Below are 51,075 nucleotides of genomic sequence, written 5' to 3'. Positions count from 1 at the left end.
TTTGAGGAGCTGGTTTCAGATATTGATGCCTACATCTATTTTTACAATCATCAACGTTTTCAAGAACGCAACAACGGCCTTGCCCCTCTTGAAATGAGGAACAAGGCCGTCGCCTAATCTTTTATTATTTCATTGTCCACTTGACAGGGAGCAGTTCAGTTTGATGCGAGGGATTTTCTGTCTATACAATATCAAATTTAAGTTTATCTTTATTGAGTCCGATTTTCAGTGTTTGCCCACTAGATAGATTACCTGAAAGGATAAATTCTGAAAGTTTGTCTTCGACTTGTGTCTGAATGGTGCGACGTAGCGGGCGGGCACCCATTTCCACATCGTAACCTTCTGTTGCCAAATATTTAAGAGCAGCAGGCTGGAATTTGAGAATAATGTCTTTTTCAGCCAATGCTGTAATCAATGGTTGAACCATTATTTTCACCACATCGCGCATATTGTCCTCAGTTAGGCTGTGGAAGACAACTTTTTCATCAATCCGATTGATAAATTCTGGGCGATAAGCTTTTTTAAGTTCTTCTAGGATACGTTTCTCCATGGCTACATGATCATGAGCAAAATCTCTAGCACCGAATCCAACAGTCTTGTCATCACGCAGCGCTGTCGCACCAAGGTTGGAGGTCATGATGATAATAGTATTTGAAAAATCAACCTTGCGACCACGACTGTCCGTCAAAACTCCATCATCTAGAACTTGTAAAAGTACATTGAAAATATCAGGATGAGCCTTTTCCACCTCATCAAAAAGAAGGACAGAGTATGGCTTGTTACGAACTTTCTCAGTCAATTCGCCACCTTCTTCGTAGCCAACATATCCAGGAGGGGCACCGTTGAGACGACTAGCCGCAAATTTTTCCATATATTCAGACATGTCAAAACGGATAAGGGCAGATTCATCATCAAATAGGACTTCTGCCAGAGCTTTGGCAAGTTCTGTTTTTCCGACACCCGTTGGGCCCAAAAACATGAAAGAGCCGATTGGCCGTTTACCAGTGCGAATACCAGATTGATTGCGACGAATGGCGCGACTGATGGCTGAAACAGCAGCATCTTGACCAATCACGCGCTTGTGGAGCTCTTTTTCCAAGTTCAAGTATTTCTTGCTATCTGCCTGAGTTAGCTTCTCAACCGGAATACCTGACAACTTGCTGAGGGTTGACATGATATCATCCTCGCTAACAGGAATAGGTTTTGGCTTAGCCTGAGAGCGTGATTGTTTCAGTAGTTTAGAGACCTGTGAGAAATCTCCATTCATAATAGCTTGATCAACAGGTGTCAAATAAGCTGGTTCAGTTTTTTTGACTAGTCCTTGAACGGTAGCACTGGCCTCATCTAAAAGGTCAATGGCTGAATCCGGCAAATGTTTGCTGGTCAAATAACGGTGAGCTGCCTTAACTGCTGTCAGAACAGTAGCATCTGAAATGCTTACATTGTGGTAATCTTCATAGGATTTTTTTAGGCCTAACAAAATTTGATAGGCATCATCAAGGCTCGGTTCCTCAACCAAAATTTTAGCAAAACGGCGTGACAGGGCAGCATCTTTTTCAATATGTTTCTGATATTCTTCCTGTGTCGTTGCACCTACCATATGTAGTGTTCCACGTGCCAAAGCTGGCTTCAAGATATTTGCCGCATCTAGGGTGCTATCAATCCCTGAACCAGATCCCATAATGGTATGCAGTTCATCAATGAAAAGAATGATATGCCCATCTTCCTCTATATCGGCGATGATTTGATTCATGCGTTCTTCAAAATCCCCACGGAAGCGCGTTCCAGCTACTACGCTCATCATGTCAAGTTCCAAAACTTTCATACCTTGCAACTCATAAGGTATTGTTCCATTAACGATACGTTGGGCTAGGCCGTAAGCAAGTGCAGTCTTCCCAACCCCAGAATCTCCCACCAAAACAGGATTATTCTTAGTTTTACGACTAAGGACTTGAACCATACGGGAAATTTCTTTGTCCCGTCCAATAACTGGTTCTAACTTACCTTGACGCGCCAGATCAGTCAAGTCTCGGGTAAATTCTGACAAGTCTCCGACAGTTGTAGGAGGTTTCATCATATCAGAAAAAGCAGCTCCACTTTTGGCTTTTTTGGGTTTACGTAGATCATGAATGGCCTTGATATTTTCTTTAGTAAAACCAGCATTACGCTCCAAAGTCTTTCGTAAATCAAGCAAACGCACAGAGTCCCCGTCTTCTTTAGCTTTAAATCCAGCCAACTCTAAAATACGACTAGCCAACAAGTCCAAGTCAAGTAACATGGCAAAAAGTACATGTTCTGTCCCAACATCTTTACTTCCCGTCACCTCTGCAATAGCTTGAGCAAATTGAAGCACCTTTTTCATGGCATGTGACTGTTCTAAAAATTGGATAGTCTCTGCAGTATCAGACGGTGTTTTACCAATTGCTAAAATCACGGCCGCTTCATACTCCTCAAAAGGAATACGATTCTCATACTCAGCAAAAGTTAGACCTGCAATAGAATCATGAAGGGCAACCATTGCCAACAAAAGATGCCAACTTTCTAAATAACTGCTATCGTAGCGAGCTGCTTGAAATTGCGCAAGTTTAAAAACTTCTTGCATCTTAAATGAATATTCAGTCATTAACGAAATCCTTTTCTATCTAATCTATATAAAATTCTGCGAAGCATACGCGCACGAATACGCGGCGCATCTTGCCCCAAAACATCATCTGAAGCTGTAGCTAAAATCAGGTTTCCTTCGCATTCACTGATGATTTTCTCATCAAAAAGCATCTGGATAATATCCGTGAAAACCTGCTCTGAAATCTGATCACCTATGGTAGTCATCAAACTGCCTAATAAATGATGTTGATCAGAAAAGCTAACTTTAGCGATACGAATGTAGCCTCCACCGCCTCGTTTGCTCTCCACGACATAGCCGCGACTTTCTGTAAAACGTGTTTTAATTACATAATTAATCTGACTCGGAACAACTTGAAAGGTATCTGCCAAATGCGATCGCTTAATTTCGGCAATGCCCGATTGGGACAATAATTGTTTGATGTATTCTTCAATACTATCCGATGTATTTTTAGTAACCATTAGCTTACTCCTTCCCAGCCATTTTGACTATAACTGACCTTATTATATCAGAATTTCAGACTTTTTTAAACAAAAGAGTTCTCCTCAGATGAATCATAAAACGATTTTAGTTGAGTTTCTTTTCAAGTTAGGATAAAATGGAGATTGAACTAAAAGAAAGGTTTATCTAATCTAATGAATTATCTCATCACATTTTTAATCTCCATGGTGCCGCTAGTTGAGTTGCGGGGAGCCGTTCCCTACGCTATTGCGACAGGTATCCCCATGTGGCAGGCATTACTCATCGGAGTGATTGGCAATATGCTTCCTGTACCAATTATTTTCTTTTTTGCTCGCAAAGTCTTGGAATGGGGGGCAGACAAACCCTATATAGGCGGTTTCTTCACATGGTGTCTAAAAAAAGGACATAGTGGTGGTCAAAAATTAGAAAAAACTGCTGGTGAAAAGGGGATTTTCTGGGCTCTTCTCCTCTTCGTTGGTATCCCATTGCCAGGTACTGGTGCATGGACAGGAACTCTAGCAGCTTCTATCCTTGACTGGAAATTCAAACCAAGTGTTATCGCTGTAATGTTAGGGGTTATCCTTGCAGGACTCATCATGGGAACACTTTCAATGATTTTTGGTCTTAATACCTTTGCTCATTAAGTTTTATCAATGGCAGAGCAACATAAGGTTTTGCAAAATCAAGTAGGATCTAGTTATCTTTCCATCCTTTCTCACATCACATACTGGCTATTTGCTATGGACAGGTATAAGTGGTTTTACACAAACTCTACTTTTTCTAACGAAAATCAAAAATGAAAACACTGGAAATAATCATCTGTGATCGTTTCCAGTGTTTTTATAGTTTGCTTTTAGTACTAGGCAACGAGCTGCAGGTTGCTAGAACAGCCTCTAGGCTGTTCTAGGTTGGAAATAAGACATGCGAAGCAAGTCACTTTCGTAAAGTACGGCAAAGTGAGTTCAAACAATCCAATGGAGTGTTTGAAGTTGGAAATAAGGAAACGGAGTTTCCTCTTACATCGAAGTAATAAAAGATAAACTAATTGACTATAATTTACCCTTTTAGGTTATTTTCTCTTACTTCATGTATTCTCTTTTCCCGACTCTAATAGACTCTGTAAGCCCGGCCACTGCATAAAGAGATAAAAGCCATTACTTTTTTCACCAGTAAAGCTAATAAGGTAAATAGATAGTTCACCAGAGCAGTTGTTCCTCGTTTATGAACTACTACCACTTTTTCCTTTCCATATTTTCCTCGTAGTAAAAACACCCCCAAAACTGCATTAGTCATGATTTTGTCTGTCCCAAAAGTAGTTCCAAAGCTTTCCTAAGCGAAACAAACGCCAAGAAAAATAGACTAATAGCGTTAGGAAAAAAACTGCCAAAGGAATAAAGAACCCTTCTCGTCCATGATGATAAAAATAAAGGTTAACACAGCCGTATAGACAAAAGATAAAAAAGACGATAAAAGCTAGTGTTGTCATACAGGACAAAAAATATATCACCTTTTTATACAAATTTCTGAACCTTGAATTTTTGTAGTTGTGTCTTCCTTGATAAACTTTGTCTTTTTTTTACTTCAAATATCCACTTATCTGATTCATAAAAAATAATAGAGATCAACAGTCCTAAAAGAATACGTCCAAGCCATGAAGTCATTCTCAGTCCTTCGTTAAGTTCAAAGCTTCATAAGGCGTTCGATAGCCAATTTGCAAAACCTTGCCATCCTTGATGAGTATAGGCCGTTTGATGAGCATACCATCTGCAGCTAATAGTGCCAAAGCCTCATCCACGGTCATTTGTCCAAATTTATCTTTGAGCCCTAAAGCTCGATAGGACTGACCACTTGTATTGAAGTATTTTTTCAAATCCAAACCTGAATTTTCCAAGAGATTGCGCAAGAGTTTAACTTGAGGTGGGTTAGTCTTTATATTAACAGACTCAAAGGGTACTCCCAAAGTTTCCAACTCTGCCTTTGCCTTCTTACAAGTGCTACAAGTAGGGTATTCATAAAAAATATAGGTCATTTCTTTACTCCTTTTTCATAGTCTAAAAGCCAACATTTTCGCTCCAGACCGCCAGCGTAACCCGTCAGTTGTCCTTGACTGCCAAGCACGCGGTGGCAGGGGATGAAAATGCTCAGAGGATTTTTACCAACCGCACCGCCAACAGCTTGTGCCGACTTGCAGGCGAGTTGTGCCGCTATTTGCCCATAAGTGATGGTTTGACCGCTGGGGACACGAGTTAATAATGTCCAAACCTTTTTCTGAAAGGCCGTGCCCTGTGGCGACAAGGGAGGACCGCTCTGCGACTTTCGTCCCGCAAAATAGGCATCCAGCCAAACTTGCGCTGCTGTCAAAATCGGACTCGGCTGCTCTGCTATGTCCATAGCCTCAAAACCACGAAGTGCATACTTCTGGCCGACAAACCAAGCCCCCAGCAGTCCGCTGTCATCCGCCAACAAAATCATCTGCCCCAAAAGGTGAATTGTAAATCTGCTTGTGTAACATAGCTCTATTATACCAAAAAGTACTGAGAAATCCTTCTCAGCACTTTACCATTATTTTGTATTGGCAATCAAACGCACACGAACAATGTTTGCACTGTTTTCGAAATTATCAACAAGAGCATCAATCTTGCTTTTATCTGTCTCGTCAAGGTCAAGAATAGTGTAAGCATAATCACCTTTAGAACGATTCAGGATATTGTCAATATTGATTCCCAAATCTGATACAGCTGTTGAAATTTTAGCCACGATATTTGGAACATTTTTGTTAATCAAGGTGATGCGGTAAGGTGCATCCAAAGCTTGGTGCATATTAGGAAAGTTCACTGAGTTAGTAATTTCTCCCGTTTCCATAAATTGACGGATTTCTTTACCAGCCATAATAGCACAGTTGAGTTCTGCTTCTTCTGTTGAACCCCCAACATGCGGGAAAACCGTAATCTTTTCTTTATTAAGCAACTCTTCGCTTCCAAAGTCAGTGATATAGCGTTTAACAACTCCTGTATCAATAGCATCAAAAAGAGCGGCGTTGTCAACCAGTTCTGCACGAGCAAAGTTGATGATGACTGTATCTTTTTTCATTTGTGCAAAAGCTTGGCTGTCAAAAGTGTGACGTGTTTTATCATTTAATGGCACATGAACAGTGATATAATCACAATTAGCAAAAATATCTTTAAGATCATCCACACGCTTAACATGATGGGAAATATTCCAAGCTGTCTCAATAGAAACATAAGGATCGTAGCCATAAACATCCATCCCAAGTCGCTGAGCATAGTTAGCAATACGGCTACCGATAGCACCAAGACCGATAACACCAAGAGTCTTCTTAGAAATTTCAGTTCCTGCAAATTGTTTTTTACCGGCTTCAACTTGCTTAGGAACATCATCACCTGAAAGGGTGTTAACCCAAGCATTAGCAGCAAGATAATCCCGCGCTGACATGAGAATCGAAGCTAAAACAGCTTCCTTGACAGCATTGGCATTGGCTCCAGGGGTATTGAAAACAACAATTCCTTGAGCCGTAGCTTCGTCAATGGGAATATTATTGGTTCCAGCACCAGCACGAGCAATGGCTTTTAAGTTTGTTGGAAATGTCACATCGTGCAAGTTTTGACTGCGGATAATATAAGCATCAGGATTGTCAGACTTATCTCCATCAATTTGAAAATTATTTCCCAATTCTTTTAAACCAATTTGGTTAATATTATTAAATGTTTTGACACTATAAACCATTTATTTTCACACAAAGGCCGAAATAAGCAACCTTCCTTTTCTCAATTTTTGTCTTTTAATAACCATGATAAGCCTTTTCATCAATTTCTTGATAAAGAGCCTTCTCGTTTTTAAGTTTTATTTTTTGATAAGCTAGGCGCTCTCCATCAATGGGAACCTTGCCGCAATAGACGAAGCCTAGTTTTTCAATGATATGTTGCATGATTTTATTATTTTCATGCGTATCAATCCGAAAATCAGGGCCAAGCTGACTTTCAATGAGACCTTGTAAAAAGGTTTGGGCAATTTTTTGACCAGCAAAATCACTCAAAACAGCCAATCGATGGAAGGTGATGTAGCGGTGATTATTGTGACGCCACTTGCCATCGTAAATCTTGTTATAGGCCGGATCCTGACCATCAATCATCGCAGCATAGGCAACAATCTGTCCCTCCAAAAGAGCAACATAAGCCTGCCCCTTCAAGATATCCTCAAAAACATCATCTTCATTGGGATAGCCATTCTCACCTTGCCACTGGCTAGAACCAGATACTGCTAAAAATTGCTTCGCAGAATTAAGAACCGCCATAACAGCAGCAATTTCATTGGGAAACGCTTGTCTGATTTCCATTTACTTACCTTCTTCCATTCTTTTTTACCATTATAGCAAAGTCACTTAAAAAAGGTAAGAAAGAGGTTACTTATTTTCAGCTTCAAATTTTGCCATAAAGTCAATTAAATCCAAGACACCTTGGCGTGGAAAGGCATTGTAAAGGGAAGCACGCATGCCACCAACAGATCTGTGACCCTTGATATTCTTGAAGCCAAGTGCATCTGCTTCTTTGACAAACTTAGCATCGAGTTCCTTACTCGGGGTCACAAAAGGAATATTGCAGACTGAGCGATCTTTGACAAATTTCACAGGGCTAGTATAAAAATCTGATTTTTCGATGAAGTCATAAAGCAAGCCCGATTTTTCGCGCTCAATTGTTGCCATCTTATCAACGCCGCCAATCTCATTTTTGACCCAATCAAAGACCAATTTTGAAATGTAAATGCTATAGCATGGTGGGGTATTATAGAGCGATCCAGCTTCAGCTTGAATACGATAGTCCAACATAGCAGATAGTTGTGGTTGATCATTCAAGAAGTCTTCACGAATAATCACAACCGTCACACCTGCCGGCCCAATATTCTTCTGAGCACCTGCATAGATAAGGGCAAAATCTTCAACGTTGTAACGTGCCGCTAAAATATTTGAAGACATATCTGCAACAATTGGGACACCATTGGTGTCTGGTAAATCGTAGATGGCTGTACCTTCAATAGTATTATTGGTTGTCAGATGAACATAAGCAGCATTTGGATCAATGCTTGAGGCATCAAAATCCGGAATGTGATCATAAACTGTATCTTCTGATGATGCTAAAAGGATTGGTTTAAAAGGAATCGTTTTTGATAATTTCACGGCCTCAGTATAAGCTTTTTTACCCCAAGAACCACCTACCAAATAATAGGCCTTTTTGCCCTGGGCTAAGTTAAGTGGAACCATGGTAAATTGTGTTGAGGCACCACCTTGAAGAAATAACACCTTATAATTATCTGGGATAGCCATCAATTCTCGCAGTGTGCTCTCAGCATCTTTAATAATCTTGTCAAATTCTGGAGAACGGTGGGACATTTCAAGCACGGACATACCGGATCCTTGATAATCAAGGAGTTCACGTTGTGCTGTTTCAAGCACTGGCTTAGGTAAAGTAGCAGGTCCTGCTGAAAAGTTATAAATGGTCATAAATGACACCTCCAAAATTTAATTAAAGAAATTATAGCACAATATTCTGAATTTTGTAAAGATTTTTGAGCGGATTTTGTCAAACATTTCACAAAGATTCTTTTAAAATTTCATGGTATAATGGTAAAAAACGAACGTTCGAGGAAATTTCATGCTAATTAAAGAATTTTGTGCTGAAAATCTAAGCCACCTCTCCAAACTGACTGCTCCTGATATTAATCGTGTTGAGCTCTGTGATAATCTTGCAGTAGGTGGAACCACACCTTCCTATGGTGTCATCAAAGAGGCTAGCAGCTATCTACATGACAAAGGAATCAGTCTAGCAACCATGATTAGACCACGGGGTGGTGATTTTACTTACAACGACTTGGAGCTGCGTGCCATGGAAGAAGACATTCTTCAAGCGGTTGAATTAGAATCTGATGCCTTAGTTTTAGGTCTTTTGACTAAGGATAAACAGCTAGACCGTGATGGCATTGAGCAGCTATTACCAGCCACTCAAGGTCTGCCATTAGTCTTTCATATGGCCTTTGATGCCATTCCAAAGTCCGACCAATTTCAAGCAATAGATGACTTGATTGAACTAGGCTTTGTTCGCATTTTAACTCATGGTAGTTCCTCAGAAAACGATATTTTTGATAATCTTGAGCATCTTAGAAATCTAGTAAATTATACCGACCAACGTATCGAAATTATGATTGGTGGTGGTGTTACAACTGATAATTGTCAAGAACTAGCTCGACTGACAGGTGCCTCCTCTGTGCATGGAACAAAGATGATATAAAAAGCTCCCCATCAACAAGTGTACTGACCCCAAAAAGTTAGAGTTTTTCTGTCTAACTATTGGATGCAGTACAAGTGATGGGGAGTTTTTGAGGTAAACAGCAAAGAAGCCTTGTGTAGCAGCATGGAAGTTGATTTATCAATGTATTGAGTTCAATGGGACGCTGTGTCTTGTAAACTAAACGATAAAACGATACTGATATAGTCTTTTAGTTTGCTTTTAGTACTAGGCAACGAGCCGCAGGCAGTACTGGAGTACGGCAAGGCGAGTTAACGAAGTAATAAAAGATAAACTAATTGACTATATCTCGTCATCTGATTTGCTAATGCTCACCTTACCGTCTCAATTCTCCACTTTTGCCACCCGATAAAACGAATAGCGCCTTGTTGGTCAGTACGATATACACGACTATCTACGTTCTCAAATCTTTCCAAGGTTTCCTGATGAGGGTGATGGTAACGATTATTTTGTCCTGCTGAGATGAGAGCAACTTTTGGGCTGATATGACTTAAAAACTCTGAACTGCTACTACCTTTAGAACCGTGATGACCTGCCTTAAGAACATCCACTTGCAAATTGGGATAATTAAACGTTATTTCCTTTTCACCTTCTTCCTCAAGATCACCTGTGAAAAGGAAAGTCTTGTCTAGGAGTTTTCCATAGAGTACTAAAGAATCGTTATTCCCTCCGTCACCTGTACGACTAGGGTAAAGCACTTGAAGACTGTCTCCCATGATAGAGAGTTTATCCCCTGCTTTGATAGAACGAACCCTTACCTTCATTTTTTGCAGGCGCTTGACAAAATTAGGTACCGTCAGACTTCCAGGACTCACCAAGACCTCACCAATTTTAAAATGCTTTGCTACCACTTCCATATCCCCAATATGGTCAGTATCGGTATGAGTCAGCACTAACTGATCAATTTTATCAACACCTCTACTTTTGAGATAAGGGATTAACGTACGCTCTGCATTGCTATCTGATTGTCGCTCCTGCCAGCTCCCTTGAGATGAAAAACTGACCTTCCCACCCACATCAATAAGCACTGTCTTTCCAGTGACGTCCCGCAGAAAAATACTATCGCCTTGACCAATATCAACCACCGTTACCTCGTTGCACGGTGGGTTCTTGCTTATGAAAAATAGCAGAGCCAAAAATAAGCAAAGTTGTAGCGCCAGCTTTTTTCTCCTTAGAACATCATAAAGAAATCCTAAGGCAATCAACATGGCTAAAAATACAGTTAAATCAGGTTGTCCAAAGACTAACGAGTGATTGAAATATCGTTCTACCCATGTCACTACTCTTTCCAATCCTTCAAAAATACCATTAACAAAACTGATTTTTACTAATGGTGATAATAGAAATATCACCGATAAGACGGGTAACATAAAAACATCAAAGACTAGAGAAAATACAGCTGTCAACACAATTGATGCGGGCTGAAAAGTTGCAAAATAAAAAATTAAAACAGGTAAGATTCCAAAAGTAATGGCAGTAGTCTCCGCAAGTTTCTTACGATACTCACTAAGCCCATCAAAATCAATCAGAGATAAGATAAACGCATAGGAAAAACTTAGTACTCCACCTGTTGTCAAAAGGTAATGCGGTAGGAAAAAGAACATAATCATCAGCGTCAGCGCAAGATTATCCAAACGTTTGATTCCTAAATTTGTCAAACTAGCTTGAATGAGACTACGGATAACTGATACAGAGAAACCTGTCAACCCTGCATAACAAATGGAAAAAGGAATTTGCAGCCAATCTACATAATCTTTGCGCCAGCCCATTCTCAAAAAAAGGAAGCGAAAAATACCTAGAAAAAAACCTATCTGCATACCAGAAAGGGCAAAAAGATGGATAATCCCAAGACTAGAGTAAAGATTGCCCATCTCTTCAAAAGACTTATCCAAATATCCAAAAAGCAGGCCTGTCATGTAATGCTGCATAGGGGAAGGAAAACTCTGCTGAATGTGAACAATGGCTTTTCTACGCCAATCATGCAAATAGCCAGTTAGAGATAGTCTAGTTGCTTGTTGCATGTTTGTAATAGTCTCGATTTTAACTATGCGATAAATTCCCTTGCATTTGAGATAACTCCGATAATCAAATCCCTTGAAGTTACGTTGAGGTGTGGCTTCCTCGGTTGTCGCTTGAACTGTCAAAATTATAGTTTTATCCAATTTTTGGAAAAAGCTTTGCTCCTCTTGCGACTTGAATTGGTAAAAAACTTGATAGGTCCTACCATTAGATTTACCCTCAAAAGATAACAAATCACCATTAATTGAAATGGTATCAGGCACCAGTTCAATCTGAGTCAGACTGGCTGGCGCTGCCGCATAGTCCTGTTCGTGTTTAAAATGCAGTGTCACAAAATACAAACCAAAAACCACCAAACAACCACATGTTTGAAAGAATTTCTTAGACCCATAATGTCGATACAAATTAATGAGAGCAAAGATAAATAAAATTAGCCCCGCTACTGTCCATGAAAAAATAAGAAAATAAAGTAAGACTAGCAAAAAAGCCAAATGAATTGGCTTAATAGGTAAACAATTAGTCAACACTCACCTCTGATTTCAGTTTTTCAAGCGTTTTTTCACCAATTCCTGAAACATTTGTCAAGTCATCTACTGACTTAAAACCGCCATTGTTGTCACGGTAGTCAATAATATCTTGTGCTCTTTTCTGACCAATTCCTGAAATAGTTTGTAAATCTGCCAATGTAGCAGTATTAAGATTGATTTTTTCTGTCGTCTCTTCTTTGCTACCTGACGCATCTGTTGTTGCTGAACTTGGAGAAGGAGTTGAGATCACACTAATATCCTCGCCCTGATTGGCAACATAAATGACCTCTTCATCACTAATTTTCTGGGCAAGATTAATAGATTTCTTATCAGCTTGAGCCGTCAGCCCACCAGCTGCCTTAATGGCATCGGTCACACGACTATCTGCTGCCAAGCGATAAACTCCCTCTTTATTGACTGCACCTTTGACATCTACAACTAAATCAGTCTTAGATGAAGAAGTTTCTGGCTCACTTGTAGATGCTGATTTCTCAGAATTTTTAGAAATTGTACCTTGGGCACTGCTAGGTAAAGCTAAATTAGCTGAAACTGGTTGCACTGGAGCAAGAAATTGTGTCCACACAACAAGACCTAAGCCCAAGACAACTCCCCCTCCTATTAGAACTGACCACAGTTTATTCTTTTCAAAAATATCACGACATTTTTCTAAATAATCTTTCAACATATTATCACCTCACTTTTACTATACGAAAAAACTCGCCAAAATTGACGAGTTTTTTTAGTTACGGTGTTTATCTGGATCCCAAACAAAGCTTGCTAGATAGCTAAAGAGCAATGTAAAAAGCACTACGATAATTGCGACAATAGCTAAAGGCAAACGGTAAATGTATGTCAGAGGATTCGTACGTTTATCAACATAGTAGCTGTCATTTTCAGCATCTAGTCTGTCAAATTCAGCCTGAATACGACGAGCAACTTCCGCAATTCCTTCATCATTCATTCGTCTAATATCCGACACATCAATAGGATTCCCAAAATTCATGTCAATACGCTCACCTGAAATTAGACCACTGAATTTCATAGGTCCTTTATAGGCTGCAGGCATAATTCTTACTTTAGCCATCTTGGCAATAACAGCTACACCTCCTTTTACATCAGTCGAGTGGCGACTACCACTAGGAAACATAACCAAGGAACGATTACTCTTTTTTAGCATATTGACAGGGTATTTGATGGCCTGTTGACCAGGATTGTCACGATCAATTGGAAAGGCTCCACACATTTTTATCCACCAGCCAAAGATACGATTTTTAAACAATTCTTTCTTCGCCATGAAGATGAATTGCTTAGGGCGTGCCGCAAAGGCCATGTAAACGGGATCCCAGAAGGTACGGTGGGGTGCCACCAAAATATAGTTTTCGTCCTTGCTTAAAATCTTGTCTTCATTGTGGTAGTGAGCATTACCATTGAAAACCCAAAGCAGAAAAACAACCAAGCCACGCAGGTAAGTATAAAACACTAGCTTACTCCTTTTTTAATCTTTCTTTTCATTGTATCACGATTAGGTTATTTACGAAAGAAGAAACTCATTTTTAAACGTGCTATAATGAACAAAGGAGGTCTGGTATATGGTAACTTACATCTGGCTTTTCCCTTTACTCTTTATCTTTCATGATATGGAAGAAATTGTCGGCTTCATGCCTTGGATGAACAAACACAAACAGCTGCTCCAAGAGAAGGCTCCGCTTTTTCTCAAACTTCACGATGGCCTTTCAACGGAAGGCTTTGCTTTAGCCGTTTTTGAAGAGCTGATAATCGTCTTAATTTTTTCGCTGGTTGCTCTTATCGGTCATCATCGAATTCTCTACCTCATCTGGTTAGGTGGCTTCGTTGCCTATACCCTTCATCTGCTAGTCCACATATTACAATCGCTCTTTTTCAGGCAGTATATTCCCTCTCTGGCGACTTCTCTTATCTGCCTTCCTATTAGCTGTTGGATTATTGGAAAAGTTAGTCTGCTTTTACAGTTTAATTGGGCAGATCTGCTTGTTTTTTCCGTCATTGGCTGTCTCATCGTTGGAATCAATCTGATTTTAGCACTTACACTTGGCAAGCAATTTTCAAAATGGCTGGAAAAAAAGCAACTCCTCTAACGCAACTGATACATTTTCTGTTATAATAAAATCTATGACAAATCCACTTTTAAAAGAGGGAGAGCGTATTGACCAGCTCTTCTCAACTGATGTAAAGATTATCCAAAATAAGGATGTCTTCAGCTACTCTATTGACAGTGTTCTGCTTTCTCGTTTTCCAAAAATTCCAAGCCGCGGGCTCATTGTTGATCTGTGCTCTGGGAACGGTGCCGTAGGTCTCTTTACCAGCACTGCTACTTCGGCGACAATTACCCTTGTAGAATTGCAAGAGCGTCTGGCGGATATGGCAGAACGGTCTATTCAGCTTAACAACCTGCAAGACCAGGTGCGGATGGTTAATGATGATTTGAAAAATCTACTTGACCACGTCCCTCGCTCACAGGTTGAACTCATCCTCTGCAACCCGCCCTATTTCAAGGCTACAGAAACTTCCAAGAAGAATCTGTCGGAGCATTATTTGCTAGCACGGCACGAAATCACGACCAATCTGAATGACATTTGCGAGGTCGCTCGTCATGCCCTTAAATCCAACGGCCGCTTAGCCATGGTTCACCGCCCTGACCGTTTTCTAGATATCATTGATACCCTGCGCCACTACAACCTCGCTCCAAAGCGCATCCAATTTGTCTATCCCAAGTCAGGACGTGAAGCAAACCTGCTCCTTATCGAGGCTATCAAGGATGGCTCAACTGATGGACTCAAAATCCTACCACCTCTTTATGTCCACAAGGATAATGGTGACTATACCGATGAAGTTTTTGAGATTTATTTTGGCAAAAACGGCAAAGCAAACTAATATGACAGCAACAAGCAAGAAATCAGAGACAAGTCTTAAGAAAGCTTATATGTATGTGCTCAAGTGCGCAGATGGCAGCCTCTACACTGGCTATACAACCGATCTTGACCGCCGCCTCAAAACCCACAACGCAGGCAAAGGTGCCAAGTATACCAGAGCTAGACTCCCCGTCAAGCTCCTATACTCGGAATGCTTCGCCAGCAAAGAAGAAGCTATGAGCGCCGAAAGTTACTTCAAGCAAAAAAATAGAAAACAAAAACTAGAATATATTAAAAAACACACCGCAAAATAATCTGTGGTGTGCTTTTTGTAATAGGCTACGTATTACCGCCAAGGATTGTAGAATCTACCTTGGTTAACATAGAAAAGAGTTAAACTCGTTAAAAGGATGATAAGGGCAAGAGAGACTGTCGCAACGTCCTGTTTAGTAAAGTTTTTTTGGGTGTACCAAGTCCGCTTTTTATTTTTCCCGAAACGGCGCAACTCCATAGCTGTTGAGATGGTGTCAATACGACCAAGCGAGCTAAAAATTAAGGGAATGACAATTTGAAGATTCCCCTTGATGCGCTCAAGTAGCTTGGCCTTCTTGGATAATTCCAATCCACGCGCTTCTTGTGACATGCGAATCATATAAAATTCCTCTTGCACATCTGGGATATAGCGAAGCGTCAAACTGACCGCATAAGCCACCTTGTAAGGTACTCCGATTTGATTAAGACTGGAGGCAAACTGGCTCGGGTGAGTTGTCATCAGAAAGAGCACCGCCAATGGCACTGTACAAAAATATTTGAGAGTCAGATTGAAAAGATAAAAAATTTCTTGACTGGTTAGGTAAAAAGGTCCCCAGCCCTGCAAAAGTACTGTCTTTGCGCCATAAATATTCTCACCATAGCTTGGTGCAAAGAGATAAACCATGAGAACATTCAAAAGTGCAAAAACGGTAATGAACTTGATTACAAAAGAAATCTGACTCCAACAAATTCCAGCCATTTTCAGCAAAAGAGTCGCAAACAAGGCCACAAGCAAAATTAATCGTGTATCATAAGTCGTCATGCAGGCAATTGACACTAAAACGAAGAAAAGCAACTTACTGGCACCCGACAAATGGTAAATGAAGCCAGAATTTTCCTGATAACCGATAAGTTGATTAGCCATGGGCTCCTCCTTCTTTTTGGATATAGAATTGAGTCAGGGCAAGAGGATCCGCCTTAATTTTTTCAGCTAAATCAAAGAGACTAGTTCGCTTCAAGTGCGCTTGCTTCAAAATTTCAGGCTGTGCGAAGAGCTCAACAGGAGAACAATCTGCTAAAATCTGGCCATCACTGACCACCACACTACGATCTGAATACTCTAGCATGAGTTGCATGTCATGCGTAATCATGACAATAGTATGGCCCGCTGCATGCAAAGTGTCCAAAAAACGCATGATTTCGGTATAATTCCTCTTATCTTGACCTGCTGTTGGTTCATCCAGCAAAATAAGTTCAGGGTTAAGTACCAAGATAGAAGCAATGGTCACACGCTTCTTCTGACCAAAGGATAGAGCCGAGATAGGCCACTTCCGAAACTCGTAAAGCCCACATGTTTTCAACGTATTAAGCACTCGTTCTTCTACCTCAGCTTCAGAAAACCCTCGCAAACGCAAGCCCAAAGCCACCTCATCAAAAATCATACTCTGACTAATCATCTGATTAGGATTTTGCAGAACATAGCCAATCCTCTCCGCCCGTTCCTTAACCGAATCTGCTGTAATTGACTTCCCTTGATAGAGCATCTCACCAGTTGGCTCAATAAAGTGGCACAAAGCCTTAGCTAATGTGGATTTTCCAGCACCATTACGACCAACAATAGCCAAACGTTCCCCTTTGCCGATGGTCAGATTGATGCCCTTCAAAATTTGGCGCTCAGCATTATAGGCAAAATTGAGATTTTTGACCTCCAAGAGTTTTTCTTTGGGTAATGGCTGAGCTGATCTACTCGTTTTGTCAAAAGTCAGACCATCTAAGTCTAACTGATCAAGTTTAGACAAATGCTCTGCCATTTCTACAGGAAAACCCAAATCACGTAAAGTCGTAACATAGAGTGGCTCTCGAATCCCATTATCTGCTAGAAGCTGAGTTTTTAACAACTCATCAGGTGTCCCATCAAAGAGAATGCGACCATCGTTGACCAACACGACCTTGTCCACCTGACGGTAGAGAACATCCTCCAGACGATGCTCAATGATGATAGTTGTCGTCTCTTGCTCGTGGTGGATACGGTCAATCAAATCAATAGTGTCTTGACCCGATTTTGGGTCAAGATTCGCCAATGGTTCATCAAAAAGTAAGATGGGACTCTCGTCAATCAACACTCCTGTCAAACTAACGCGCTGCTTTTGCCCTCCAGATAAATCTTGCGGACGATGATTAAGAAAATTCAGCAAATCTAATCGCTGTGCCCAGTCGTGAACTTTCTGTACCATCTCACTTTGAGTAATACCGTCATTTTCAAGAGCAAAGGCCAGATCCTCTGCTACCGTTAAGCCGATGAATTGACCGTCTGGATCTTGCAGAACGGTAGAAACCAAGTGTGATTTCTCATAAATAGATAAGTTAAAAGCATCCTTTCCATCAATGGTGAAGGTCCCCGATTTCTCTCCGTGGTAGGTATTGGGAATAATTCCATTCAGACAGTGACCAAGAGTAGATTTTCCTGAACCCGATGGTCCAACAATCAGCACCTTCTGCCCCTTTTCGATGATCAGATTGATATTCTTCAAAGTTGGCGCCGCTTGTGCGTCATATTTGAAGGTAAATTGTTTAAACTGAATAAATGGCGCCATAATCTCTCCCCATAATATTAAGTTGTCCTAGCAAGTGTGCGTAGAGAGTAAAACCTTCCCCAACGCTCACCATAAGCGGACCAAAATGTTTAACTTTCTGCATTAAAGCAAAGCAGACAAGCCGATATCAGCTTGTCATAAATGTTATAACTATTAAACTAGTCCTTAGTTAAACTACCTGACTTCACACGAGACTTAGCGTAAGCGGCCAACAAGAGGCTACCACCGATGGCAATAGTCACACTATTAACAGCCGCCGACAAAAGCCCTTGAGCAAAAACCTTGCTTGAGGCTTCGTGGTAAATCAAGATATCACCGTAAGGCGCAATAACAGCCCACCCGACAACATTGGCAACAATTTGCACAAAGTTAAACCAAAGGTAGTCACCGACTGTCAAATGACCCTTTTCAATATTGATTTTCTTAGACAAAAGACCAATGGCAAGACCAAGCAAGCCACTCACCAAAATCCATGTCCACCAAGGATTGCCATATTGGAAAGCATCTTTCAGAGTATGCCCTATAAAACCAGAAAAGAAACCTACAGTTGGTCCGTAGATAATAGCAAAAAGGGCGAGAACCGCATACTGAAGCTGAATGCTGGTATTCGGCACGAAAGTAGGAATATTAATCAGCATACCAATGATTACAAATAACGCTGCTCCAATTCCTGTTGCGACAACTTTTTTGATTGAATTGTTTTTCATGATAACTCCTTTATGATTATTAGAACTTGTATTCACAAGTGAAGTGCTTTTATATAAGAGATAATTTTTCACTAATCAAGGCAGTTTTTAAGAGAATACTGACTGTATCTTGAAAAAAACTAACGATGAGTAGTTCAAAAACTAGCCTTAGATGGAAGTGTTGAACTGTGAATACAGTTTCTTAAATCGTCTTAATCTCAATGCGCCAATTTGATCCAACACCGACATTGTAAGCCTTAGCAAATGACCCTTGATTGATGGCAAGACCAACACGGTAAAGCGAATTGATATAGATAATAGGCTGACCAATACGCACATCCGCAAAAGACTTGCCGTAGGTCACCTGATTTTGATACACCAGCATATCATTGTTGTAAATAGTCACCTCAAAACGGCCACCGTAGTCTGGATCTAGGCTATAAAATTCTTCACGTGTAATGGAGGTCCAGAGAGAACCAAAACGCACATCTAAGATATCAATTGCACCACAAACTGACTCATCTGTAAAGCTCGTCTCCACTACTGGAAGTTCCAAAATAGCATCAATTGGTAATTCTGGTCCAACTTCCTCAAAACTAATATGCCCACTTGCTAATTTAGCACCCGTAAAGGCATAAACATCACGTCCATGAAAAGTATATGAATACTCCGTATTTTTGCGGCGGTTTTTTACCTCTGAAATCTCCCTAATAGCCTTAATCCCTACATGTTTCTTGATATAAGAAAGTGTCCCATTATCAGGCGTCACAATATATTGATCCAATTCTGTTAAAGCAACCACACTTTTACGCTTAGAGCCCACACCTGGATCCACGACAGAGACAAATGTAGTCCCCGCTGGCCAATATTCTACCGTCTGAAAGAGACGATATGAAGCCTCAAAAATGTTATAAGGAGTGATTTCATGTGTTAGATTATGTATTTTAAGCGTTGGATCTTCCTGCAAAGCCACACCAATCATGGCTGCAACTGCTCCATCAACCAAACCAAAATCTGACTGCAACACTAATAATTTATTACTCATACTTATAGCTAACCTCCTTTTAACAATGTCTTATTTTATCATAAACGACACCGTTTTGGAAGATTCTTATTTCTTGAACCAACCATAGTTTTAAACTATTAGTATTATCTATTTTTTTACAAAAAAGGCTGCGCTACTGCCCAACCTCGCTTACTTATTAACGTTTTTTCTTACCCCAAACAGATTTCTCAGCTACCGCAGTAAAGAGAACATCCGTTGAAGAATTGAGAGCTGTTTCACAGGAATCTTGGATTACTCCAACAATAAAACCTACGCCCACTACCTGCATTGCAAGATCGTTAGAAATACCAAAGAGGCTACATGCCACAGGAATCAGCAAGAGAGAACCTCCTGCTACGCCAGATGCACCACAAGCGGACACTGCAGCTACAACACTCAGCAAAAGAGCTGTTAAAAAATCAATAGAAATCCCTAAAGTATTAACCGCAGCCAAAGTCAAAACATTGATAGTAATAGCTGCACCAGCCATATTGATAGTAGCTCCCAAAGGGATAGAAACTGAGTAAGTGTCCTTGTTAAGTCCTAAATCTTCACAAAGTTTCATATTCACAGGAATATTAGCTGCTGAACTTCGTGTAAAGAAAGCCGTAAGTCCAGACTCCCGCAGACAACGAAAAACAAGAGGGTAGGGATTTTCACGCATCATAATAAAGGCAATTAATGGATTAACCACAAGGGCAACCGTCAACATTGTCCCTACCAAAACAGCAATCAAAAGACCATAGTCCGCTAAAATTCCTACGCCATTTTCGGAAATAGTAGTAAAAACTAGCCCTAGTATCCCAATTGGCGCCAAATTGATAATCCACGTGACTACCTTTGACGTTACTTCAGAGAGTGTCTGTAACAATTCTTTGGTTGCTGGACTAACATTCCGCATAGCCAAACCAAAAACTACTGCCCAAGTCAAAACACCAATATAGTTGGCTGTTGCGATAGCATTGATAGGATTATCAACCAATTTCAATAATAAAGTCTGAAAAACTTCAGCAATGCCTTGCGGTGCAGCTAAATCCGTTTCAGCGGACTTGGTTAGAGTCAAGGTCAATGGAAAAATATAATTGACTAAAACTGCCACAAAAGCTGCTGAAAAGGTACCTACAAGATAAAGACCAATAACCGTTGACATATTCGATTTTTGTCCTTCTTCATGCTGAGATAATGCATTCGCAACTAAGACAAATACCAAAAGTGGTGCAATCGCTTTAAGACCGCCAACAAACATCTGGCCCAATAGACCAATAAGACTAAGCTTGGGTAGGAGCAACCCTAGAAATAATCCAATAACAACACCGATAGCAATCCGCTTAATCAATGGCGTCCGATTCCATATTTTAAAAAAACGTGTCATAATTTCCTCATCATTCATTTTGATACTCAATCATGATAATACAATTATGACTATCCGTCAAACTCATGTTTCATTATCTAAGGGTTATTTCGGGGACAGTCTAGCCGACTGCCTCAGATAGCTCTTTTTCTTTTGCCTCTTGTTCCGCCTGTTCACGCTCTTTTCTGCGCCTCCAATAGGTACGCCCCCAAGCACGTTTACGGCGTTTGCGTTCGTTCTCTTTCATCTGTTCGGGTGTAAGCTCCGGCATTGGGACATCCAGTTTACCCACATACTTGAGATAAATATCAATCTGCTGGATTCTGTCACCGGTAGATTTGTCCGCTTCGTGTACTACAATTTTATCAACAAATTCATTAATCATAGGAGTAGTAAGCTCTGTGAAATCTGTGTATCGGTGTACAGTTCAATAAACTTATCTACATTATCAGCATTCTCCTGATAGTCATTCAAAGCCTTTTCTAAAGCATCTACTGATAATTCCAATTCACTTTGTTCTGTTTCGTAGTCAGCCAAAAGCATTTCAAACCGCTTGTCACTTAGCTTCCCATTTACATTGTCCTCATAGATTTTTTTGATGAGGGTATTTAGTTCTTTGATACGTTTCTGCTCTCTGGAAAGACGTTTTTTCAGTGCTTTGGCTTCGCTTTCCTGTTGAAGCTCCGTAGCACTGCGAACCTTTTCGATAAACTCGGATTCATGCTCCATCACATAAGTGCTGGTAGCTTTGATGACTTCCAAAAGCAAATCCCTGATAACATCCGTACGGACATGATGCTGTGTGCATCTGTTTTCAAACTTGCTCTTTGCCTTACTGTAAGTGGAGCAGGTGTAATTGTCCTGTGCATTGGTGTACTTTCCGGTTGGATTACCATCCTTATCCTTCTTTTCATAACCGCCGGTGCGGTGGTTGAACATCTTAGCACCGCAGTCAGCACAGTATACCAGTCCGGTCAGAGGATTGATGTCCCCTTTCTTGGTGGGACGGTGCTTGGTTTCACGGATTTTCTGAACAATAAGCCATATTTCTTCGTCCACAATTGCTTCCTGCGTGTTTTCAAAAATAATCCAGTCCTCCGGTGAATTGTGCACAGAATTCTTATCCTTATAGGATAGTTTCTTGGTGCGGAAATTCACGGTATGCCCCATATATTCAGGTTTTCTTACAAGGTCTGAAATCGTAGTGGCAGTCCAAGTGTATGGTCTGTTCATGTCACAGCTTCCCCGACAGGTTCCAAGTCCCTGCTTTGCAAGATAATAGGAAGGTCTTTCAACCTTTTCATCCTTCAGTATCCTTGCTACCTGCATCGGTCCGTTTCCTTCTATGATAAGCTGATAAATTCGTCTTACAACAGCGGCAGCTTCTTCATCAATAATCCAACGATCTGGGTCATCAGGATCTTTCTTGTACCCGTAGATTGCATTACTTGTCAGATGCTTTCCGTCCATCCCCTTATTATGAAGTACGGATTTGATCTTCCGGCTGGTATCTCTTACATACCACTCGTTCATAATATTAAGGAATGGGGCAAATTCGTTACTGCCATCGTTCAGGGCACTGTCCACATCGTTGGAAATAGCGATAAATCGCACATTTTTCTTTCGAAACAGCACTTCCGTATAAAAGCCTACTTCAAGGTAATTACGCCCGATACGGCTCATATCCTTTACAATAACGCATCCTACAGTGCCATCTTCAATATCCGCAAGCATACGCTTCCAGTCCGGTCTGTCAAAATTGGTTCCCGACCAGCCATCATCTGTATAATGACGCAGATTGGTAAATCCCTGTTCAGTTGCATATTTCTCCAGCATTTTCTTCTGGTTTATGATACTGTTGCTGTCACCGCTTTGCTCATCATCACGGGATAATCTCTCGTAGAGTGCAGTGATTTTGCTTAGTTCCGGTTGTTTGGTTTTCATAAGATTCTCCTTTCAAAACAAACAACCAGCTTATCTGTGGTTTTATTCTACCACGAATAAGCTGGTTTGTGTAAAAATAATTATTGTCTCACTTATAGGAGAAATCCGAAAGGAAATCGGAACTATTTTTATAAATGTTATAAAATTTTAATTTTTCCCATAATTCGGGAGAATTAGAAAAAAGTTTGGTATTACAAATATGAACTACTCAAAAATTTCGAGTAGTTCATATTACTGGAATTTTCAATTTTATCACATCAATCACAAATGTGCTTTGCCCAGTCCACAATTGGTTCAATATATTTCTTGTCACTGATATCGTATGACTTAGAAATCATTTCTGCTTGAATCTTCTCTGCTTCAGTCTTATCTTTTTTTGCCTTTAATACACTTATAAACATTTTCATCATTAATTTAGAAGTACCCGACATTCTCTCATAATTAAATCCACCCGGACAATAAAATATCTTTACCTTTTGATGTTCTTCTTCAGTAAACCAATTCTTCATCGCCACTTCTATTTCAGGATTTTCTATAGGACTTCCGCCTACGCAGTATACTGCCAATTTTTTGTCGTTCCACTTTTTTAGATTGTTCTTGAACCACTTGATTTTACTAATTCCACCTGCACATGCCCAGCCGCCAAATATTATCGCATCATACTGCTCAAAGTTCAGTTTGCCAGCTTCATTAAGCTCAACACATTCACATTCTAGGGCTTCACTAATCCATTGTGCGTATTTCTTTGTAAATCCAGTCTGTGAATTATAAATTACAATAATGTCTTTTCTCATCTCAATATTCTCCATTTCTTTCATTTGTCTTAAATTAAGCTAAATCCTTCAAATTATCTTCAATTTGTATAATCGTCTGTATTGTTACTTGTAGCTGCTCCTCTGAAACACCTGCAAACATTTTTTTCAAAATACTCATAGTCATTTCATCGTTTTTTTCACAGAAATCTCTACAATAGTCAGTAAGTTCAATGCGCTGTTTTCGCTTGTCATTTTTATCTACGATAATAGTAACAAAACCTTTCTTTTCCAATTTTAATAAAATCTGTTTTACATTCTGATGTGAGCTACCCATAATCTCAGCAAGTTCTTTAACCGTTGGTTTTCCTTTACACAGATTAATACATATAATTGCAAAAAACTGTTTCCAACTTACTTCTTTCATCGTGCTATCTGCAACAGCCTGAAATCTGTTATCAAAAGCACTTAATAATCCCAGTAAAAAATAAGATGAATCAATCCCTGTAAAATCTACTTTGTCACTACGAATCACATCTTTAATATTCATATCATCCTCCAATAGGTAATATATTACTTTATATATGGTAATATATTACCTATTATCTGTCAATAGAAAAAGGCGGATATTGTTCCGTCTTTTTCACAATTGCTATTTCCTAAATTCGCTTTTTCTGTATTGCTGAATTTTGACAGTTTTATTTAACTTTGTTTATTTCTCAGCTTTTTCCAATCCTTTTACTATCTTATCAAAATCAGATTCTATCGGCTGCGTCTTGTTAAAAATATCATATTCCTGATATGCTTTCTCTACTGCCTGCTTATGGGAAATATGTCCATTATCTTTCAATATATCATATCTGCGGAACGCAAGGAACTCGTTCACACTTTTTGAAAATTCCTCCATTGTAAAGACATTTTCATGTTCAATCAAATCCTCTATGTAATCAAAATATCCTGTAACAGCACGTTCCAGTTGGCGGATTTGCTTTTCATCCAATCTTGCATCTCACCCGTCAAAGCCAGCCTGGCATACTCCATAGGGTTGTCAATGGCAAGAGCATTTAATGCACACTGTGAATTAGGTGTGGTCTTCAATCCATCCTCTGCCTTATTGCAGTCGATTCGTAAAAGCATATTATCAAAAGTGGTTATATCAATGCTATTGCAGCGTTGGTTATATGTAGCATATATAAATTTCATAGCTTTTTTATCCTTTCCGTTTTATTACAGATAAGCTGGTTGTGTTGGTAAATTATTATGTGTCCTAGAATTATCCTTTAGAAAGGGAAATTCAACTTAGCTTACTGTTTTTTTATGATTTATTTAATTGCTTAAATAGATTGAAGAAGAAAATATAAATAGTGAGCACTAGGAAGAGTTGCAACGAAAAGACACGTTGAACGCCTTGAGTTAAATCAGAGCTAGTATTAGCCAATACCGAAGCAATCGCAGTTCCAAGCGCACCTGCAAACTGTTGCATCATTTGAAAAATAGCAGTTGCGTCAGCCTTTTTATCTTGAGGCAGTTTAGAGACCGAAACAGCCAAAGTATTGTTAAAAGCCATGTTTCGTCCAAAGGTAAAAATGATATAACTGAGAGCTAAACTAAAAACTGTCAATGACTGTGTCAGACTAGCCATGATAGCTAAAGCCGAGGCAAAAAGGGTATTACCAATGTAAAGAGAAGGTTTAGGTCCCTTTAAATCATAAAATTTCCCAAAAAGGGGAGCAAGCAGAGCCCCTAATAGTGTCCCTGGCAAGAGTGCAAATCCCGCTAAAGTAGAACTTGCTCCCTTAGCTTCAATCAAAAAGTTTGGAATGATAAAATTAGAACCCAGATTTGAAAATTGATAGATGAAAAAGGGAATCAACCCCAACCAAACAGTTGGTACTTTTAAGATTCGAATATCTAGAAAAGGTGCTTTGGTTTTTAAACTACGAACAATAAAACCAAGCAAACTAACAATGAAAATGACCAGATATGGCCAATTAACCTTCCCATTTTCTAAGCTTGTAATGGCAAGAAGAGAGGTGGTCAGTGCAACTGCTAGAAAGCTAAAGGCAAAAATATCAAAGGGACGTTTCACTGTTTTTGGACTATTTTCCATATATCTCTGATTAAGTATAAAACAGATGACTGGAACAGGCAAAATGAAAATAAAAATCCACTGCCAAGGAAGATGAGCAATCATAAAGCCTCCATAAGTAGGACCAAATGCAGGGGCTAAACTCATGATAAGACCCCCAATTCCCATGTAAGTCCCAATCTTACTTAGTGGAACACGCTCTAAAATTAGGTTGAACATCAACGTCATTCCAATCCCTGTCCCTAACCCCTGCAAGACACGCCCAGCAATCATAATAGGAAAGAGATTAGTGATAAAGGCTAGGATAGTACCTGTAGTAAAGAGAAATAGAGCGATGTTTAAGATACTCTTTTCCTTAACATTTTGTTGTAACGTGGCACTAACGGTCATGGAAATGGCAACCGCTAAAAGATAAACAGTCGTAATCCACTGTAAACTAGATAAGGGAAGTCCAAAAACCTTCTGAAGAGTAGGAAAGGTTACATTCATACTAGTTTCAGATAAAATACCAGCGAAGCCTAATAGAGCAGTTGCGACAATGGATAAAGTTGTGTTCTTTGAAACAGTTTCTTTTGTTGACATTAAATCCTCCATAAAATGTAAAAAAGGTAGCTCGGAGTTGGCTACCACCTTCTAATTATAAACTATAACACTACTAGAATAACACGATTAGCAGGAAAGTTCAAGTTGAGTTCAAGCAAAAAACATGCTGTACACGTACAAGAAGAAGCCATTTTCAATTTCTCCAATCAGTAATTTGTTCATAAGCATCTTTTATTGACCTTTCTTTAGCCCTCAGTTATAATGTAATTGTCATACTATTGTATTCAATTATATTCAATATTATACAATTATCTCTCATCTCACCTAAGAAAGGATTATATTATGACACAAAAAAATGTTTATGTCATCATTGGTTTTATGCTCTTTGCGCTATTTTTTGGAGCGGGAAATCTCATCTATCCCGCATTTTTAGGTATTTACTCTGGAAGTCATCTCTTTTGGGCAATTCTTGGTTTTTGCTTAACTGGTGTCACACTTCCCTTATTAGGTGTAGTGGCTGTTGCCTATTCAGGAGCCACAGATGTTGAAATAGTTAATCGCCCCATCTCAAAGTGGTATGCACTGCTCTTTTCTGTCGCCCTCTACCTTTCTATCGGCCCATTCTTTGCCATTCCAAGAACAGGAGCCACTTCCTACTCCATCGGGACCGAACCAATATTTGGCAATAGTCCAGCTGTAAAAGTTATCTATGCCATCATTTTCTTTGGCCTGTCTTATCTACTTGCTATCAAGCCCAATAAAATCGCTGATGCCATCGGACGCTTCTTGACACCTGCTCTTCTTCTGGTGATTACCATTCTAGTGATAGCATCTTTTATCCATCCTGCTGGACATATTGGGCAGCCCCACAATGCCGCCTCTGATATTAGTAATGCTTTTAAAGATTATCCCTTTGTGGCAGGTCTCATTCAAGGCTATGGAACAATGGATGCCCTGGCATCACTGGCTTTTGCTATTCTCGTTATCAATGCCGCCAAAGAATTTGGTGCCACTAGCAAAGCCCAAATTGCTACCATTACCCTAAAATCAGGACTCGTTGCCATCAACCTCCTAGCGCTAATCTATATTTTTGTAGGACGAATTGGTGCAACATCCCAGAGCTTATTTGACTTTTCAAAGGGTAACTTTACTTTCCAAAATTCCGCTATTGACGGTGGTCATGTACTAAGCCAAGCTGCCTTTTTCTATTTGGGAAATATCGGTCGTGCAGTACTAGCGTTAGCCATTTTTCTAGCCTGTCTGACAACAGCCACTGGCTTAATCACCGCCTGTGCAGAATATTTCCATAAATTGTTTCCAAGACTTTCTCACGTGACTTGGGCAGGAATCTTCACACTGATTGCCACGACTTTTTACTTTGGTGGTTTATCCGAATTAATCAAGTGGTCACTTCCCGTCCTCTACCTTCTTTACCCGTTAACCGTTGTTATTATTGCTCTGGTACTTGGGCAAAAATATTTCAATGGAAATCCCAAAGTTTTCCAAATCACCATTGGTTTGACAGCTATTGCAGCATGCTATGATGCTCTATCTACCCTTTCTAAGATGACTGGTCTCTTTAGGTTACCAACTGCAGTTGTTTCCTTTTTTACCGAAATCGTACCTCTGGGACAATTTAACCTTGGATGGATTAGCTTCGCACTTCTAGGTTTTCTCTTGAGCTTTATCATTCATAAAGTTAAAAAAGGCTAGTTTCTGGCTAGCCTCAACCGATATTATACAAAATAGCGTTTGAAAAAATCTAATATTTCTAAATTACAGGCAGTTGCAATAGGATCTTTAACATTGTAATTAAAAACATGTCCTTTTGGATCTTCAGGTGTCCCAAAACTTCTAAATTCATGCTCAATGTGCTTAGCACGTAGGAAACCATCTAGTCGAACAGTGCAGTCACGGATAAAGTCTTGATTAGCAGTGGTAAGAAATAGCGGTGGCATAGCTGAAGTGATGTAATTTTCGGTCAGCAGCATATCTATTTTGTTTTCTAAAACAGCATCGGTAAAGTAAGCTTGTGGAGCCCCTTCTATCGTTCCAGGAATGTTGAGGAAAGAGGCGCCGCAATTGATAGCGGCTGCTCGGACTGAGAAGTTAGGTTTTTCATAGCCGAATTTTTGACGGAAGTCATCATTAGTTAAAATAGTCAAATATTGTACTGCCATCTGCCCACCAGCACTATCTCCAATGATGAAAACATTATTTAAGTCTAAATCATAATCATCACTGTGCTTGCCTACCCAGTGCATGGCACGGTTAACATCGTCTAGTTCACCAGGAAATTCAACTTCAGGAGCCAATTGATAGTTGAAATTGACAAATGCAAAGCCTTCTTTTGCTAAACTAAGCCCAAAAAACTGGTAAGTTTCTTTAGTCCCATAAACCCATCCACCACCATGTATATTGATAATAGTTGGGACCTTTCCCGTACGTTTTTTAGGTAGATAAATATCTAAGAGATTCCACTTTTCTTTAGAACCATAAGCAATATCATCAAATCGTTCTACTTCGGGAATATCATGCGGTAGTCCTGCATCACGTTTATCATCCCCTTCTTTAAAAAGGGCATTCAGTGTTTTAGCCGCCTCTAAAATATCTTTCTTAATCACCATTTTGTGAGACCTCATTTCTAAATATATTTTGTAGATACTACGATTTTAGGTCAAAAGTAACTAAAAATCTAGTGTCATCTTATCTAAAAAAGGGCGTCTAGTGACCTATTTATGAAATATAAAGAGGTCACTCAGCGCCTTTTTCTGGGAACTCCTGTTATTTTGTAAAATCTGTCAAGCCGTTATAATTAGAGCTAAGAAAAGATTGATAGCGGTTACTTTGCCGTCTATTAAGCTATTACATATACTCAGGAGGATTTCGTCATGAAACCAGTTAAAGATAAATTATCTTTCAAAATTTCTCTACTCTCTATCTCTCTCTTTTTGATGATTGCGCCACAAATTTCGGCTGCTCTCCCACTAATGTATCATGCCTTCCCTGGCGTAAGTCAAAGTGGCGTTGAAACCTTATCAACGATTCCCAATTTTGGAATTATGGTTGGCTTGTTTATTAGTCCATTTTTAATTCGTATTCTTGGACAAAAGTCAACTATTTTGACAGGTTTAGTCATTACCCTATTAGCAGGGACTTTCCCAATATATGCTACCAGTTTTACACCCATTCTAATATCACGTTTTCTACTAGGTGCTGGGATTGGACTTTTCAATTCATTGGCGGTCAGCTTGATTCCTCATTTTTACATCGATAATGAAGAAGAACGTGCCTCCATGCTTGGTTTTCAAAATGTTATGAGTAGTATCGGTGCTGCAGTGTCTTCTTTTTTAGTAAGTTATTTGGTTACAATGAGCTGGCATGCTGCCTTTGCGATTTATTTTCTTGTTATCCCTGCTCTTATTCTATTTACTCTGTTTGTCCCATTAAAAAAAGAAACTACTCAGTCTGGTAGTCAAAATGGAGTTAAGCAAAAACAATCAATCAATGGCAAAGTCGTACTTATTGCTGTTTTGATGTTCTTTATTTTCATGCTATACTTACCAATGAGTTATAAGTTACCAACCATGATTGTGGAAAATAGCATTGGTACTACTTCGACGGCTGCTATGGTAGCAGGATTTTCAACATTAGTGGGTATCCCTATTGGAGCTAGCTTCGGTTTCTTCTTTAAGAAATTACATGATATGATTTTTCCACTTGGTTTTCTTTTAGTTACCTTAGGTTTCTTGTTAACGGCCTATTCACAAAATTTAGCCATCCTACTTTTATCCATGGTTATTACTGGCGTTGGCTTTGGATTTGCGGTACCATATATGTACAACTGGCTTGGATGGGCAGCACCACAAAACTCTGTTAATTTAGCAACAACAATCATTCTTGTCATGGTAAATATTGGTTGCTTTATCTCTCCAACAGTCATGGGAAGTCTCTCAAGTTTTCTTGGTTCTGAGGCTAAAAATACCTTACTCATTTCAGCTATTGGTTTTGCAATCATAACAGCATATGCAATCGTGCATTATATTAAAGTGCATAAACTTCATAAATAATCTTACATAGGAATCATTAGAAAACAAGTCTTTTCCTAAAAGGAGGTCTTTCTTGGAAGTATGTCAACATGAGGTGGTTAATCCTAATCAAGGTTTGCTATCCTTCTTGTACGTCCATAATGGGCAGGAAACAACTTACATTGAGCCACACTGGCATAGAGCAGTTGAGCTAAGTTATACATCTAGGGGATCAATTGACCATTTCTATATCGCTGGTGAAAATTTTCAAACAACCTCAGGTCAGATTTTAGTAGTCAATACACAGGATGTCCACAGTATTCGTGTTTTGAATTATAAAAAAGAACCTGAGTTAGCATTGACGATTATCTACCCCTATCCTTTTCTGGTTGGTCAATGCAATACTATTAACCATTGTCAATTTGACATCAATCATCCAGAAACTTTTTCAGAAGAACAAAAGCAGGCTTACAAACATCTCCAAGATATCTTAGAAGGTATTATTCTAGATTTTCAGACGGATAACCCACAGAAAAATCTGAAATTAAATTTAGGAATTCTACAAGTTTTAGACATTTTGGTAACTTCATTTTTAGTGGATAATAAGGATAACCTTCACAAAAATAATCGATTACAAATTGCTGAGCGTATTAAAGAGATAGATAGCTTTTTACAACAAAACTATCAAGAAGATATAGGCCTTGAAGAATTGGCAGATTACTGTCACCTATCGCGCTCCTACATGGCACGATTCTTTAAATCACATCTAGGAGTGACCTTGGGACAATATCTGGGAACTATTCGGGCTCAAAAAGCACGTGATAGCTTGATTGAAACAAAAGACCGCTTTACGGATATTGCTTTGGAACATGGATTTAGTGGCCTACGTTCAATGAATCGTGCTTTGGAAACAAATTTTGGAAAGACTGCTCGCCAATTAAGAGAGGAGCAATGAGAAAATAAAATGACAAATTATTTAAGTTTTGATATTGGTGGTACTCACATCAAGTATGCCTTGATGAGTGCTTCAGGAAAAATTTTGGAGAAAAATCATGTCATGTCCCCTTCTAACTTAGACGACTTTTGGTCATCCATTGATGAGATCATTTTGAATTATCGTAATCAGATCCAAGGAGTAGCTTTTAGCTCACCCGGTCGTGTAGATGTTGATAAAGGTATTATTTATTTGGGTGGCGCACTAACTTACTTAGATGATGTCCATGTTAAAGAACGCATTAAACAACGGTACAATCTGACCACCGCTGTAGTTAATGATGGTAAAGCAGCGGCCTTAGCCGAGGTATGGCAAGGAAGTCTAAAGGGGGTGTCAGACGGTGCTACGATTGTCTTGGGGACTGGTGTTGGTGGCGGTCTGATTTTAGATGGGAAATTACGTAGCGGTCTGCATTTTCAAGCAGGAGAACTGAGTTTTATGCTTTTAAACCCTACCAACCAAGGGTTTGATAAGATGAGTGGTTCTTTAGGTTCAGCGGTGAATATGGTTAAAAAGATCAATCAAACACTTGGAAATTCAAATGATAAAGATGGTCTATCAGCTTTTAAAGCTATTCAAGATAAAGAGCCCGAAGCTCTGGCTATCTTTGAAAATTATTGCCAAACAATCGCGACCATTATTTTAAACCTACATGCAACTTTGGATTTGGAAATTTTTGCTATTGGTGGAGGAATTAGTGTTCAGCCTAGTTTAATAAGGGAAATTAATCGTCAATACGACCTTATTTTAGCAAAGGATCCTGTGACCAGTACTGTTTTAACACGTCCCAAAATTGTCAAAACCAGTTTTGGGAATGATGCAAACTTGCTTGGTGCCCTGTATCAACTATTGAACTAACAACATCGCAAAAGAAGCTGGGCAAAAACTAAAATTTTACCCTTTCGATTAAAATTTGGACAATCAAAAATAGCTTAGAATCAACATTGCTGATGACGCAGTTCTAAGCTATTTTCTTATTTTTAAGACTTTTATACGAAAACTAAAAAGAATGCAAAAATTCCCTCCTTCTAAAAATTAGAGAGCTTATCTACCGAATTTTAGTCGTATTTTTATACTCATGCCTATCGCATATTTTGGGGTGCTCATCAGTAGAGTGGAGCAGTTTTTCCCTCGATGAATAACATCATTAACTCGTCAACCACAAACAAAGCCCTCACTAAGATTACACCTAGTGAGAGCTTTGTTTCGTTTTCATTATTCTGTGGGTGAGGGCGGAGCCATCATGGATGTCTTGCCTAGCCTCTTTTGAACGTTTTTTCAAAATACAGTTAGTATTCCCTTAAAAAAAACTACCTTGATTAGCGAAAAACTACCTCTTATATAAAAGCACTTCACTTGTGAATACAAGTTCTTATACTCAATGAAAATCAAAAGTAGCCTAGGAAACGAAGCCGACGATAGAACTTGAGTTCATCAAGGCAAGTTGACAACGGATAATTTTGATTTTCGAAGAGTATTAACTTGATTTCACCTTTTATTGGTAGTCTTTGAATTAGTTTTCAGCAGATATGGCAACTGATTTACCATTAACTCAGCTAGCAAGAGTTAATCTTTTTTTGCCTTACTAGCAAACGTCTATCCAACCAAGTTATTCTACAAAATTTACTAGAAAAATTGTAAAGAACAGGTCTTGTAAACGGTGAGGCTAGCATTGGTGAAATTTTTCTGGTGAGACCCCCTAAAAGCTAATTTTTTAAGATATTTTTCAAACGGTTGAAGAATTATCAAAAATCATTTTCAAACCACATGATAACACTAAAACTATATACCTCAGCTATTATTTTTATGATTATTTTCCTATCAAGCTAATACGTTCTTGGATATGTCTGCCATTTTCAATCTCATCTACAAAACCGATGGCATAATCTGCATAGCTAATGGTACTTTGTCCGTTATCATTAACGGTAAATTCTTCACCAGCTAAAATATAATGACCACTGCGTTGACCATCTGCTTGAAAATCAGCTGCTGGACTGACAAAGGTCCACTTAACATCCTTACGTTCACGGATTTCAGCAAGAGTTTGACGCTGAGCATTAGCTAAGGGTTTAAAGATTTCAGGAAATTCTGGAGTATCTACAAGCTGAACTGTGTGTTCAGGATTAATATAGAGACTTCCAGCACCTCCAACAATCATCAAGCGTTTTTCTGTTCCTGACAATAAATCAGCTAGGTGTTTTTGAGAAACACTGTGAAGATGAAGCTGATCTTCAGACCATGCCCCGAAGGCATCCACAACGACATCAAAGTCTGATAAATCCTCTTTCGTTAAGTCGAACAAATCTTTTTCAATAACTTTATTTGCTTTTGACTTATTTTTACTACGGACAATAGCTGTCACGTCTAAACCTCTTTTTAAAGCTTCTTCAACGATAGCTTGACCGGCTTTGCCATTTGCTGCTACGACTGCAATTTTCATGGTAATTTCTCCTATAATTATATTCTTGTTGTAACATGTTTTGTTACAACCAACAATAAAAAGTATACCATTCCCTCGTTGTAATGTCAATAGTTACACCCTAGAGTTGTAATTTTTTTGTTGACAACTAAAATATGCTATAATAGTATAGTCTTTTAGGTTACTTTTGTTATGAGACGACGATCTACAAAACGTACTGAATCACAGCTAAGTGAGTTCCAATTGTCTAATGATTATTTTTCTGAAAGTGGGAAATTATACTCTTCGAAAATCAAAATTATCCGTTGTCAACTTGCCTTGATGAACTCAAGTTCTATCGTCGGCTTCGTTTCCTAGGCTACTTTTGATTTTCATTGAGTATTAGAAAAGCACATTTTCTCGGTCGTCGAAGTAATAGAAAACAAACCTAATGCTATATTATTGACCGAGGAAGAATAATGCCCTATTCAACACGTTTAGCTACTTCTGTACACATTCTACTAGCCATTTATCATTTTGAAAATAAGGAAAAAGTAACTTCTACCTTTTTAGCTAATAGCATTCAAACAAATCCAGTCATAGTACGAAATTTACTAGGAAAATTACAAAGAGCAGGTCTTGTAAAAGTTGATGCTGGCATTGGTGGTGCTCATCTGCTGAAAGACCCAGAAAATTTGACTTTTTGGGATATTTTTCAAGCTGTCGAAGAATCATCAAAAATCATTTTCAAACCGCATGAGGATACCAATCCTGACTGTGAAGTCGGACGCGTCGTTCATTCCATTCTTGATCCTCAACTGGAATATATTCACAATCAGTTAGTGGAATCCTTAAAAACAGTTACTTTATCTTCTCTCATTAAGGATATGGAGGATAAAATAGCACAAGAAGCGGATGATTAGCCCTAAGAGAGTAAAGATACGTTCACAGTTGCTCACACCATAAACAAGTATGTGAAAAGACAAAAGCTTTAGAGTCAATTTTTATTCCTTTGTCGTCAAAATAAAGACTCATAGAAATGTTAAAATAATAACGTTTCTATGAGTCTTACAATCCCACATGGGCTTATCCAAATTATTATATTTTTAGGAATTTGTTTACATTCTGAACCACCATTTTAAACTGGTGGTTTTGATTTTCTATTTGTGACTAAGTTTCTTAGTTAGGAAATCCCCTAAAAATTGAATGATAAAAATCAAAATCAAAATGAGCACAGTTGCTAAAAGAGTAACATCTGTATGTGAACGTTGATAGCCGTAGTTGATAGCAATTGTTCCCAGACCACCACTTCCAATAGCACCTGCCATAGCTGTTTCACCAACCAAGGAAATCAAGGTTACCGTTGACACACGGATAAGGTCAGGTAGACCCTCACTGAGATAGACCTTGATAAGATCCAAAAGTGTTGCACCAGAAGCCTGTGCAGCCTCAATTACACCACGATCCAATTCCGAGAGAACCACCTGAACCTGACGGGCAAAAAATGGAAAAGTTGCAGCAGACAAAGGAACAAGTGCAGCTGTCATCCCCAAATTAGTACCGACTAAGAAATAAGTAGCTGGCTTCAAAATAGCCAAAAGGATAATAAAAGGTATCGCACGAAAAATTGAGGTAATTTTATCCAAAATCTGAAAAACTGGCTTATTTTCAATCACACCATCTGGTCCAGTCAAAACCAGAAAGAGCCCCATCAGCAAGCCCAAAAAACCACCGATAATAAAAGCAATAATAGTCATGTAAAGGGTAGCATAGATGGCATCTGGCCAAGAATTTGTCCCTTCCATCCCAATCTTATAAATATTCGGAAAATTTGTTTCAATCCATCCAGCCATTTAGGCACCTCTTTTCAATACTGTCAATTCAATACCAGAAGATGTGATAGCATCTTGCGCAGCTGCAAGTGCACCTGTTCCTCCCGATAAAACAACCACCATCTCACCTACAGGGGTATTATCCAAAATTTCGATATTACCATATAAAATATTAGCTGTCACTTCAAAACGCTTGTAAATATCATTTAAAATTGGCTCATCTGTGGAATGACCAGCGTATTTGAGTTGTACCAATAAACTATTAGATGGCAACTGTTTAACAATGTCTTGTTTTTCAATCTTAATCAGAGCTTCATCAATACCAGTAGCTGTTTTGATGAATTCCTGTGTCAGAGGCTCTTGAGGTTTTGAAAAAATCTGCAAAACCGACCCCTCTTCAATCAGTTGACCACTTTGCATAACTGCAACCCGATGGCAAATATCCTTTACAATCTGCATTTCATGAGTAATCATGACAATAGTTAAGCCCAATTTTCGGTTCAAGTCCTGCAAAAGAGTTAAAATCTGTTTTGTCGTCTTAGGATCAAGTGCGGAAGTTGACTCATCCGAAATTAAAATTTCAGGATCATTAGCAAGTGCACGCGCTATGGCTACACGTTGTTTTTGTCCACCAGACAGCTGTGCTGGATAGTTGTCTGCACGATCAGCCAAATCAACCAGCTCCAATAATTCCTCTACTTTTTTAGCTCGCTCTTCTTTACTCAAATCAGAATGACGCAGAGCAAAGGCCACATTTTGTCGAGCAGTTTTTTGAGCCATCAAATTGAAATGCTGGAAAATCATTCCAATTTTTTGCCGTTTATGCCGCAATCTTGCCCCTGCAAGTTGGACTTTTCCATCAGCAAAAGTCACATCGTCACCAATGGTAACTTTCCCAGAAGTTGGTACCTGCAAAAGATTGATGACACGCACCAAGGTTGATTTACCTGCTCCAGAATATCCGACAATACCATAGATATCACCTTCTTTAATTTCAATGGAGACATCCTTGACGGCTTCAATCACTCGTTTCTTCTGATGAAACGTGATATCAATATGCTCTAAATGAATCATCGTTTTACTCATAACTCTTAATTAACTCCTCAATCATTTCAATATGCGTATAATAATCGGCTAGTTTGACATTCTCATCACCGCCATGATCGCGGCTATTTGGATTCCCAATCCCAAAAGCTGCAATTGGCACTTCTAAAGCCTCAAAAACCTGATGCATCGGCCCTGTCCCCGCTGTTGTTGGTAATACTGACACACCCTCTGGGGAAAATTGCTGTGCAATATCTATTACACGGCGAATGGCTGGTGCGGTCATATCACTACGATAAGCCTTCTCTCCTAGCGTATAAATTAATTTTACACGGTCATAACCATGCTTAACCAAGTGACGCTTAATTTTTTCAAGTACATCCTGCGGATCCATACCAGGAACCAAGCGCACTTCCATTTTAGCAGAAGCATGGGCTGGCAAGATAGTCTTAACCCCTTGACCTTGATATCCAGTCTCTAGTCCCTCAATTGTCAAGGCCGGCTCAAAGAAAAGTCGCTGTACTAATTCTTCCTGATTGTTCACTAAACTTGGCAAGCTCAACTGATACAAATTAACTAGAGAATCCCAATCCAAATTAGCATTCTCCCTCGCTAAAGCTAATTCTTGCTCGGTAGGCTGCTGAACGTGGTCATAAATGCCTTCTACTGCAATACGACCAGTCTGATCACGAAGACTGGCAATAGCATTGAGTAGATACCAAGAGCTACTATCAATGATTGCTCCAAACTTAGAATGGATATCCACATCTGCTGATTCAACAAGCATATCAAAGGTCACAATCCCCTTAGTTCCCCCCGAAATTTCAATTTGCCCCTTAGCATTTCGAATGCCTTGTTCCCAAATCAGAAGATCTGCGCCACGCAACTCTGTGGCATATTTTCCAAGGTATTTCTCAAAGTCAACTGATGCTGACTCTTCGGCACCTTCTACAATAAAAGTAATATTAACAGGCAAATCTCTAGCAGATTTGAGGTATTTAGCAATAGCAGTTAGGCGAGCAATGATATGTCCTTTATCGTCATCAACACCACGACCATACATATAACCATCTCTTATGTCCAATTTAAAGGGCTCCGCTGTCCAAGGCTGGTCAGCGTCAGCTGGTTGAACATCGTAGTGATTGTAAAAAATTAAACTCTTAGCTTTGGGATTGGAACTTTTAAATCTTGCAATAACAAAAGGTGCTACATAACTATCATCAACAGTTACATCAGCGCCAGCGTTTTCAAAAATCTTTCCAAGATAAGAAGACGTTTCAACTAATCCAACCTGCTGAGCAAAGATTGATTTTTTAGAAACTAATTCTCTCAAAATCTCAAAATAATACTGAGTTAACTCATCTTCGTTAAATTTTTTTAACTGACCTTGATCTGTTATCATCTTGTACCCCCATAAAGACAAAAGCGACGTGTAGCGACACGCCCTTTTGTATAATTGTCAAAAGCTAAGACTCCTTGAAAATCAAAATGACAGTTTGTCAACTTACTTTGTTTTCGTTGAGTTTTAATCTCTTAGTTATCTACTTTTGCACCTTCCCAAGCTGGAATGTCAACACCTTTTGTAGCTTCTTGGATAACTTTAGCCACTTCATCTGTTTGATAAGCCTTAATCAATTTTTTAATGGCATCAGCTTTGTCTGATTTTTTCCAATCTTTTTGAGCCGCAATGACATTCACCCACTGATCAGAATTTTTATCCACCGCTTCTTTATAGAGAGTTGTGTCATAGTCCACATTTGCAGACTGAGCGTAGGAGTTATTAATAACCGCGGCGTCAACGGAAGTCAGTGTTGAAGCTGTTTGTTCCGCATTAATTTCAGTAACATCTAACTTTTTAGGATTTGAAGAAATATTCTTAATAGTTGCTAACTCTTTTCCTGAAACGTCAAGCTTCAATAAACCTGCTGCTTGGAGAAGGTAGAGAGCACGACTTTCATTTGAAGCATCGTTTGGTACTGAAATCTTAGCTCCATCTGGGATATCTTTTACATCAGTATATTTTGCCTTACCATCCCCATCAACTCCTGAGAAGAGGCGAATTGGACTAAGAAGAGTATCTGCTGCTGCAACAATAGTTCCATCATTTTCAGAATTCCAGTTACTCAAGAAATATTTATGTTGGAAAGCATTCACATCAATCTCACCATTTTGAAGGGCTTCGTTTGGCTGTGTATAATCCGTAAACTCAACCAACTTAAGTGTAACCCCTTCTTTTTCAGTAAGTTCTTTAACCTTATCCCAGAGTGGCTCAGTTGAATCATCCAAAGTCATGATACCAACTTTTAATTCTGTCGTATCTGATTTTGCAGAATTTGATTTTCCACCGCATGCTGCTAAAATCACTGTTGATGCAAGGGCAATGCTTGCCAAACCAAGTATTTTTTTCAATTTCATATATCTATCCTCTTTTCTTCATAACTGTTATTATTTTATCGCAACTAGTTCCTAGTTTCAAATTGTTTATAATTGTAGAAATCTATAGTTTAAAACTATAACTAATTCCGTATTTGTTATAGGAAACGAGTTTGGATAAAATCACTCCAAACTCGAATTGTCTGATAGAACTAACTGACATTTTTAAAATCTTGAAAATGTCAAATTTCTGTCACCCTTTATCAATCCTTATTTTCCAGGCACGACAAGATCAGCTTCTGCTGGAATGTAATCTGCACTTCCTAAGAATTGCTCAGCCAATTTTGCAATAGTACCATCTTGGTACAATTCTTTAATACGCTTGTTTACAAACTTCTGGAGGTCAGTCTGATCGCCACCAAGTAAGAAGTAAATGTAAGGTTGCTCAGATGATTCCAATTCAATCGTTTTTAGGTTATCAAGACCTTGATTTTTAATAATGGCATTAACTGTTGGAGCATCGAAAATCTTAAATTTAGCTTTACCTTCGTTAAGATTTGTTAAAATCTGAGTGATATTTTCATTAGTGTATTTCAGTTCAACAGGGTTATCAGAATGCTTTTCATTAAATTCTTTCAACTGAGCTTCTGTTGTTGTTCCTTGAACAACCTGAGTTGAATGACCAGCAATATCATCGTATGTTTTGATATCGCTATCTTTTGGAACAACTAGAACCGTTGGAGTTGCACCAGTTGGATAAGAGTAAAGATATTTTGCCGCACGTTCGTCACTATAGCTGATGTTTACCCCTGCCATCTGGTATTTATCAGAATCAAGACCAGTAAAGATGGATGACCATTCTGTCTTTTTAAAAGTCACTTTATACTTGTCCGAACCTTTAAAAACTGCCTTAGCCACTTCAATGTCAAATCCAGTCAACTCACCATTTTCTTGATAAGCAAAAGGTGCTGTTGCCCCAGACGTTGCAAAGACGACCTCTTCCTTTTTACTTGATGAACTTGTTGTATTAGAGTCGGATTGTGATGAGCAAGCCGCTAAGAACACTGTCGAAGCAAGGGCAACGCCTGTAAAACCAATTATTTTTTTCAATGTCATCTATTTTCTCCTCGTAAATGATAAATAGTAGCCGTTAGCACTTATCAGCAATTGTCAAAGCCTAACTAGAACAAAGCCTATCTTATCATTTTTCTCCTTCCTTAACAAATACTTAAATTTTATCACCGTGATATGAAAATCTTATCACGTCAATCAAAAAAATAGCAACCTCGATTTAGCACTTTTAAAATGAAACGTATACAATTAGCATCAATACGTTTCAAAAATATAGTTATTTAGTTTATCTTTGATTACTTCGACGTAAGAGGAAACTCTGTTTCCTATTTATAACTTCAAACACTCCACTGGATTGTTTGAACTCACTTTGCCGTACTTTACGAAAGTGACTTGCTTCGCATGTCTTATTTCCAACCTAGAACAGCCTAAAGGCTGTTCTAGCAACCTGCAGCTCATTGCCTTGTACTAAAAGCAAACTAAAAGACTATAAAAAATCACAAAATATCTAACAGGTCAAACAACACTAAGAAAAAGCAGCAAATCACTTTGCTACTTTAAAATGTTATTCTCTTTATCCAATCTGACTACCATTTGGTACGCTTGAGTCAACGGTTAAAACAGTCAGATTGCCATCATGTTCGGCTGAGAGAATCATTCCCTGACTAAGCAATCCCATCATCTTGCGTGGTTTCAAATTAGCAACGATTTGTAATTTTTTACCAACGAGTTCTTGCTCATTTGGATAGAATTTTGCAATACCCGAGAGAATTTGGCGGTCTTCGCCATCTCCTGCATCCAAACGGAATTTGAGAAGTTTGTCAGAACCTTCAACTTTAGACACTTCTTTAACCTCGGCAACACGGATTTCCACCTTGTCAAAGTCGTCAAACTTAATGGCTTTCTTTTCATTCTTGAGCTCAACTTGGCTTGGTTCCCACTCCTTTTCTTCCTCTTGAGAAATAGCAGAGCCATCACCCATTTGTTCCTTGATGTAGGCAATTTCTTCGTCCATATCTAGTCGTGGGAAAATCGGTGTACCTTTAGCAACAACTTTAACACCTTCTGGGAAGCCTGCAAGGGTAAGATTTTCAAGGTCAAAGTCATTTCCTAGACCTAGTTGTTCCATAATAGCGTTTGATGTTGTCATCATAAATGGTTGAGTAAGGTGTGCCACCACACGAAGACTAGCTGCTAAATGAGCCATTACTGCTGCCAGTTCATCACGCTTAGCGTCATCCTTAGCAAGAATCCAAGGAGCTGTTTCATCGATGTACTTATTGGTACGCGAAATAATATTCCAAACCGCTTCCAGCGCGCGCGGATAATCCACTGCATTCATCTGTTTGTGATATTCCGCTAGATTTTCAGTTACTACTGCTGCCAAATCAGCATCAAATGCAGTGACATTTTCCACGTAAGCAGGAATTTCGCCGCCAAAATACTTGTTAACCATAGCAACCGTACGATTAAGAAGGTTGCCAAGGTCATTAGCCAGCTCATAATTGATACGGCCAACATAATCTTCAGGTGTGAAGGTTCCGTCAGAACCAACTGGAAGTGAGCGCATGAGGTAATAGCGGAGCGGGTCAAGTCCATAGCGTTCGACAAGCATTTCTGGGTAAACCACATTACCTTTAGATTTAGACATTTTACCGTCTTTCATGACAAACCAACCGTGGGCAATCATACGTTCTGGTAATTTCAAATCAAGCATCATGAGTATAATTGGCCAGTAAATAGAGTGAAAACGTAAAATATCTTTTCCAACCATGTGAAAGACAGTACCATTCCAAAACTTGTCAAAGTTAGCGTGGTCTTCCTGACCATAGCCTAGGGCTGTCGCATAGTTGAGCAGAGCATCAAACCAGACATAAACGACGTGTTTTGGATTTGAAGGTACCTTAACGCCCCATGTAAATGAGGTACGGCTAACCGCCAAATCTTCCAAACCAGGTTCGATAAAGTTTTTGATGATTTCATTCATACGGCCGTCAGGCTGGATAAAATCAGGATGGGCATGGAAAAAGTCCACCAAGCGATCTGCATATTTGCTCAGACGCAAGAAATAAGACTCTTCTGACACCCATTCTACTTCGTGGCCTGATGGTGCAATTCCTCCGATAACTTCACCGCTTTCATCACGAAAGACTTCTTCTAATTGGCTCTCAGTGAAAAATTCCTCGTCAGAGACAGAGTACCAGCCAGAATACTCACCCAAGTAAATATCATCCTGCGCCAGCAATTTTTCAAAAACATCAGCCACCACTTTTTCGTGGTAATCGTCAGTTGTACGGATAAACTTATCATAAGAGATGTCAAGGAGTTTCCAAAGTTCCTTAACACCAACTGCCATACCGTCCACATAAGCCTGAGGTGTAATACCCGCTTCTTCTGCTTTAGCTTGAATCTTTTGACCGTGCTCATCAAGTCCAGTCAGGTAAAAAACATCGTAGTTCATCATACGCTTATAGCGTGCTAAGACGTCACAAGCGATGGTTGTGTAAGCAGACCCGATATGAAGCTTACCAGACGGATAATAAATCGGTGTCGTAATGTAAAATGGTTGTTTACTAGTCATTTTCTTTCCTTTCAAATAGGAGCTAATGAAACTCCTTTATTGATAATACATTATTATAGCACAAAGACCACTGTTTTTATAGCTTACTTAATTAGATAAAATAAGAAAAACTAGTATTTTTGTTAAGGAAACTCTACTCAACCTTAAAATGAGACAAGTAATGATTTTCTTCTAGTTGTCCGCTAAAGCTATCCCCCACTTTTAAGAAAGGTAGAGCATCAGTGGTCTCATCGCTGGCTTTAACCTTATAAATCTGCCCCGATGACGAGATATAGTAAACTGTTGAGCCAGAGATCATTTGACTAGCCAACTGCTCAACCGTTCCTTGAATGATAGTTGCTTCCTTTTTCTTCTCACCAGAGGCGTTATTTGATGCCCCTGACAAAACTGAGGTATCTGAGTCCGTAAATTGGGCGATTAAGTCCTCAATATCGTTATCAACGGTAACTTGTTGGTAATCCTCGGCATCAACAAGGGCATAAGATTTAATCAATCCTGCATCGTCTTTGAGTGAAACCAAATAGTAGGCTTTCCCACTGAGTTTGACCAAGCTTGGGGCGGTAGCCGTGTATTTCTTTTCTTGAACTTCTCCTTCAGCAGACTCTTGGGCAGCTGATTCAGTGGCCGACGCCAGCTTGTAATTGGTTACTTGTCGTGTCCGCATATTGACTAAGATAAACCCTAGATTGGAAGAATCTGCTGTTGCCGATGTAATTCCTGTATAGAGGTAAATATCAGATCCGATAGAAATATAGTTGTAACTATCAGTGGTCTTTTTGACACCCGTTTGGCTAAAGACTGTATTCCAGAAACCTTTTTGGTAAGTATAATAATCATCCACACGACTGATAACATTGGAAGCGGAGAACACTCGATCTACCCACTTCGGAACATCATTTAGTGCATAGCGCTTAGTTTCGCCCGTCACAGCATTAAGTAAGATAGCACCATCTGGATCTTTAGATGATAATAAAAATTTTGGTTTGTAGGTTGTTGCCACATAGTAAGGATTACCCTCATCATCAACTTCAAAGGAGGGTTCGCCAAAAATAGTTGTCGGGTATTTTAGGCGTAAATAGCGGAGCGTATCTCTGAAAAAGTACTCTGAGTCCGAGTACTTCATTGGTTGGCTCAACTTGACCAGCTCAGCTTTTCCTGTCGTCTGATTAACCTTTACATAATAACCAATACCTTCTTTACGATTAGATACCCATTTCCAAAAATTCTTGTATTCCAAAGGTGAGACTCGGTAAGGCTGCTTCCCAATAGTAACCTGACGGTAGTCATCAGAAATGCCAAATTGAGAGACCTTGTCAATTGTACCAAGGTAAGTATCTCCAATCTTCTTAGCCGACGAACGATCAAGCAGGGCTAATTTTGAAATATCTGTTTCTGGAAAATCTTTTGTAAAATCAGCTTCAGTAACTTTAATCACATTAGCATAACTTTTAGCACGGAAAATACGGGAATTAAAAAAATTTAATCCTGCCAAAAGGACTAAGATAGTTGCTATTCCACTCAAAATATACAACAGCGGTTTCTTATAGGTAGAAGAAATGCTGACATCCTTACGCAAACGCGATCCTGAAACTTTCTGGCTGGAAGCACGTTTTATAGTTTCTCCAAAAGTTAATAGGCTAACAGCAAAAGTTGCCAGAATCAGTCCTTCTATGACAAAAAACCAAAAACCGACATCTAAGGGGTTAAGGGCAGGCAGAAAAAATAAGTAACTAACCGCCATGACCACTAACCATAGAAGAATCAGGACAGGGGTAAAACGTCTTTTCATAAGAATATCTCCTTATCTCAATGATATTTTTATTATATCACAAAAGTACAAGGGCGGTGAATTTCACTACTAAAACAGCTTCTCAGGACAGGGGTTAAACTTAATCAGTTCGCACAGCCTGAATAAAAATCAGTTTTACATCACGAAGCTAAGTCATTTGTGTTACATAGGGGCACCTCTATAAACTCCCAAAATTGCGAATTTGGAGTTATGGAAGCCTTGTTAAATCAACATTTTAAATTTTAGAAAATTAGTTTTTAGAGGTCCCCATAGCTATAATCAGAATGGCACTACTACCAACTTAGTGATATTCCCAATCTCAAAAGATTCACAAAACCTTTTAACTAAAACCATCAACGCTGAAATGAATGGTGTTCTTTTTACATTTTGTGAACTCTTTTTCGCATCTCTAAATCAACGCTGTTTTGATTTTCCTAACCAATAAGAATACATCACTGGTACACCCAACATCACCACTAAAGTCAAAATAATAACTAAGCCAACTGCAAGCTGTATAAAGGCATTGAAGAAAATTGAAATGCCACAAAATAACCAAATTTTTCCAGCCAAACGATGTGTCTTAACCCAATTTTCTTCATCATACAAAGTCCAAGGCAGGCGAATGCCTATGGTATAATTAGGGCGAGTTTTAGGTAGATAATTTCCAATAACCATAAAAATAATACCTAAAAGCAAGTTCAATATCATGATTTGATTTACAAAGTAGCCTAAGGCCTGTCCATAAATCGATATCATAACAAAGGTTGACACCAAAGGAATAATCCAATAGGTCAAGGAACGCATTTTAGGACTAACATTACCAGCTCTAGGATCCTTACTAGTTATAAAAAGACAAAACCAATGTAATAAAAGCATGAACACTGGTAATCCAAAAACAGTCATCAAACGACCACTAAAACCATCAGCCTGACCTGACAAATTGAAATGAGTTGCCACAGATTCCGGCAATTGAGACCAAAACAAACAACCAAGCAACATTGGTAGTAAAATGACTACACTTGTTAAGCTCAATAATTTTTTATCAATTTTCATTATTTTTACTTCCTTTCAAATCGGTCAGCCAAACCAGCATATCTTCTAGCACCGAGGTATTAAGCTCATAGAAGATAAAATTTTTCTCCCGTGTTTCTAAAATCAAATCTGCTTTTTTCAAGACACTGAGATGATGCGAAATGGTAGCCCCTGTCAACTCAAAACGCTCTGCTATTTCTCCAGCAGATAGCTTTCTACCTTTCAGTAAATCCAAGATTTCCCGCCGAACAGGATTGGATAGGGCTTTAAAGGTTTGTGCGAAGCTCATGGGTAGTTCTCCTTTCTCTTTGTAAAATGACTAGCGCAAAAATCAAGAGAGGCACTCCTGCTATAAATCCAGCAGGTGACGGGCCAAGAATGCGCATGCCTTCCACTTTTTCAGAGGGGAGTTGAAAAAGCAAACCCAGGCCAGCACTAGCATTGATAGACCCATGCATCAGGGCCGATGCCCAGATAGATCCTGTCTTTTCTCGTACCCAACTTAGCAAAATACTCAGACTAAAACAAAAAACAAACATCGCTAGCACACCCAACCAGGGATAGCCAAAGTAGAGCAAACCATAATTATAACCCTGCAAATTTATTGGAAGATGCCACAAACTCCAAATAAGGCCTACTAAGAGATGCGTCTGGAATAGTGAAAAACGTTCACGCAAAACTGGGTAAAGGTACCCACGCCAGCCAATCTCCTCACCCAAGGCTAATAAGCTATTGAAAACAGGGGCGAAAGTCATGGCTGAAAAAAGCTGAGATACAGCCACCAGTTGCAACGGTATACTTTTCTTAAAATGTCCTGTCGCTTCTAACATACTTTGAAGATATTCAAAACCTAGACTGAATTGATTTCTGAAAATCATGAAATAGAGACCTGCCCCGAAAAGACTTAAAATTGTAGGTAGCCAGAGAGCCGTTAGATAATAGCGTAAGCCATTCTTAAAACTTGGCGTGTACTCCTGTAAAGGCACATCTGCTGACTTCATTGCCCTCAAGATAAAAAATGCAAGAGCAGGCGTCCACATGGCAAGCATAGTGCCTAGCTGAGCAAATGACTGACCTAGCTGAATCCCCCAAAACCTCAGTCCTAACCAAATCATCCAAGCTAGACTGTAAGCTAGACCAACAAAAATGAACACACTCCTTCTCTTTGACATTTTCGCCATCTCTTTCTATTTAGAAGTTTTTCTAAATAACATTATACACTTTCCTTATCATAATTCAACAACTATTTAGAAAAAAATCTAAATAGATTTCAAAAAAAGAAAATCTGATTTTCAGAACCTACTGAAAAAGGCCATTTCATCAGAAATTTAACAGGCAATTTTTTTACTCTCTCAAATAGTTGACTAAAAAATCGAATGTACGATAACAAGTTTTCACTAACTAAAACCTGTATTCACAAATGAAATGCTTTTAGATAAGAGATAGTTCTTCGCTAATCAAGGTAGCTTTTTGAAGGAACACTGACTGTATTTTGAAAAAAACTAACGATGAGTAGCTCAAAAACTAGCCTTAGATAAAAGTGCTGAACTGTGAATACAGGCTTTAGGTATCATCATTCGTTTTTACTACTATCATCAACTTCGACTCTTTCTACAAACTGCTTTTCACATGCCCTCTACAAAAACTAGCACAAAGATGAGGCACAAGATGGTCATAAGTACAGCAATGTCAACGATAAAAATTACCCAAAAACCCAAGGGATTTCTGGGATTGATTGAAACTCCCCAACCAATTTCCTTAGGTACCCACAGAGGCTCGGTTGTTGCCTGCTCTCCTCTCAAGCGAAGCATTCTGATAAAGTGCCAAATGAAAAATAGAAACAAAATTAAAAGTGTCAACAATGTAATCATTTTTTACTCCCTTCTCTAGTAATTATATCCCTTAAACCGCTATTTGCAATCCTCAAACTCGCCTGTTCAGGTATTTTCTGGTAGAATAAAAGAAACACTGCTCTAACTCCAATAAAATTAGAAAGGAATTAATTCCATCTGGTAAGTTCACACTATAGAATAGTATGTTACTCTTCTCCTAAACCGACTATGCTTACTAGATTGATTTGGTATCTTACTTTGAAACTCATTTCTTGGAATATTGACTCCCTCAACGCTGCTTTGACCAGCGACTCTCCTCGTGCCCAGCTCTCTCGTGATGTTATTGACACGCTGGTTGCACAAGATGCCGATATCATCGCTATTCAGGAGACCAAGCTTTCTGCTAAAGGCCCAACCAAAAAACACCTTGATATCTTGCACGATTTTTTCCCTAGTTTTAATGTCGCTTGGCGTTCTTCGATTGAGCCTGCGCGCAAAGGCTACGCGGGAACCATGTTTCTCTATAAAAATAGCCTACCAGCACCAGCCATTTCTTATCCAGAAATCGGTGCCCCAAGCACAATGGACTGCGAAGGCCGCATCATTACACTAGAATTCGAAGACTTTTTCGTTACGCAAGTCTATACACCAAATGCAGGTGATGGCTTAAAACGCCTAAATGATCGCCAAATCTGGGATGAATGCTATGCCAATTACCTAGCAGAGCTGGATCGTCAAAAACCCGTTCTTGCTACAGGTGACTATAATGTTGCCCACGAAGAAATAGACCTAGCCAACCCAAACTCTAATCGCCGTTCACCAGGCTTCACCGATGAAGAACGTCAAGGTTTCACCAATCTGCTTGCCAAAGGTTTTACAGATACCTTCCGCTACCTACATGGCAATGTTCCAAATGTGTATAGTTGGTGGGCACAACGTAGCAAGACCAGCAAAATCAACAACACCGGATGGCGCATTGACTACTGGCTCACCTCTGAACGCATTGCCAACAAGATTACCAAGTCTGACATGATTGACTCTGGTACACGCCAAGACCACACACCAATTGTACTAGAAATTGATTTATAAATCTTATACTCAATGAAAATCAAAAGTAGCCTAGGAAACGAAGCCGACGATAGAACTTGAGTTCATCAAGGCAAGTTGACAACGGATAATTTTGATTTTCGAAGAGTATTAGAACCTGTATTCACAGTTCAGCCCTTCCATCTAAGACTAGTTTTTCAGCTACTCATCGTTAGTTTTTAAGGAATTACAGACAGTATTCCTTTAAAAACTGCCTTGATTAGCGAAAAACAATCTCTTATCTAAAAGCACTTCGCTTAACTATCTAGAAGATAGTCGAGAGACTACTCCGCAGTGACTCATCGATACTAACATATCTGATAAATGTGTCAGAAATATTCTAGATTGACTAAAGTCAACAATTTTTCCCGCTACTGCATCTTGTAAGTATGATAAAAAGAAAAGAGGCTAGGATAGAATCCTTGACCTCTTTTCTTTTTTTGTAATTAGTTGTTGAGCGCTGCTGCCATTGTTGCCGCAACTTCTGCTTCAAAGTCATTTGAAGCTTTTTCAATACCTTCACCAACTTCAAAACGTGCAAAGCTGACAGCTTTAGCGTTTACTGAGTCAAGGTAAGCTTCAACAGTCTTGCTGTCATCCATGATGTAAACTTGAGCAAGAAGTGTGTATGCTTGGTCAACCTTTGTATTGTCAAGCATGAAACGATCCATTTTACCTGGAATAATCTTATCCCAAATCTTTTCTGGTTTGCCTTCGGCTTTAAGTTCTGCTTTAATATCTTCTTCAGCTTGGGCAATCACTTCGTCAGTCAATTGTGCTTTAGAACCAAATTGCAAGTGTGGAAGAGCTGGTTTGCCAACCATTGCACGTGATTCGTTATCTTGGTCAATAGTGTGGTTCAATTGAGCCAATTCATCTTTGACAAATTGTGGATCAAGTTCTGTGTAAGAAAGAACTGTTGGTTTCATCGCTGCAACGTGCATTGATACTTGTTTAGCAAGAGCTTCGTCGCCACCTTCGATAACAGTGATAACACCGATGCGCCCACCGTTGTGTTGGTATGCTCCAAAGTGTTGTTCGTCAGTTTTTTCAACCAAGGCAAAACGGCGGAATGAGATTTTTTCTCCGATTGTTGCTGTAGCATTAACATAAGCTTCTTCAAGTGTTTCACCAGAAGGCAATTTAATAGCTAACGCTTCTTCGTTGTTAGCTGGTTTGGCAGCAACAATAGCTTTGGCTGTGTCATTTACCAAGTCAACAAATTGAGCGTTTTTAGCAACAAAGTCAGTTTCGGCATTTACTTCAATAACTGCAGCAACATTACCATCAACGTAAACGCCTGTCAAACCTTCAGCAGCCACGCGGTCAGCTTTTTTAGCAGCTTTGGCCATACCTTTTTCACGAAGCAATTCAATTGCTTTATCAATGTCACCATCAGTTTCTACAAGGGCTTTTTTAGCGTCCATAACGCCAGCACCAGATTTTTCACGCAACTCTTTAACAAGTTTAGCTGTAATTTCTGCCATGATTTTCTCCTCTTTGAATTAAGAATATAGATCATATAAGCACATGACAGGGGCCTTGGAAAATCAATCCCCTCATCCGTACTTAGTATAGTTACATAGTTATTCTAGTTGCTTTAGCCAGTTTGAGCTAGCAGGCAGCCAGAATTTAAAAAAGAACGAGACAGAGCGGTTTGCTTTCTGCCCCGTTTTCATTTTCGTACGAAAAACTAATCTTAGTTGTTATCGCCTTCAACAACTTCAACGATTTCTTCAATTGATTCTGCTTCTGCAGCTGCTTCGAAAGAAACTTCGCTATCTTCACCTTGACGACCTTCGATAACAGCGTCAGCCAATTTAGCTGTGATTAATTTAACAGCACGGATAGCATCGTCGTTTGCTGGGATGATAACATCGATATCATCTGGATCAGCATTTGTGTCAACCATGGCAACAACTGGGATACCAAGTTTTTTAGCTTCTTTAACCGCGATTTGTTCTTTATGTGGGTCAACAACGTACATAACGTCTGGAATACGAGGCATATCTTCGATACCACCCAAGAATTTCTCAAGACGAGCGCGTTGTTTGTTAAGAAGTGCAACTTCTTTCTTAGGAAGAACTTCGAAAACTCCTTCTTCTTCCATACGTTTGATTTCTTTCAAACGAGCGATACGTTTTTGGATTGTACCCCAGTTTGTAAGAGTTCCACCCAACCAACGGTGGTTGATGTAGTATTGACCTGCGCGTGTAGCTTCTTCAGCAACTGCTTCAGCAGCTTGCTTTTTAGTACCTACAAACAAGATAACCGCATCATTTGCTGCTGCATCACGAACAAATTCGTAAGCTTGGTCAGCCAATTTTACAGTTTGTTGCAAGTCGATAACGTGAATACCATTACGTTCTGTGAAGATGTACTTAGCCATCTTAGGGTTCCAGCGACGAGTTTGGTGACCAAAGTGTACACCAGCCTCAAGAAGTTGTTTCATTGAAATTACTGCCATGAGTAGTTTCTCCTTTATAAAATGTTTTTAACCTCTCTCAAACGTCGGCTTGCAGACCAACCTTGCGGCAACAAGTCCACAATCGGTTTAAGATGAGTATTTGTTGTCTAAGCAACCCCATTATTATAACAAATTATCCATTTAAATGCAAGTTTTTTACTGTTTTCTATCAAACCTAAATTCTCACCTAAATTCTCAAAGTAAATTCTAGTCTAACACCAAAACTGGAAATTAGACTGAGACAAAAAAATAAGGTAGAACTTACTATGGGACAAGTTGGTAACTGACAATGAAAAACAAACATCTTACACTTTCTAATCGCAATGATATTCAAATAGGAATTGAACAACTTAAGCCCTTCTCAGCTATAGCAGCTAAGTTAGGAAAAGACCCGTCCACAATTTCAAAAGAAGTTCGCAGAAATCGACTGGTTAAAGAAAATTCTGTGACATCTAA

Annotated in this window: 49 protein-coding genes and 2 pseudogenes; 13 read left to right on the top strand and 38 right to left on the bottom strand. The window is 39.2% G+C overall.

The features are described from left to right. On the top strand, positions 1-117 hold a 117-nt coding region (locus tag A3I7_RS13545), incomplete at its 5' end, for an IS3 family transposase (protein WP_018375317.1). A 64-nt stretch (positions 118-181) separates the two neighbouring features. Here the strand turns inward: A3I7_RS13545 and A3I7_RS0103070 are convergent. Both A3I7_RS0103070 and A3I7_RS0103065 read right to left on the bottom strand, forming a co-directional pair. Next, the gene (locus tag A3I7_RS0103070; RefSeq protein ID WP_018375316.1) at positions 182-2,623 is read right to left on the bottom strand and encodes an ATP-dependent Clp protease ATP-binding subunit; all 2,442 of its coding nucleotides are present in this window, start codon (positions 2,621-2,623) and stop codon (positions 182-184) included. After that, complete coding sequence (locus A3I7_RS0103065) at positions 2,623-3,084, bottom strand: CtsR family transcriptional regulator (RefSeq protein ID WP_018375315.1); 462 nt, start codon at positions 3,082-3,084, stop codon at positions 2,623-2,625. The genes A3I7_RS0103070 and A3I7_RS0103065 overlap by 1 nt, the downstream gene beginning before the upstream one ends. Before the next feature lie 174 nt (positions 3,085-3,258). Here A3I7_RS0103065 and A3I7_RS0103060 point away from each other — a divergent pair, with 174 nt between their 5' ends. Continuing rightward, the gene (locus A3I7_RS0103060) at positions 3,259-3,729 is read left to right on the top strand and encodes a COG2426 family protein (protein ID WP_018375314.1); all 471 of its coding nucleotides are present in this window, start codon (positions 3,259-3,261) and stop codon (positions 3,727-3,729) included. 1,019 nt (positions 3,730-4,748) lie between these two features. Here the strand turns inward: A3I7_RS0103060 and A3I7_RS0103050 are convergent. The 5 genes and pseudogenes from A3I7_RS0103050 to serC form a co-directional block, all read right to left on the bottom strand. Then, positions 4,749-5,114, bottom strand: coding sequence for an arsenate reductase family protein (locus tag A3I7_RS0103050; RefSeq protein ID WP_018375312.1), 366 nt, complete (start codon positions 5,112-5,114; stop codon positions 4,749-4,751). Next, positions 5,111-5,597: pseudogene (locus A3I7_RS0103045) on the bottom strand (methylated-DNA--[protein]-cysteine S-methyltransferase). Before A3I7_RS0103045 ends, A3I7_RS0103050 begins: the two are co-directional and overlap by 4 nt. Before the next feature lie 50 nt (positions 5,598-5,647). Beyond that, positions 5,648-6,829 carry a 3-phosphoglycerate dehydrogenase family protein gene (locus A3I7_RS0103040; protein ID WP_018375310.1) on the bottom strand — a complete coding sequence of 394 codons (1,182 nt, stop codon included), beginning with the start codon at positions 6,827-6,829 and terminating at the stop codon, positions 5,648-5,650. 55 nt (positions 6,830-6,884) lie between these two features. After that, on the bottom strand, positions 6,885-7,439 hold the full coding sequence (locus A3I7_RS0103035; RefSeq protein ID WP_018375309.1) for a GNAT family N-acetyltransferase: 555 nt from the start codon (positions 7,437-7,439) through the stop codon (positions 6,885-6,887). Between the two features lie 66 nt (positions 7,440-7,505). After that, positions 7,506-8,600 carry a 3-phosphoserine/phosphohydroxythreonine transaminase gene (gene serC, locus A3I7_RS0103030; RefSeq protein WP_018375308.1) on the bottom strand — a complete coding sequence of 365 codons (1,095 nt, stop codon included), beginning with the start codon at positions 8,598-8,600 and terminating at the stop codon, positions 7,506-7,508. A 151-nt stretch (positions 8,601-8,751) separates the two neighbouring features. Between serC and A3I7_RS0103025 the strand changes: the two genes are divergently transcribed. Beyond that, positions 8,752-9,384: a copper homeostasis protein CutC gene (locus A3I7_RS0103025; RefSeq protein WP_018375307.1), complete on the top strand. Its 633-nt coding sequence runs from the start codon at positions 8,752-8,754 to the stop codon at positions 9,382-9,384. A 329-nt stretch (positions 9,385-9,713) separates the two neighbouring features. On the opposite strand, the gene A3I7_RS0103020 is transcribed toward A3I7_RS0103025, so the two are convergent. From A3I7_RS0103020 to A3I7_RS0103010, 3 genes are read right to left on the bottom strand one after another with little or no spacing between them, the layout of a single operon-like run. After that, the gene (locus A3I7_RS0103020) at positions 9,714-11,948 is read right to left on the bottom strand and encodes a DNA internalization-related competence protein ComEC/Rec2 (protein ID WP_425423196.1); all 2,235 of its coding nucleotides are present in this window, start codon (positions 11,946-11,948) and stop codon (positions 9,714-9,716) included. After that, positions 11,938-12,633 carry a helix-hairpin-helix domain-containing protein gene (locus tag A3I7_RS0103015; protein WP_018375305.1) on the bottom strand — a complete coding sequence of 232 codons (696 nt, stop codon included), beginning with the start codon at positions 12,631-12,633 and terminating at the stop codon, positions 11,938-11,940. The genes A3I7_RS0103020 and A3I7_RS0103015 overlap by 11 nt, the downstream gene beginning before the upstream one ends. Before the next feature lie 54 nt (positions 12,634-12,687). Then, positions 12,688-13,428 (bottom strand): lysophospholipid acyltransferase family protein, encoded by a 741-nt coding sequence (locus tag A3I7_RS0103010; RefSeq protein ID WP_018375304.1) that lies wholly within the window; start codon positions 13,426-13,428, stop codon positions 12,688-12,690. 109 nt (positions 13,429-13,537) lie between these two features. Here A3I7_RS0103010 and A3I7_RS0103005 point away from each other — a divergent pair, with 109 nt between their 5' ends. The 3 genes from A3I7_RS0103005 to A3I7_RS0102995 are packed head-to-tail and all read left to right on the top strand — an operon-like array spanning position 13,538 to position 15,150. Then, complete coding sequence (locus A3I7_RS0103005; RefSeq protein ID WP_018375303.1) at positions 13,538-14,062, top strand: HXXEE domain-containing protein; 525 nt, start codon at positions 13,538-13,540, stop codon at positions 14,060-14,062. A gap of 34 nt (positions 14,063-14,096) precedes the next feature. Further along, a complete protein-coding gene (locus A3I7_RS0103000; protein ID WP_018375302.1) occupies positions 14,097-14,858 on the top strand; it encodes a tRNA1(Val) (adenine(37)-N6)-methyltransferase in 762 nt (253 codons plus the stop codon). A gap of 1 nt (position 14,859) precedes the next feature. Then, on the top strand, positions 14,860-15,150 hold the full coding sequence (locus tag A3I7_RS0102995; protein WP_051071837.1) for a GIY-YIG nuclease family protein: 291 nt from the start codon (positions 14,860-14,862) through the stop codon (positions 15,148-15,150). A 32-nt stretch (positions 15,151-15,182) separates the two neighbouring features. Here A3I7_RS0102995 and A3I7_RS0102990 read toward each other — a convergent pair whose 3' ends face one another. From A3I7_RS0102990 to A3I7_RS0102940, 13 genes and pseudogenes are all read right to left on the bottom strand, one after another. Next, complete coding sequence (locus A3I7_RS0102990; RefSeq protein WP_018375300.1) at positions 15,183-16,013, bottom strand: energy-coupling factor transporter transmembrane component T family protein; 831 nt, start codon at positions 16,011-16,013, stop codon at positions 15,183-15,185. Beyond that, a complete protein-coding gene (locus A3I7_RS0102985; protein ID WP_018375299.1) occupies positions 16,006-17,682 on the bottom strand; it encodes an ABC transporter ATP-binding protein in 1,677 nt (558 codons plus the stop codon). Before A3I7_RS0102985 ends, A3I7_RS0102990 begins: the two co-directional genes overlap by 8 nt. A 158-nt stretch (positions 17,683-17,840) precedes the next feature. Beyond that, complete coding sequence (locus A3I7_RS0102980; RefSeq protein ID WP_018375298.1) at positions 17,841-18,389, bottom strand: ECF-type riboflavin transporter substrate-binding protein; 549 nt, start codon at positions 18,387-18,389, stop codon at positions 17,841-17,843. A gap of 181 nt (positions 18,390-18,570) precedes the next feature. Then, complete coding sequence (locus tag A3I7_RS0102975; RefSeq protein ID WP_018375297.1) at positions 18,571-19,413, bottom strand: SAM hydrolase/SAM-dependent halogenase family protein; 843 nt, start codon at positions 19,411-19,413, stop codon at positions 18,571-18,573. Between the two features lie 157 nt (positions 19,414-19,570). Then, positions 19,571-20,785 carry a serine/threonine transporter SstT gene (gene sstT / locus A3I7_RS0102970; protein ID WP_026217104.1) on the bottom strand — a complete coding sequence of 405 codons (1,215 nt, stop codon included), beginning with the start codon at positions 20,783-20,785 and terminating at the stop codon, positions 19,571-19,573. Between the two features lie 100 nt (positions 20,786-20,885). Then, entirely contained in the window at positions 20,886-21,035 is a 150-nt protein-coding gene (locus A3I7_RS14460; RefSeq protein ID WP_245538834.1) for a hypothetical protein, read from the bottom strand. 69 nt (positions 21,036-21,104) lie between these two features. Continuing rightward, positions 21,105-21,149, bottom strand: a pseudogene (locus A3I7_RS14455) (hypothetical protein); the annotation flags it as partial. Then, positions 21,146-22,708, bottom strand: coding sequence for a recombinase family protein (locus tag A3I7_RS13065; protein WP_245538833.1), 1,563 nt, complete (start codon positions 22,706-22,708; stop codon positions 21,146-21,148). The gene A3I7_RS13065 and the pseudogene A3I7_RS14455, both read right to left, overlap by 4 nt. Positions 22,709-22,965: 257 nt before the next feature. Beyond that, on the bottom strand, positions 22,966-23,502 hold the full coding sequence (locus A3I7_RS0102960) for a flavodoxin domain-containing protein (protein WP_018375295.1): 537 nt from the start codon (positions 23,500-23,502) through the stop codon (positions 22,966-22,968). Positions 23,503-23,536: 34 nt separating this feature from the next. Continuing rightward, complete coding sequence (locus A3I7_RS0102955; protein WP_018375294.1) at positions 23,537-24,010, bottom strand: MarR family winged helix-turn-helix transcriptional regulator; 474 nt, start codon at positions 24,008-24,010, stop codon at positions 23,537-23,539. Positions 24,011-24,172: 162 nt separating this feature from the next. Then, the gene (gene rhuM / locus A3I7_RS0102950) at positions 24,173-24,460 is read right to left on the bottom strand and encodes a RhuM family protein (protein ID WP_083907198.1); all 288 of its coding nucleotides are present in this window, start codon (positions 24,458-24,460) and stop codon (positions 24,173-24,175) included. Beyond that, complete coding sequence (locus A3I7_RS14450) at positions 24,400-24,597, bottom strand: DUF6061 family protein (RefSeq protein ID WP_483854943.1); 198 nt, start codon at positions 24,595-24,597, stop codon at positions 24,400-24,402. Before A3I7_RS14450 ends, rhuM begins: the two co-directional genes overlap by 61 nt. A 178-nt stretch (positions 24,598-24,775) precedes the next feature. Then, positions 24,776-26,131, bottom strand: coding sequence for an MFS transporter (locus A3I7_RS0102940; RefSeq protein ID WP_018375291.1), 1,356 nt, complete (start codon positions 26,129-26,131; stop codon positions 24,776-24,778). Positions 26,132-26,434: 303 nt separating this feature from the next. On the opposite strand from A3I7_RS0102940, the gene brnQ reads away from it, so the two are divergent. Further along, positions 26,435-27,805 (top strand): branched-chain amino acid transport system II carrier protein, encoded by a 1,371-nt coding sequence (gene brnQ, locus A3I7_RS0102935; RefSeq protein WP_018375290.1) that lies wholly within the window; start codon positions 26,435-26,437, stop codon positions 27,803-27,805. A gap of 23 nt (positions 27,806-27,828) precedes the next feature. Here the strand turns inward: brnQ and A3I7_RS0102930 are convergent, their stop codons facing one another. After that, on the bottom strand, positions 27,829-28,719 hold the full coding sequence (locus A3I7_RS0102930) for an alpha/beta hydrolase (protein WP_018375289.1): 891 nt from the start codon (positions 28,717-28,719) through the stop codon (positions 27,829-27,831). 264 nt (positions 28,720-28,983) lie between these two features. On the opposite strand from A3I7_RS0102930, the gene A3I7_RS0102925 reads away from it, so the two are divergent. From A3I7_RS0102925 to A3I7_RS0102915, 3 genes are read left to right on the top strand one after another with little or no spacing between them, the layout of a single operon-like run. Further along, positions 28,984-30,162, top strand: coding sequence for an MFS transporter (locus tag A3I7_RS0102925; RefSeq protein WP_018375288.1), 1,179 nt, complete (start codon positions 28,984-28,986; stop codon positions 30,160-30,162). A gap of 52 nt (positions 30,163-30,214) precedes the next feature. Beyond that, the gene (locus tag A3I7_RS0102920; protein WP_018375287.1) at positions 30,215-31,075 is read left to right on the top strand and encodes an AraC family transcriptional regulator; all 861 of its coding nucleotides are present in this window, start codon (positions 30,215-30,217) and stop codon (positions 31,073-31,075) included. A gap of 9 nt (positions 31,076-31,084) precedes the next feature. Further along, on the top strand, positions 31,085-31,972 hold the full coding sequence (locus A3I7_RS0102915; RefSeq protein ID WP_018375286.1) for an ROK family protein: 888 nt from the start codon (positions 31,085-31,087) through the stop codon (positions 31,970-31,972). 952 nt (positions 31,973-32,924) lie between these two features. On the opposite strand, the gene A3I7_RS0102910 is transcribed toward A3I7_RS0102915, so the two are convergent. Beyond that, complete coding sequence (locus A3I7_RS0102910; RefSeq protein ID WP_018375285.1) at positions 32,925-33,554, bottom strand: NAD(P)-dependent oxidoreductase; 630 nt, start codon at positions 33,552-33,554, stop codon at positions 32,925-32,927. 437 nt (positions 33,555-33,991) lie between these two features. Here A3I7_RS0102910 and A3I7_RS0102905 point away from each other — a divergent pair, with 437 nt between their 5' ends. Beyond that, positions 33,992-34,435, top strand: a complete 444-nt coding sequence (locus A3I7_RS0102905) for an Rrf2 family transcriptional regulator (RefSeq protein ID WP_018375284.1) — start codon at positions 33,992-33,994, stop codon at positions 34,433-34,435. Between the two features lie 237 nt (positions 34,436-34,672). On the opposite strand, the gene A3I7_RS0102900 is transcribed toward A3I7_RS0102905, so the two are convergent. The 11 genes from A3I7_RS0102900 to A3I7_RS0102850 all read right to left on the bottom strand — a co-directional run bounded on the left by A3I7_RS0102900 (position 34,673) and on the right by A3I7_RS0102850 (position 47,105). After that, positions 34,673-35,365 carry a methionine ABC transporter permease gene (locus A3I7_RS0102900; protein WP_018375283.1) on the bottom strand — a complete coding sequence of 231 codons (693 nt, stop codon included), beginning with the start codon at positions 35,363-35,365 and terminating at the stop codon, positions 34,673-34,675. Beyond that, on the bottom strand, positions 35,366-36,430 hold the full coding sequence (locus A3I7_RS0102895) for a methionine ABC transporter ATP-binding protein (protein ID WP_018375282.1): 1,065 nt from the start codon (positions 36,428-36,430) through the stop codon (positions 35,366-35,368). Then, positions 36,423-37,790: a M20/M25/M40 family metallo-hydrolase gene (locus A3I7_RS0102890; protein WP_018375281.1), complete on the bottom strand. Its 1,368-nt coding sequence runs from the start codon at positions 37,788-37,790 to the stop codon at positions 36,423-36,425. Before A3I7_RS0102890 ends, A3I7_RS0102895 begins: the two co-directional genes overlap by 8 nt. 131 nt (positions 37,791-37,921) lie before the next feature. Beyond that, on the bottom strand, positions 37,922-38,803 hold the full coding sequence (locus A3I7_RS0102885) for a MetQ/NlpA family ABC transporter substrate-binding protein (protein ID WP_018375280.1): 882 nt from the start codon (positions 38,801-38,803) through the stop codon (positions 37,922-37,924). Between the two features lie 228 nt (positions 38,804-39,031). After that, positions 39,032-39,877 carry an amino acid ABC transporter substrate-binding protein gene (locus tag A3I7_RS0102880; protein ID WP_018375279.1) on the bottom strand — a complete coding sequence of 282 codons (846 nt, stop codon included), beginning with the start codon at positions 39,875-39,877 and terminating at the stop codon, positions 39,032-39,034. Positions 39,878-40,406: 529 nt separating this feature from the next. Then, a complete protein-coding gene (metG, locus tag A3I7_RS0102875; RefSeq protein WP_018375278.1) occupies positions 40,407-42,413 on the bottom strand; it encodes a methionine--tRNA ligase in 2,007 nt (668 codons plus the stop codon). 133 nt (positions 42,414-42,546) lie between these two features. Beyond that, on the bottom strand, positions 42,547-44,202 hold the full coding sequence (locus A3I7_RS0102870; RefSeq protein WP_018375277.1) for a hypothetical protein: 1,656 nt from the start codon (positions 44,200-44,202) through the stop codon (positions 42,547-42,549). Between the two features lie 414 nt (positions 44,203-44,616). Continuing rightward, positions 44,617-45,255 (bottom strand): SdpI family protein, encoded by a 639-nt coding sequence (locus A3I7_RS0102865; RefSeq protein ID WP_018375276.1) that lies wholly within the window; start codon positions 45,253-45,255, stop codon positions 44,617-44,619. Continuing rightward, positions 45,245-45,523, bottom strand: a complete 279-nt coding sequence (locus A3I7_RS0102860; RefSeq protein WP_018375275.1) for an autorepressor SdpR family transcription factor — start codon at positions 45,521-45,523, stop codon at positions 45,245-45,247. The genes A3I7_RS0102865 and A3I7_RS0102860 overlap by 11 nt, the downstream gene beginning before the upstream one ends. Next, a complete protein-coding gene (locus A3I7_RS0102855) occupies positions 45,501-46,406 on the bottom strand; it encodes a CPBP family intramembrane glutamic endopeptidase (RefSeq protein ID WP_026217102.1) in 906 nt (301 codons plus the stop codon). Before A3I7_RS0102855 ends, A3I7_RS0102860 begins: the two co-directional genes overlap by 23 nt. A 453-nt stretch (positions 46,407-46,859) precedes the next feature. Beyond that, entirely contained in the window at positions 46,860-47,105 is a 246-nt protein-coding gene (locus A3I7_RS0102850; RefSeq protein ID WP_018375273.1) for a hypothetical protein, read from the bottom strand. A 219-nt stretch (positions 47,106-47,324) separates the two neighbouring features. Between A3I7_RS0102850 and A3I7_RS0102845 the strand changes: the two genes are divergently transcribed. Beyond that, positions 47,325-48,155 carry an exodeoxyribonuclease III gene (locus tag A3I7_RS0102845; protein ID WP_026217101.1) on the top strand — a complete coding sequence of 277 codons (831 nt, stop codon included), beginning with the start codon at positions 47,325-47,327 and terminating at the stop codon, positions 48,153-48,155. A 443-nt stretch (positions 48,156-48,598) separates the two neighbouring features. Here A3I7_RS0102845 and tsf read toward each other — a convergent pair whose 3' ends face one another. Beyond that, entirely contained in the window at positions 48,599-49,639 is a 1,041-nt protein-coding gene (gene tsf, locus A3I7_RS0102840; RefSeq protein ID WP_018375271.1) for a translation elongation factor Ts, read from the bottom strand. Positions 49,640-49,851: 212 nt separating this feature from the next. Beyond that, positions 49,852-50,619: a 30S ribosomal protein S2 gene (gene rpsB, locus A3I7_RS0102835; RefSeq protein WP_018375270.1), complete on the bottom strand. Its 768-nt coding sequence runs from the start codon at positions 50,617-50,619 to the stop codon at positions 49,852-49,854. Between the two features lie 289 nt (positions 50,620-50,908). On the opposite strand from rpsB, the gene A3I7_RS12365 reads away from it, so the two are divergent. Continuing rightward, positions 50,909-51,075: helix-turn-helix domain-containing protein (locus A3I7_RS12365; RefSeq protein ID WP_018375269.1), on the top strand; the 167-nt coding region annotated here is incomplete at its 3' end.

Origin of the sequence: Streptococcus orisratti DSM 15617, from assembly GCF_000380105.1 — a bacterium.
GTDB lineage: Bacteria > Bacillota > Bacilli > Lactobacillales > Streptococcaceae > Streptococcus > Streptococcus orisratti.
This window is presented reverse-complemented; position numbering and strand designations above follow the sequence as displayed.

Excerpts from the sequence above, each read along its gene's own strand:
- serC (WP_018375308.1), bottom strand. The coding sequence starts at position 8,600 with ATGACCATTTATAACTTTTCAGCAGGACCTGCTACTTTACCTAAGCCA.
- tsf (WP_018375271.1), bottom strand. The coding sequence starts at position 49,639 with ATGGCAGAAATTACAGCTAAACTTGTTAAAGAGTTGCGTGAAAAATCT.
- A3I7_RS0103070 (WP_018375316.1), bottom strand. The coding sequence starts at position 2,623 with ATGACTGAATATTCATTTAAGATGCAAGAAGTTTTTAAACTTGCGCAA.
- A3I7_RS0103025 (WP_018375307.1), top strand. The coding sequence starts at position 8,752 with ATGCTAATTAAAGAATTTTGTGCTGAAAATCTAAGCCACCTCTCCAAA.
- A3I7_RS0102865 (WP_018375276.1), bottom strand. The coding sequence starts at position 45,255 with ATGAAAATTGATAAAAAATTATTGAGCTTAACAAGTGTAGTCATTTTA.
- A3I7_RS0103015 (WP_018375305.1), bottom strand. The coding sequence starts at position 12,633 with ATGTTGAAAGATTATTTAGAAAAATGTCGTGATATTTTTGAAAAGAAT.
- A3I7_RS14450 (WP_483854943.1), bottom strand. The coding sequence starts at position 24,597 with ATGCTTTTACGAATCGACTGCAATAAGGCAGAGGATGGATTGAAGACC.
- A3I7_RS0102870 (WP_018375277.1), bottom strand. The coding sequence starts at position 44,202 with ATGAAAAGACGTTTTACCCCTGTCCTGATTCTTCTATGGTTAGTGGTC.
- A3I7_RS0103005 (WP_018375303.1), top strand. The coding sequence starts at position 13,538 with ATGGTAACTTACATCTGGCTTTTCCCTTTACTCTTTATCTTTCATGAT.
- sstT (WP_026217104.1), bottom strand. The coding sequence starts at position 20,785 with ATGACACGTTTTTTTAAAATATGGAATCGGACGCCATTGATTAAGCGG.
- A3I7_RS0102960 (WP_018375295.1), bottom strand. The coding sequence starts at position 23,502 with ATGAGAAAAGACATTATTGTAATTTATAATTCACAGACTGGATTTACA.
- A3I7_RS0102985 (WP_018375299.1), bottom strand. The coding sequence starts at position 17,682 with ATGGCGCCATTTATTCAGTTTAAACAATTTACCTTCAAATATGACGCA.
- A3I7_RS0103050 (WP_018375312.1), bottom strand. The coding sequence starts at position 5,114 with ATGACCTATATTTTTTATGAATACCCTACTTGTAGCACTTGTAAGAAG.
- A3I7_RS0102895 (WP_018375282.1), bottom strand. The coding sequence starts at position 36,430 with ATGAGTAAAACGATGATTCATTTAGAGCATATTGATATCACGTTTCAT.
- rpsB (WP_018375270.1), bottom strand. The coding sequence starts at position 50,619 with ATGGCAGTAATTTCAATGAAACAACTTCTTGAGGCTGGTGTACACTTT.
- A3I7_RS0102990 (WP_018375300.1), bottom strand. The coding sequence starts at position 16,013 with ATGGCTAATCAACTTATCGGTTATCAGGAAAATTCTGGCTTCATTTAC.
- A3I7_RS0102855 (WP_026217102.1), bottom strand. The coding sequence starts at position 46,406 with ATGTCAAAGAGAAGGAGTGTGTTCATTTTTGTTGGTCTAGCTTACAGT.
- metG (WP_018375278.1), bottom strand. The coding sequence starts at position 42,413 with ATGACTAGTAAACAACCATTTTACATTACGACACCGATTTATTATCCG.
- A3I7_RS0102940 (WP_018375291.1), bottom strand. The coding sequence starts at position 26,131 with ATGTCAACAAAAGAAACTGTTTCAAAGAACACAACTTTATCCATTGTC.
- A3I7_RS0103000 (WP_018375302.1), top strand. The coding sequence starts at position 14,097 with ATGACAAATCCACTTTTAAAAGAGGGAGAGCGTATTGACCAGCTCTTC.
- A3I7_RS0102905 (WP_018375284.1), top strand. The coding sequence starts at position 33,992 with ATGCCCTATTCAACACGTTTAGCTACTTCTGTACACATTCTACTAGCC.
- A3I7_RS0102910 (WP_018375285.1), bottom strand. The coding sequence starts at position 33,554 with ATGAAAATTGCAGTCGTAGCAGCAAATGGCAAAGCCGGTCAAGCTATC.
- A3I7_RS0103065 (WP_018375315.1), bottom strand. The coding sequence starts at position 3,084 with ATGGTTACTAAAAATACATCGGATAGTATTGAAGAATACATCAAACAA.
- A3I7_RS14460 (WP_245538834.1), bottom strand. The coding sequence starts at position 21,035 with ATGCCGGAGCTTACACCCGAACAGATGAAAGAGAACGAACGCAAACGC.
- A3I7_RS0102860 (WP_018375275.1), bottom strand. The coding sequence starts at position 45,523 with ATGAGCTTCGCACAAACCTTTAAAGCCCTATCCAATCCTGTTCGGCGG.
- A3I7_RS0102925 (WP_018375288.1), top strand. The coding sequence starts at position 28,984 with ATGAAACCAGTTAAAGATAAATTATCTTTCAAAATTTCTCTACTCTCT.
- brnQ (WP_018375290.1), top strand. The coding sequence starts at position 26,435 with ATGACACAAAAAAATGTTTATGTCATCATTGGTTTTATGCTCTTTGCG.
- A3I7_RS13065 (WP_245538833.1), bottom strand. The coding sequence starts at position 22,708 with ATGAAAACCAAACAACCGGAACTAAGCAAAATCACTGCACTCTACGAG.
- A3I7_RS0102930 (WP_018375289.1), bottom strand. The coding sequence starts at position 28,719 with ATGGTGATTAAGAAAGATATTTTAGAGGCGGCTAAAACACTGAATGCC.
- A3I7_RS0102880 (WP_018375279.1), bottom strand. The coding sequence starts at position 39,877 with ATGACATTGAAAAAAATAATTGGTTTTACAGGCGTTGCCCTTGCTTCG.
- A3I7_RS0102915 (WP_018375286.1), top strand. The coding sequence starts at position 31,085 with ATGACAAATTATTTAAGTTTTGATATTGGTGGTACTCACATCAAGTAT.
- A3I7_RS0103040 (WP_018375310.1), bottom strand. The coding sequence starts at position 6,829 with ATGGTTTATAGTGTCAAAACATTTAATAATATTAACCAAATTGGTTTA.
- A3I7_RS0102980 (WP_018375298.1), bottom strand. The coding sequence starts at position 18,389 with ATGAAAAACAATTCAATCAAAAAAGTTGTCGCAACAGGAATTGGAGCA.
- A3I7_RS0102890 (WP_018375281.1), bottom strand. The coding sequence starts at position 37,790 with ATGATAACAGATCAAGGTCAGTTAAAAAAATTTAACGAAGATGAGTTA.
- A3I7_RS0102850 (WP_018375273.1), bottom strand. The coding sequence starts at position 47,105 with ATGATTACATTGTTGACACTTTTAATTTTGTTTCTATTTTTCATTTGG.
- A3I7_RS0102900 (WP_018375283.1), bottom strand. The coding sequence starts at position 35,365 with ATGGCTGGATGGATTGAAACAAATTTTCCGAATATTTATAAGATTGGG.
- A3I7_RS0102975 (WP_018375297.1), bottom strand. The coding sequence starts at position 19,413 with ATGAGTAATAAATTATTAGTGTTGCAGTCAGATTTTGGTTTGGTTGAT.
- A3I7_RS0102995 (WP_051071837.1), top strand. The coding sequence starts at position 14,860 with ATGACAGCAACAAGCAAGAAATCAGAGACAAGTCTTAAGAAAGCTTAT.
- A3I7_RS0103035 (WP_018375309.1), bottom strand. The coding sequence starts at position 7,439 with ATGGAAATCAGACAAGCGTTTCCCAATGAAATTGCTGCTGTTATGGCG.
- A3I7_RS0103060 (WP_018375314.1), top strand. The coding sequence starts at position 3,259 with ATGAATTATCTCATCACATTTTTAATCTCCATGGTGCCGCTAGTTGAG.
- A3I7_RS0102955 (WP_018375294.1), bottom strand. The coding sequence starts at position 24,010 with ATGAATATTAAAGATGTGATTCGTAGTGACAAAGTAGATTTTACAGGG.
- A3I7_RS0102885 (WP_018375280.1), bottom strand. The coding sequence starts at position 38,803 with ATGAAATTGAAAAAAATACTTGGTTTGGCAAGCATTGCCCTTGCATCA.